28 protein-coding genes (2 of these 28 running past the window's edge) are annotated in these 57,671 nt (G+C 75.2%); 18 read left to right on the top strand and 10 right to left on the bottom strand.

Going from position 1 to position 57,671, the window contains the following annotated elements:
- Both JOF41_RS14005 and JOF41_RS14000 read left to right on the top strand, forming a co-directional pair.
- Window positions 1-2,983: the 3' portion of a non-ribosomal peptide synthetase gene (locus JOF41_RS14005; protein WP_209619365.1), read on the top strand. Its footprint begins 3,647 nt before the window's first position; the window shows 2,983 of its 6,630 coding nt (coding positions 3,648-6,630); its start codon lies beyond the left edge, outside the window; its stop codon occupies window positions 2,981-2,983.
- Window positions 2,976-3,854, top strand: coding sequence for a polyketide synthase dehydratase domain-containing protein (locus JOF41_RS14000; protein ID WP_189226783.1), 879 nt, complete (start codon window positions 2,976-2,978; stop codon window positions 3,852-3,854). Before JOF41_RS14005 ends, JOF41_RS14000 begins: the two co-directional genes overlap by 8 nt.
- 22 nt (window positions 3,855-3,876) lie before the next feature.
- On the opposite strand, the gene JOF41_RS13995 is transcribed toward JOF41_RS14000, so the two are convergent.
- Complete coding sequence (locus JOF41_RS13995) at window positions 3,877-5,190, bottom strand: cation:proton antiporter (RefSeq protein ID WP_244989590.1); 1,314 nt, start codon at window positions 5,188-5,190, stop codon at window positions 3,877-3,879.
- A 158-nt stretch (window positions 5,191-5,348) separates the two neighbouring features.
- On the opposite strand from JOF41_RS13995, the gene JOF41_RS13990 reads away from it, so the two are divergent.
- From JOF41_RS13990 to JOF41_RS13975, 4 genes are read left to right on the top strand one after another with little or no spacing between them, the layout of a single operon-like run.
- Entirely contained in the window at window positions 5,349-6,554 is a 1,206-nt protein-coding gene (locus tag JOF41_RS13990; protein ID WP_209619360.1) for a cytochrome P450, read from the top strand.
- 25 nt (window positions 6,555-6,579) lie between these two features.
- Complete coding sequence (locus JOF41_RS13985; RefSeq protein WP_189226786.1) at window positions 6,580-8,055, top strand: class I adenylate-forming enzyme family protein; 1,476 nt, start codon at window positions 6,580-6,582, stop codon at window positions 8,053-8,055.
- 41 nt (window positions 8,056-8,096) lie between these two features.
- Entirely contained in the window at window positions 8,097-9,047 is a 951-nt protein-coding gene (locus JOF41_RS13980; protein WP_189226787.1) for a DUF6039 family protein, read from the top strand.
- Window positions 9,044-10,267: an FAD-dependent oxidoreductase gene (locus JOF41_RS13975; protein ID WP_189226788.1), complete on the top strand. Its 1,224-nt coding sequence runs from the start codon at window positions 9,044-9,046 to the stop codon at window positions 10,265-10,267. The genes JOF41_RS13980 and JOF41_RS13975 overlap by 4 nt, the downstream gene beginning before the upstream one ends.
- A 54-nt stretch (window positions 10,268-10,321) precedes the next feature.
- Here the strand turns inward: JOF41_RS13975 and JOF41_RS13970 are convergent, their stop codons facing one another.
- Together JOF41_RS13970 and JOF41_RS13965 are read right to left on the bottom strand one after the other, a co-directional pair.
- Window positions 10,322-11,506, bottom strand: coding sequence for a winged helix DNA-binding domain-containing protein (locus JOF41_RS13970; protein ID WP_189226789.1), 1,185 nt, complete (start codon window positions 11,504-11,506; stop codon window positions 10,322-10,324).
- Window positions 11,507-11,586: 80 nt separating this feature from the next.
- A complete protein-coding gene (locus tag JOF41_RS13965) occupies window positions 11,587-12,195 on the bottom strand; it encodes an isochorismatase family protein (protein WP_209619357.1) in 609 nt (202 codons plus the stop codon).
- A 200-nt stretch (window positions 12,196-12,395) separates the two neighbouring features.
- Here JOF41_RS13965 and JOF41_RS13960 point away from each other — a divergent pair, with 200 nt between their 5' ends.
- The 6 genes from JOF41_RS13960 to JOF41_RS13935 all read left to right on the top strand — a co-directional run bounded on the left by JOF41_RS13960 (window position 12,396) and on the right by JOF41_RS13935 (window position 42,756).
- A complete protein-coding gene (locus JOF41_RS13960) occupies window positions 12,396-13,577 on the top strand; it encodes an alpha/beta fold hydrolase (RefSeq protein WP_229796239.1) in 1,182 nt (393 codons plus the stop codon).
- A 114-nt stretch (window positions 13,578-13,691) separates the two neighbouring features.
- Window positions 13,692-19,520 (top strand): SDR family NAD(P)-dependent oxidoreductase, encoded by a 5,829-nt coding sequence (locus JOF41_RS13955; protein WP_209619354.1) that lies wholly within the window; start codon window positions 13,692-13,694, stop codon window positions 19,518-19,520.
- Between the two features lie 10 nt (window positions 19,521-19,530).
- On the top strand, window positions 19,531-40,287 hold the full coding sequence (locus JOF41_RS13950; RefSeq protein ID WP_209619351.1) for an SDR family NAD(P)-dependent oxidoreductase: 20,757 nt from the start codon (window positions 19,531-19,533) through the stop codon (window positions 40,285-40,287).
- Window positions 40,284-41,234 (top strand): LnmK family bifunctional acyltransferase/decarboxylase, encoded by a 951-nt coding sequence (locus JOF41_RS13945; RefSeq protein ID WP_189223360.1) that lies wholly within the window; start codon window positions 40,284-40,286, stop codon window positions 41,232-41,234. The genes JOF41_RS13950 and JOF41_RS13945 overlap by 4 nt, the downstream gene beginning before the upstream one ends.
- The gene (locus tag JOF41_RS13940; protein WP_209619348.1) at window positions 41,231-41,500 is read left to right on the top strand and encodes a phosphopantetheine-binding protein; all 270 of its coding nucleotides are present in this window, start codon (window positions 41,231-41,233) and stop codon (window positions 41,498-41,500) included. The genes JOF41_RS13945 and JOF41_RS13940 overlap by 4 nt, the downstream gene beginning before the upstream one ends.
- Window positions 41,497-42,756 (top strand): hydroxymethylglutaryl-CoA synthase family protein, encoded by a 1,260-nt coding sequence (locus JOF41_RS13935; RefSeq protein WP_189223362.1) that lies wholly within the window; start codon window positions 41,497-41,499, stop codon window positions 42,754-42,756. Before JOF41_RS13940 ends, JOF41_RS13935 begins: the two co-directional genes overlap by 4 nt.
- A gap of 36 nt (window positions 42,757-42,792) precedes the next feature.
- On the opposite strand, the gene fabD (JOF41_RS13930) is transcribed toward JOF41_RS13935, so the two are convergent.
- The 6 genes from fabD (JOF41_RS13930) to fabD (JOF41_RS13905) are packed head-to-tail and all read right to left on the bottom strand — an operon-like array spanning window position 42,793 to window position 51,091.
- Window positions 42,793-45,015, bottom strand: a complete 2,223-nt coding sequence (fabD, locus tag JOF41_RS13930) for an ACP S-malonyltransferase (protein ID WP_209619346.1) — start codon at window positions 45,013-45,015, stop codon at window positions 42,793-42,795.
- A 20-nt stretch (window positions 45,016-45,035) separates the two neighbouring features.
- Entirely contained in the window at window positions 45,036-45,794 is a 759-nt protein-coding gene (locus JOF41_RS13925; protein ID WP_209619344.1) for an enoyl-CoA hydratase-related protein, read from the bottom strand.
- The gene (locus JOF41_RS13920; RefSeq protein WP_209619341.1) at window positions 45,785-47,017 is read right to left on the bottom strand and encodes a hydroxymethylglutaryl-CoA synthase family protein; all 1,233 of its coding nucleotides are present in this window, start codon (window positions 47,015-47,017) and stop codon (window positions 45,785-45,787) included. Before JOF41_RS13920 ends, JOF41_RS13925 begins: the two co-directional genes overlap by 10 nt.
- A 28-nt stretch (window positions 47,018-47,045) precedes the next feature.
- Window positions 47,046-47,945 (bottom strand): DUF6039 family protein, encoded by a 900-nt coding sequence (locus JOF41_RS13915; RefSeq protein WP_189223366.1) that lies wholly within the window; start codon window positions 47,943-47,945, stop codon window positions 47,046-47,048.
- 45 nt (window positions 47,946-47,990) lie between these two features.
- Window positions 47,991-48,788, bottom strand: coding sequence for a thioesterase II family protein (locus JOF41_RS13910; protein WP_229795525.1), 798 nt, complete (start codon window positions 48,786-48,788; stop codon window positions 47,991-47,993).
- Entirely contained in the window at window positions 48,785-51,091 is a 2,307-nt protein-coding gene (gene fabD, locus JOF41_RS13905) for an ACP S-malonyltransferase (RefSeq protein WP_209619338.1), read from the bottom strand. The genes JOF41_RS13910 and fabD (JOF41_RS13905) overlap by 4 nt, the downstream gene beginning before the upstream one ends.
- A 195-nt stretch (window positions 51,092-51,286) precedes the next feature.
- Here fabD (JOF41_RS13905) and JOF41_RS13900 point away from each other — a divergent pair, with 195 nt between their 5' ends.
- The 5 genes from JOF41_RS13900 to JOF41_RS13880 are packed head-to-tail and all read left to right on the top strand — an operon-like array spanning window position 51,287 to window position 56,285.
- Window positions 51,287-53,077 carry a non-ribosomal peptide synthetase gene (locus JOF41_RS13900; RefSeq protein WP_209619336.1) on the top strand — a complete coding sequence of 597 codons (1,791 nt, stop codon included), beginning with the start codon at window positions 51,287-51,289 and terminating at the stop codon, window positions 53,075-53,077.
- A gap of 1 nt (window position 53,078) precedes the next feature.
- Complete coding sequence (locus JOF41_RS13895; protein WP_189223369.1) at window positions 53,079-54,044, top strand: chlorinating enzyme; 966 nt, start codon at window positions 53,079-53,081, stop codon at window positions 54,042-54,044.
- A 13-nt stretch (window positions 54,045-54,057) separates the two neighbouring features.
- The gene (locus JOF41_RS13890) at window positions 54,058-54,309 is read left to right on the top strand and encodes a phosphopantetheine-binding protein (protein ID WP_189223370.1); all 252 of its coding nucleotides are present in this window, start codon (window positions 54,058-54,060) and stop codon (window positions 54,307-54,309) included.
- A complete protein-coding gene (locus JOF41_RS13885) occupies window positions 54,309-55,544 on the top strand; it encodes a beta-ketoacyl synthase N-terminal-like domain-containing protein (RefSeq protein WP_244989589.1) in 1,236 nt (411 codons plus the stop codon). The genes JOF41_RS13890 and JOF41_RS13885 overlap by 1 nt, the downstream gene beginning before the upstream one ends.
- Before the next feature lie 27 nt (window positions 55,545-55,571).
- Window positions 55,572-56,285: a PIG-L deacetylase family protein gene (locus tag JOF41_RS13880; RefSeq protein ID WP_189223372.1), complete on the top strand. Its 714-nt coding sequence runs from the start codon at window positions 55,572-55,574 to the stop codon at window positions 56,283-56,285.
- A 59-nt stretch (window positions 56,286-56,344) separates the two neighbouring features.
- Here JOF41_RS13880 and JOF41_RS13875 read toward each other — a convergent pair whose 3' ends face one another.
- Window positions 56,345-57,283 carry a Crp/Fnr family transcriptional regulator gene (locus JOF41_RS13875; RefSeq protein ID WP_209619333.1) on the bottom strand — a complete coding sequence of 313 codons (939 nt, stop codon included), beginning with the start codon at window positions 57,281-57,283 and terminating at the stop codon, window positions 56,345-56,347.
- A gap of 290 nt (window positions 57,284-57,573) precedes the next feature.
- Here JOF41_RS13875 and JOF41_RS13870 point away from each other — a divergent pair, with 290 nt between their 5' ends.
- On the top strand, window positions 57,574-57,671 hold the beginning of the coding sequence (locus JOF41_RS13870; protein WP_209619329.1) for a VOC family protein. The gene runs 280 nt beyond the window's last position; 98 of the gene's 378 nt are visible here — the first part of the coding sequence; it begins with the start codon at window positions 57,574-57,576; its stop codon lies beyond the right edge, outside the window.

Raw genomic sequence — 57,671 nt, 5'->3', positions numbered from 1 at the left:
GCCCACCGAGACCACCGTGTGGTCCAACTACTTCCGGGTCGAGCGGGTCGACCCCCGCTGGCGGTCCATCCCCTACGGCCGCCCGATCCCGAACACCCGGCACTACGTGCTCGACGAGCGGCTGGAGCCCTGCCCGGTGGGGGTCGAGGGGGACCTGTACACCGCGGGGGAGTGCCTGGCGCTGGGCTACCTCGGCAGGCCCGACCTCACCGCGGAGCGGTTCGTGCCCGACCCCTTCGCCGGGGCGGGCGAGCGGATGCTGCGCACCGGGGACCGGGCGCGCTGGCGTCCGGACGGCAACCTGGTGATCACCGGACGGGCGGACCGGCAGGTCAAGGTGCGGGGCCAGCGGGTGGAGCCCGGCGAGGTCGAGCACCGGCTGCGCGCGCACCCCGCGGTGCGCGACGTCGTGGTGGCCGTGCGCCGGGACCACTCCGGTGACGACCGGCTCGTCGCCTACGTCGTGCCCGCCGAGGGTGGCCGGACCGACGCCAAGGCGCTGCGCGCTCACGCCGCCGAGACCCTGCCCCCGTACATGGTGCCGAGCGCCGTGGCGTTCCTGCCCGCCTTCCCCGCGACCGCCAACGGCAAGCTGGACCGAGACGCGCTGCCCTGGCCGCTGGAGCAGGCGGACGACCGCCCGGCGGTCACCCCGGCCCCCGCCCGTCCCGCTCCAGGGCAGGCGGCGGACGCCTGCGCCGCCCCGGCCCCCGAGGACCTGGTCGAGCAGGTGCGGGAGGTCTTCGCCGAGGTGCTGGGGGCGGGGGAGCTGGAAGTCGACGAGGACCTGTGGGACCAGGGGGCCACGTCGTTCACCATGGTCCAGGTCTCGGCCCGGCTGCTGAGCCGGTACGGCGAGCGGGTGCCGGTGGCGGCGCTGACCGCGGAGCCGACGATCACCGGCATCGCGCGCGTGGTCGGGCAGCGCCTCGGCGCCGCCCCGCCCGCACCGGAGCCCGCGCGGGCCACCCCGGTCCCCGCAGCGCCCCGACCCGCCGGCCCACCGTCCGAAGTGGACCTCTTCTCCGCCGAGGAGCGCGCCGCGTTCAGGCAGCAGCGGTGGAACCTCCGCAGGACGGCGCCGGGCACGCGCCTGCTGCCGGTCGAGCACCTCCCCCCGCCCACCGAGGTGTACGCGCGGCGCGCCAGCCGCCGGGACTTCCTGCCGGGCGCGCTGGACGCGGCCTCCTTCGCCCGCCTGCTGTCCCTGCTGCGCAAGGGGGAGGACCGCTACCTGTACCCGTCCGCCGGGGACACCTACGCGGTCCAGGTCTACCTCCACGTGAAGCCGGGCGCGGTCGAGGGCCTGGCGGAGGGCATCTACTACTACCACCCGGTCGAACACGCGCTGGAACTGGTCAACGCCGCCCCCCGCATCGACCGCAACGCCCACTTCTACTACAACCGGCCGGTGTTCGACCGGTCCGGCGTGGGCATCTACCTCATCGGGCAGCGGCACGGCGTCGAACCGGTCTACCAGGAGGTCGCCGAGCGCTTCCTGCTGCTGGAAGCGGGATACGCGGGCCAGGTGCTGATGATGGGACAGGCCGCCTGCGGGGTGGGGCTGTGCCCGGTGGGCACGGTGGCGTTCGACGGCATCCGCGACCAGTTCGACCTCGACGACGGGCACGTCTTCCTGCACGCGTTCATGGCGGGTCCGGTCGAGCGGCCCGCCGCACCCACACAGGCGACCGCGGGTGCGCCCGTCCTCGGCGCGCCCGCTCCCACCGGCGAGGACACCGGGGACGACATCGCGGTGATCGGCATGGCTGGGCGCTTCCCCGGCGCCGGGGACGTGGACCAGTTCTGGGCGTCGCTGCGGGACGGCCGGTGCGCGGTCGGGCCCCTGCCCGCCGACCGGGGACTGGCCGAGGCGCCGCGGGTCGCGGGCGGCTTCCTGGAGCGGGTGGACCGCTTCGACAGCCTGCGGTTCCGCCTGTCGCCCGCCGAGGCGGCCACCCTCGACCCGCAGCTGCGGTTGGTGCTGCACGCGGTGTGGAACTGCCTGGAGGACGCGGGGTACACCGCCACCGCCCTGGTGGGGTCCGCTCCCCGCGTCGGCGTCTTCACCGCCACCATGTGGCAGGACTACCAGCATGTCGGCGCGGACGCCTGGGGCGCGGGCGGCCAGGCGCGGATCTCCGCGCTGCCCTCGGAGATCCCCAACCGCGTCTCCAACGCCTTCGGGTTCACCGGGCCGAGCGTGGCGGTGAACACCTCCTGCTCGTCCTCGCTGACCGCGCTGCACCTGGCCGTGTCCAGCCTGCGCCGGGGCGAGTGCGACGCCGCCGTGGTGGCCGCGGCCAACCTGGTGCTGCACCCCTACCACCTGGCGCTGCTGTCCTCGGCGGGGCTGCTCGCGCGGACCGGTCCCGTCCGGGCCTTCGCGGCGGACTCCTCCGGCTGGTGCCCCGGTGAGGGCGTGGCCGCGGTGCTGCTGCGGCCGCTCGACGCCGCGCGCCGGGAACGCGACACCGCGCGGGCGGTGGTGGAGGCGACGGGCATCGGCCACTCCGGTGGCGGGCCGTTCGGCAGGCCCGACCCGCGGGCGCTGGCGGACTGCGTCGGCGACGTCCTGGCCCGCGCCGGGCTCCGCCCCGGCGACATCGGCTACGTGGAGTGCGCCGCCGCGGGCGCGGCGCTGGCCGACGCCGCCGAGCTGGAGGCGCTGGCGCGGGTGTTCGACGGCACCCCCGTCCTGGCGGGCACGCTCAAGCCGAACATCGGGCACCTGGAATCCGCCTCCGGCCTGTCCCAGCTGGTGAAGGTGCTGCTGCAGCTGCGGCACCGCCGGATCGCGCCCACGCTCGTGGCCGAGGACCGCTCGCCGCTGGTGGACTGGACCGCGCTGCCGCTGCGGCTCGTCGACCGCCTCGTCGACTGGCCGCCGGGGGCCCCCGCGCGGGCCCTGGTCAACGCGCTGGGGGCGACCGGCTCCTACGGGCACGTCGTCGTCCGAGCCGTGGAGCGCGGCGATGGCTGAGGGCGCGACGACCGCGCCTGCCTTCCCCGCCGAGTGCAGGCTGGTGCTGCGGCACGACGACTTCATCATGCGCAACCACAGGGTGCACGACGTGCCCGTGCTCCCCGGCGTCGCCTTCCTCGACGTCGTGTGCCGGATCGCGGTGGCCGCCGGGCTGGACCCGGCGGGCGTCGAGCTGCGGCACGTGCTGTTCACCGAGGCGGTGGCCACCACCGGCGGGTACGACCGGGAGATCGTGATCACCGCCGGTCCGGGGCCCGGTCGCCTGCACCTGGTGGGGCGCAGCCGCTGGTTGGACGGCGAGCGGCCGTTCACCCCCTGGCGGGAGAACTTCCAGGCCCAACTCGTCACCGCCGACCGCCCTGAACCGGGACCGCCGCCCGTGGTTCCGGACGGTGGCGTGCGGCGGGAGCGGTCCATGGAGGACATGTACGCCTACACCCGCGCCCGCGACATCTCCCACGGCGTGCCGATGCGCTGCACCGGCGTGCTGCGCCTGGGCCGCGCCGAACTGCTCGCAGACCTCGCCCTCAGCCACCCCGACCCGGCCGAGGCGCGGTTCCACCTGCACCCCGCCAAGTTGGACGCGGCGACGATCGTGGCCTACGGCCAGACCGACGCCGCGCTGCGCGAGCCGTTCATCCCCCTGTTCATCGAGTCGTTCCGCGCGCCGCGGCCCCTGCCCGGCCGCTTCACCGTGCACGTGCCGCGCCCCGAGCGGCTGGCCCCCTCCGGGGAGCTGTTCCACTCCGACCTGGTGCTCTACGACGAGCGGGGCCGCTTCGCCGCGGAGCTGGTGGGCCTGGCCTGCAAGCGCATCCGCGAGCCGGACCTGGTCCGGCGCCTGCTGGCCGAGCCGGGTCGGCACTGACCCGGCCCGGCCGCGCGGCGGTTCACTCCCCGTGCCGCGGCTCGCCCGCGCGCTGCTGGGACCAGATCCGGTCGTACTCCGCGGCGCGCAACCGCTCCTCGGCGCTGTGCTCCACCCGCCGCATAGCCGCCCGCAGGACGAACGGGGCCATCACCGAGGTCACGATGGCCACCAGCACGACGATGGTGTACCCGGCCGTGTTCAGCACCCCGATGCGCAGACCCACCATGGCCACCACCACCTCCACCACGCCACGGGCGTTCATCCCCGCGCCCAGCGCGAGCCCTTCCCAGTGGCCCAGCCTGCTCAGCCGGGCGCCGAGGTAGGCGCCCGCGAACTTGCCGAGCACGGCGACCGCGAGCACGACCAGCGCCGCGACCAGCACGTCCGGGTCCCGCAGCGAGGTCAGGTCCATCCGCAGCCCGGCCGCGGCCAGGAAGATCGGGGCCAGCACGGCCAGCGTCACGGTCCGCAGCGGCGCCAGCCGCGAGGTGACCTCGGGCCCCGCCGAGCCGACGAGGATGCCCGCGATGAACGCGCCGAAGACCGCCTCCATGCCCAGCGCGTGCGTCACCACGGCGCCCGCCAGGATCACCGCGCAGGCCACCACGACCGGCGGACCCGCTTCGGGGGAGCGGGCGGCCACCCGCAGCGCCGCGCGGACCAGCGGTCTGCCCGCGACGCCCGCCAGCGCGACGAACAGCGCCAGGTACAGCACCGACATCCCCGCCGCGCCGAGCGCGTGCGCGCCCGCCAGCGCCGACACCACCGACAGCAGCAGCCAGCCCACCGCGTCGTCGACCATGCCGGCGGTCAGCGTGAGCTGCCCGACGTCGCGGTGCAGCAGGCCCATGTCCGACAGCGTCTTGGAGATCACCGGGATGGCGCTGACGCACATCGCCACCCCGAGGAACAGGGCGAAGACCACGCGGTCCGGCTGCCCCGGCGACACGTGCCCGTGCAGCAGGTAGCCCACGCCGACACCGGCCGCGAACGGGATGAGCAAGCCCGCCAGGCTGATCCGCAACGCGGTGGCGCGGCGGCGGCGCAGCACCTTCAGGTCGAGCTGGACACCGGTGATGCCGACCAGCAGGACCACCGCGAGCTGGGCCACCGCGTCCAGCAGGTGCATCTGGGCAGGGTCGCGGGGCAGCAGCCACCCGGACAGACCGGGCGCGAGGTGGCCGAGCAGCGACGGTCCCAGCAGGACACCGGTCAGCAGCTCGCCGACCACCGCGGGCAGGCCGAGGCGGCAGGCGAGCCTGCCCAGGGCGAACGCCACCACCAGCAGCACCGCCAGCTGGAGCAGGAACACCAGCAGGACGTGCTGGGACATGAGGGGAACAGGAGCCGACATGGCCGAAAAGTAAGCGCCGCGGCGGGGCGGGCTCTGCTCAAATCTGCCCGTCCCGCCCGCGCCCGCGTTGCTCGGTTTTGAGCAGCACCGCCGAACGGCGCGGCGCTAGCGTTCGGCACCCGAGGAGGTGAGCGCAGATGAGCGCCGCAGACCAGCTGCTGCACCGGTTCCCCGCGCCGCGCCCGCCCGGCAGGCCGTTCGCCGTGCCCGAGGAGTACCGGCGGCTGTTCGCCCAGCGGCGGGTGCCCGAGGTGGTGCTGCCGGTGGGGCGGAAAGCGCTTCTGGTGGGGCGGTACGACGACGTCCGCACCGTCCTCTCCGGACCGTTCAGCGCCGACGGCCGCAACCCCGGCTTCCCGACCGCGCGCCCCGGCGCACCGTCCACCTCCGCGACGCTGTCGTTCTTCCGCATGGACGGCGCCGAGCACCGCCGGTACCGCACCAAGGTCACCGCCCACTTCACCGTGGCGCGGTTGGCCGCGCTGGAGCCGGTCGTGCGCGCCGCGGTGGACGAACTGCTCGACGGGCTGGCCGGGAAACCCCGCACGGCGGACCTCGTGCAGCGGCTGGCGCTGCCCCTGCCCAGCATGGTGATCTGCCAGATCCTCGGCGTGCCCTACGCGGACCGGCAGTACTTCCACCGGCTGATCGACGTGATGGCCAGGGCGCCGGAGATGAACCCGGAGACCTACCGCGCGGCGGTCGGCGAACTGCGCTCCTACATCGAGCGGCTGGCCGGGGACAAGCGCGCCGACCCCGGCGACGACCTGCTGTCGGACCTGGTGCGGGCGTTCGACGCCGACCCGCTGCTCGATCCGCCGCAGCTGGCCGCCATGGTCCTCCTGCTGCTGGTGGCGGGTCAGGAGACGACCACCAGCATGATCGCGCTGGGCGCGCTGGCGCTGTCCTCCACCCCCGAGGCCAGGTCTGCCCTGGAGGACCCGACGGCCGTGCCGAACGTGGTGGAGGAAGTGCTGCGCCACCTGTCGATCGCGCAGTGGATGCCGCGCGTGGCCACCGAGGACGTGCTGGTCGGCGGCGCGCCGGTGCGGGCGGGCACCGGTGTCGTGGTGCTGCCGATGATCGCCAACCACGATCCCGAGGTGTTCCCCGACCCCGAGCGGCTGGACCCCGCCCGCGCCAACGCGCACCGCCACCTCGCCTGCGGGTTCGGCCCCCACCAGTGCCTCGGGCTCCAACTGGCGCGCCTGGAGCTGCGGGTGGTCTACGAGGCGCTGTTCCGGCGGTTCCCCGATCTGCGGCCCGCCGTCGCGGTCGACCGGCTGCCGTTCCGGCAGAACTCCGCCTTCTTCAGCGTCGACTCGCTGCCCGTCGAATGGTGACCACCAGCAACGCGAGGGAGCTCAGATGACCGACCGCACCTCCGGGCTCGTCGTGCCGGACCTGCTGCGCCTGCGCGCCCAGGCGGACCCCGACCAGGTGGTGATGAACCTCGACGGGGCGCGCACCATGACCTACTCCGCCTGGGAAAGGCGGTCCAACGCCGTCGCCAGGGGGCTGCGCGACCTCGGCGTGCGCCGCGGCGACGTGGTCGCCCTGCTGTTCGGCGGGCTCGACTGGGACGAGTACGCCGTGGCCTACATCGGAGTGCTCAAGGCGGGCGGCACGGCCGTGCACCTCAACGACACCATGCCCGCGGCCGAGGTCGACCGCCGGATCGCCCAGTGCGGCGTGTCCGGCCTCATCCGGGGCGAGCAGCTCGCCCCGCCCGCGCGCTTCGCCGGGTGGGTCGGCACGGTGTCCGCGCTGGACACCGGCAACGGTGACCCGTTCGACCTGGAGATCGGCCCGGACGACATCTCCGACCTGCTCTACTCGTCGGGAACCACCGGCGCCTCCAAGGCCGTGCGCGTCCCGCACGGCAACCTCACCCACGGCCGCGGCCCCGAGGGCTTCCGGCAGCTCGGCGACCCGCGCCCGCTGGTGGTGCCCATGCAGCTGGGCACCACCGCCAGCGTGACCACCACCAACATCGCGCTCACCCTGCGCGCGACGCTGGTTGTCGTCCCGCCGGGGGACGTCGAGCGGATGGCCCAGCTCATCGAAGCCCACCGCGCCGGGTCGGTGATGGTCAACACCATGGTGGCGGCCCGGATGGTGGCCGGGCGCCTGCACGAGCGCTACGACTTCAGCTCCGTGCACACGCTCGGGGCGGCGGCCGCCCCGATCGCCCCGGCCCTCGCCGAACGGCTGCTGGCGATGTTCCCCGGCGCCAAGCTGAACAGCTCCTACACCGAGATCGAAGCCGTGCCCGGGGTCGTGGTGAGCACCTACGACCCGGCCCGCCCCCTGTCGGTGGGCAAGCCGTCGCCCAGCACGCAGCTGCGCGTGGTGGACGAGCGCGGCCGGTCCGTCGCCGACGGCGAGCTGGGGGAGATCCAGCTGCGCTGCGACGCCCCCCGCAGGCGCTACCTGGGCAGCACGCAGACCGCCGAGGACGACTGGACCCGCACCGGCGACCTGGGGCGCATCGGCCCGGACGGCGAGCTCTACCTGTTCGACCGCCGGGTGGACGCGATCCCGACCAGCGGGGGACTGGTGTCCACCATCGAGGTGGAAGCGGCGGTCTACGAGCACCCCGCCGTGCTGGAGGCGGCGGTGCTGGGCGTCCCCGACGGCGGCGACCGCCGGGCCGTCGTCGCCGTGGTCGTGCTCGCCTCGCCGGACGCGCTCGCCGAGCTGCCCGGTTTCACCGCCCGGCGGCTGGCCCCGCACCAGGTCCCCGAGCGCTTCGTCCCGGTGGACGCCCTGCCGTTCTCCCCCAACGGCAAGGTCCGCAAGCGGGAGCTGCGCGACTGGCTCACGGCCGCGGTGACGGCGTGACCGCCACCGGCCGCGCCACCGCCGAACGAGAAGGAGACAGCATGTCCGCAGGACCCTCCACCGCCTTCACCATCCCGGTCGCGCAGGACCAGACCTCCCTGTCCCCGGACGAGGTCCTGCACTCCGGCAACGCCGGGGTGATCGTCGAGCGGGTCGGCCAGCTGCGGTCGGAGTTCCGCTCCGAGGGCCGCCAGTTCGGCCGCGAGCTCGCCGAGTACCTCAACACCGCCTACCGCGACGTGGTCACGGTGTTCGTCTACGAGGAGACCTTCGGCACCAAGGACCGCCTGCACTTCCTGATGCACCTCAAGTCGCTGGAGGCCTACGAGACGCTGGTGGGGATGGGCACCAGGGACGAGGGCTGGCGCGAGATCATGATGCGCCAGCGCATCCCCGCCGAGCGCGGCGGCGGCACCTGGGACCGGGTGTTCCTGGACGGCACCCTGCGGGAGACCGTGCTCCTCCCCTCAACCTTCGGCATGTACGGCACCGCGGACAAGCGGCTGGAGACCGTCGTGGCGGACGGCGACGGCGCGCCGCGCTTCCAGGTGCCGGTCGCGCAGCAGCAGACCACCCTGCCGCCCGACCGCATCCTGCACTCGGCGAACTGCGGCATCCTGATGCACCGCGTCGGGCAGCTCAAGTACGAGTTCCGGGTCGAGGGCAGGCAGTTCGCCAGGGCGCTGTGCGACGCCTGGAACGAGAGCCTGGCGGGCCACGCCACCATCTTCCTGTACGAGGAGGCCTTCGGCGTCTCCGACCGCATCCACCACTTCATCCACCTGAAGTCGCTCAGCTCGTACTACACGCTGATGGGGCTGCGCGCGGTCAGCGACGCCGCGTCGCGCGAGGTGTTCACCCGGCAGTGGATCCCGGAGGAGAAGGGCGGCGGCTCCTGGGAGCGGATGTTCGAGGGCGCCAGCCTCCAGGACATGGCGCTGACCCCGCAGCACTGGGGCATGTACGCGACGCGCGCGGGCGGTGAGCGGTGACCGGGCCCGACTACGACGTGGTCGTGGTGGGCGCCCGCGTCGCCGGGGCGCCTGCGGCGATGCTGTTCGCCCGGCGCGGCCACCGGGTCCTGCTGCTGGATCGGGCGGTGTTCCCCGCGGACACCCTGTCCACCCTCTACATCCAGCAGCCCGGCGTCGCTCGGCTGGCCCGCTGGGGCCTGCTGGAGGAGGTCCGGGCGACCGGCTGCCCGCCGCTGGACCACGTCGTGTACGAGCTGGAGGGCATCCGCGTCGAGGGCTGCTCCAGCGGCGTGGACGGCATCCGCGCGGCCTACGCGCCCCGCAGGCACCTGCTCGACGGCATCCTCGCCGACGCGGCCGCTGCCGCGGGCGCCGAGGTGCTGGCCGGGCACGAGGTGGTGGACCTGGTGCGCGAGGGCGAGCGGGTCACCGGCGTGCGGCACCGCTCACCCGACGGCGGGGTGGCCACCGCGACCGCCCGGCTGGTCGTCGGCGCGGACGGCATGCGCTCGGCGGTGGCCCGGCTGGCCGGTGCCGCGACCGCGGTCGAGCGCCCGCGCCTGACGTGCGCCTACTACTCGTTCTGGCAGGGCCTGGACGCGGTGTTCGAGATGTACGAGGGGCCCACCGGCTGGGTGGCCACGGTCCCGACCAACGACGCGGTGCTGGTGTCGGCGTACTTCCCGCAGGGCCGTTTCGAGAGGGTGCGCAAGGACGCCCTGGACTCCTACACGCGGTGCATCGAGGACAACGCCCCGGCGCTGTTCGAGCGGCTGCTGGGCAAGCAGCGGCTGGAGCGGCTGTACGGCACCGGCGACCAGCGCAACTTCTTCCGGCAGGCGCGGGGGCCGGGCTGGGCGCTCATCGGCGACGCGGGCCACCACAAGGACTCGCTGACCGCCCAGGGCATCGGCGACGCGTTCATGCAGGCGGAGTTGCTCGTCGACAGCGTGGCGGACGGCCTGGCCGACGAGGCGGCGCTGACCGCCGGGCTGGCCGCCTTCGCCGAGGAGCGCGACCGCAGGCTCACGCCCTACTTCAACGCCACCCTGCTGGTGGCGCAGGCCGAGGGGCGGGAGCAGCGCCGCGCGCTGCTGGCGGCGCTGGCCGAGCACCCCGATCACACCCAGCGCTACTTCGACGCCGTGGCGGGCATCCTGCCGCTGGAGCAGCTCTACACGCCGGAGCTGATGGCGCTGGTCGCGCAGCAGGCCAAGGCCCGCTCCGCGGTGAGCTAGCCGCTGCGGGGACCCCGCTGGACGCCGCGACCGGCCTGCCGGTCGCGGCGCGCCCTACTTCGCCGACAACTCCTCCTCCAACCAGGTCTTGCCCCTGGTGCGGGCGGAGAGCACCACATCGCCGAGCAGTTCGGTGAGCGAGGCGGCCGCCCGCTCGGCCGCGGCGCGGGCGTCGGAGCCGACGTCCTCCAGGAACCGGCACACGACCTGGCCGCCCGCGTCCTGGGCCCAGCCGCCGACGACCCGACCGTCCCACCACAGCGACGGGCCGATGTTCCCGACCCGGTCGAACAGCTTGGGGCCGTGCCCGCCGAGGAACCAGTCGCGCTGCTGCCAGCCCATCGGGGTGGGGTCCAGCGCGGGCAGCAGCGCCACCCACGGCTCGGGCGCCGGGGTCGGCTCCAGGTCGTCGGCCAGGACCACGCCCGGCCTGCCGTCCAGGTCGACCTCGACCGGCCGCAGCTCCGCCAGCGCCCGCTTGACCTGGGTCTTGGTCCAGCCGGTCCACCACTGCAGGTCCTCGGGGAAGGCCGGGCCGTAGGCGGCCAGCCAGCGGCGCGCCAACTCCACCTCCGCCTGGGCCGTGGGCCAGTCCGCCAGCCCGTCGGGGGTCCACCGCGACAGCGGTGACCACTTGTACTGGTGCGACGTCCACGACCCGCGCGGACGTCCGCGCACCACCCGGCCCTCGGCGGCCAGCAGCAGCAGCACCCGGCTGGCGACGTTCTGCTTGCCCTCGTAGTGCTTGCCCTTGGCCAGCACCACCTGCTGCCGCAGCCGCTCGTCATCGGTGGCCAGCTCGGCGGCGGTCGCCTCGCCGCGCCGGGCCAGCGCCCGCAGCGCGGTCTCCTCCACGTCGGCCAGCCAGCCCTCGACGTCGTCACCGACGCCGGTCTCGGCCAGCATGGACAGCAGCTTGCGGCGTTCGCGCGCGGCCACCGCCCGACCGCAGGCGGCGTGCACGACGGAAGCGGTCCGCACCGTGGTGACGAACACCGTGCGGCGCATGGCCAGCATCCTGATCAACGAGCGGTCCTCGTACAGGGCGCGTTCCACGTCGCCCAGGCCGCCCTCGCGCATCCGGGTCAGCGCGGACAGGTACACGCTGGTCGGGTCGGTGCTGTGCAGCGCCACCACGCTCTCGGCGACCTCGGTCGGGTCCGCCGCACGCGCCTCCGCCGCCAGCCGGTGCCTGTGGCCCAGCCTCGCCCGCCGCTCCGCGATGTCGAATCGACGCATCGTCCCCCCGTGTCGGCCTGTTCGCGGGGCGTGGTGCGGCAGTCGCACCCCGCACGCGGCCACCACCGTACCGCTCGGGGTCAGGCCGGGGGGGCGAGGGCGTCGATCACCTCGTCGGCGGTGCGCACCCGGCCGATGAGGGAGAAGACGCGCGCGATCGCGTCCTCGTGCGCCCCGGCGTCGAACGCGGTGGCCGCGTCCCGCACCAGGACCTGCTCGTAGCCGCGGTCGTAGGCCTCCCTGGCGGCCGACTCCACGCCCAGGTTCGTGGCGATGCCGCCGAACAGGACCGTCCGCACGCCCCGCCGCCGCAGCAACGGGTCCAGCTCGGTGCCGTAGAAGCTGCCCCACTGGTGCTTGACGACCACGTGGGAGCCGAGGTCGGCGAGTTCGGGCACGACCTCGGTCCACTCGGCGGGCGCACCGCCGGGCGGTGGCAGCTCCACGTCAGCGCGCGGCGCGGGGAACGGCACGCCGCCGCGCCCCATCGAGCCGCGCACCAGCACCACGAGCCCGCCGCGCCTCCGCAGCGCCACGGCGACCCGGCGCGCGTTGGCCACGGCCTCGGCGGCGGGGTGCGGCCCGAGCGGCACGCCCGCGCCGAGGCCGTCGACCACACCGCGCTGGAAGTCGACCAGCACGAGCGCGCTCGTGGCGGCGTCCAGCTCATCCCGCGGACGGGCAGTCATGTCAGCGATCCCCCTCGTCGACGTGCGCGCTGCCGGTTCGGCCCGATGCTAGGTCCCTCGCCTGCCGGACCCTGCTCAACACTGAGCAGCCCGTTCCACGCCGCCGCGCCTAGCGTTCCCGCCGGCGCCCGGCGAACCGCGGTCGCGGCGCGTCCCGGTGCGCGATCCGCTCGACCACCCGGCGCCGGAGGGAGGCGACGGTGCTCAACCCACAGACCCGCCAGGCGGTGACCGACGTGGTCGCGGCCGTCCAATCCGTCCGCCCGCTGGCCGCGGTGCTGGAACACCCGGTCCGCGTGGCGATGCCCGGCCCGCCCGAGACCCGGCGGTGGTTCCACCGGGTCGCCGAGCGCCTGGGCGCGCCGTACTTCGCCGAGGCGGGCGGGCAGCCGTCCGCTGCGCTGGACCGGGTGGTCAGCGGGCGGCTCGGACTGGACCGGTTGCCGCCCATCGCCGAGGAGCACTGGCCCGAAGCCGACGCCGCGGTGGCCGACGCCGAGGCACGTGGCTTCGCGGCGCTGTGCAGGCAGGCGGTCGTGACCGCCGACGACGGGGTGCGCGTGCTCGCCCACGCGGCGGGCGACCCGACCGCGTCCGCGGTCGTGGTGGCGTCGGCGTGCGGGATGCCCGCGGCGCTGGCCGAACCCTGGGTGCGCGGGCTGGCCCGCTCGCACCACGTGCTGACGTGGGAGAGCCGCGGCCTGTTCGGCGCGCCGCGGGACCTGCGCGAGCCGCGCTTCGACGCGGCCACCGACGTGGCCGCCCAGGTCCGCGACGCGATCGCCGTCATGGACCACTTCGGCGTGGCCCGCGCGCACGTCGTGGGGTTGTGCGGCGGCGCGGTGCTGGCGGTCGTCGCCGCGCACGAGCACCCGGAGCGGGTGAGCTCGCTGAGCCTGTGGCACGGCGACTTCGAGCTGGGCGCGGCGGCACCGAAGACGAGCCACCAGAAGGACCTGCAAGCGCTGATGGCGCTGGCCGCGCGGGACCGGGCCTCGGCCCGCGCCGTCCACGCCACCCTCACCGCGTCGATGCTCACCGGCACCCCGCCCGACCTGGCGCACCTGGTGCTCTACCCGTACGCCACCCCGGAGTTGCTGTTCCGGTACTGCCTGCTCAACGGCGCCATCATGGGCACCGACGTGGGGCCGCTGCTGGCCGAGGTCCCCCACCCCGCCCTGGTGGTCACCAGCCGGGACGACCGCACCGCGCACCCGGACGGATCGCGGCACGTGGCCGAGCGCCTGCCCGGCGGCAGGCTCGTCGTCCTGCCGCACGGCGACCACCTGTCGCTGTTCCGGGGCACCGCGGTGCTGGAGATCGCGGAGCGGTTCGCGGCCGACCCCGGCGCCGACCCGCTGACAGCCCCTGCTCATTCGTGAGCAGGCGAACTCCCCGGCGCCGCTTAGCGTTTGCCGACAGCCGCCGCGAACCGGGTGGAGCCCGGTCGCACGGACCGCGGGCGCCGGGTGCGCCTGCCTGACGAGGCGAGGAGCATGGAACCGAACCAGGACAACGATCGCGTGCACGCCGTGGTGCTGTCCGCGGACACTCCAGCGGGTCTGCGTTCCTACGCCCGGCGGTTGCGCGAGCACCTCGACCGGACACCGGGGATCGACCCGGCCGACATCGCCTACACCTCCCAGACGGGCCGGGTCGCGATGAGCCACCGGCTGGCGCTGCTGGTGCCCGACCTGACCCGCCTGCGGTCCGCTTTGGACGCCTACCTGGCGGACCGGCCGCACCCTTGCCTCCACAGAGGACAAACGGAGTCCGGTGCCGCGGCAGGCGCCTCCACCGCGGGAACCGAGGCCGAGGCGGTCGCGGACTGGTTGGCCGGGGCGGAAGTGCCGTGGCGGCGGTACTGGAGCGAGCCCGCGCGGCGGATTCCGCTGCCCGTGCGCGACTGGGACGACGAGCCGGACGAGCAGGCCCCCGCGCCGTCCCCCGACGCGGCGCGGACCTCGGCGGCCGTCGAGCGCCCGGCCCCTGCCGCACCACCGGGTTCCGATGAGGTGCCCGAGGCCGCGCTGCGCTACGTCCTGGAGCTCTACGGCGAGGTTTCCGGCATCCCGGTCGACCGGCTGGACCCGCGGGTGCCGCTGGCCGACTACGGCATCGGGTCGTTCCTGATCACCTCGCTCAACGCCCGCCTGGAGCGGGACCTGGGGGAGCGGGACCGCACCCTGTTCCTGGCCCACGGCGACCTCGCGGGCGTCGCACGGGCGCTGGCCCACCGCCACCCGCGACTGGCCGAGCGGGGTGAGCAGCGGGCCGCGGCACCGGTGGAGCCGGACGCGGACCGCGGCGCGGTCGCCGTGATCGGCATCGCGGGCCGGTACCCGAAGGCCGCGGATCTGCGCCAACTGTGGGACAACCTGGTGCACGGCCGCGACTGCGTGACCCGGCTGCCCGAGGACAGGCGCCGGCCGGGCTGGCCGGTGGACCTGATGTGGGGCGGTTTCCTCGACGGGGTCGACCTGTTCGACCCGCTGCTGTTCGCCATCTCCCCGCGCGACGCGGAGCTGATGGACCCCCAGGAGCGGATCTTCCTCGAAGTGGTCTGGGAGCTGCTGGAGGACGCGGGCTACCCGCCCGCCCGCCTGCGCTCCGAGCACGGCTCCCGCGTCGGCGTCTACGCCGGCGCGATGTACAACGAGTACCCGTACTTCGGCGTCGAGCGGTCCCAGCGGGGACACCCGCAGGACTCCGGGGCCACCCTGGGCGGCGTGGCCAACCGGGTCTCCTTCGCCTTCGACCTGCGCGGCCCCAGCCTCACCGTCGACACCATGTGCTCGTCGTCCCTGGTCGCCATCCACCTGGCGGTGCGCGCCCTGCGTGACGGCGAGGTGGACCTGGCCATCGCGGGCGCGGTGAACCTCTCCTTGCACCCCAACAAGTTCATCCAGCAGGAGAGGATGCGGCTGACCGCCTCGGGGCACCGGTGCCGCAGCTTCGGCGCGGGCGGCGACGGGTTCGTCCCCTCCGAGGGCGCGGGTGCCGTGCTGCTCAAGCCCCTGGACCGGGCCCTGGCCGACGGCGACCGGGTCCACGCGGTGATCCGCGGCACGTCGGTCGTGCACGCCGGGCGCACCAACGGGTACCTGGTGCCCAACCCCGCGGCGCAGGGCGAGATGGTCGCCAAGGCGCTGCGGGACGCGGGGGTGCCGCCGGAGACCATCGGCTACGTGGAGGCGCACGGCGCGGGCACGGCGCTGGGCGACCCGGTGGAGGTGGAGGGCCTCACGAGCGTGTTCGGCCCGACCGGGCTCGCTCCCGGCGCCATCCCGATCGGCTCGGTGAAGTCGGTGCTGGGGCACGTCGAGGCGGCGGCGGGCATGGCCGGACTGACCAAGGTGGTGCTCCAGCTGCGGCACGCGACGCTGGCGCCCTCGCTGCACGCCGACGAGCTCAACCCCAACGTGCGGTGGGACGAAGTGCCGTTCCGGGTCCAACGGGAAGCCGCCGCGTGGCCCCCGGCGCGGTGGCCCCGCCGGGCGGGCATCAGCTCCTTCGGCGCGGGCGGGACCATCACGCACGTCGTGGTCGAGCAGGCGCCCCCGGAACCGGAGCGGCCCGCGCCCGCCGGGGGCGAGCAGCTGGTGGTGCTGTCCGCGCACGACGCCGACCGGCTCGCGGAGCTGGCCGGTCGGGTGGTCGCGGCGCTGGAGCGGGACGACCCGCCCGCGCTGGACGACATCGCCTTCACCCTCCAAGCGGGCCGCGAGGCGCTGCGCGAGCGGCTGGCCGCGGTCGTCCGCGACCGGGCCGAGTTCCGGGACCGGCTGCGCCGCTTCCTGGCGGGCGAGGCCGGCGCGGTGGTCCGGGGTCGGGCGCCCAGCGCCGGGCACGCGGCCGGACCGGCCCTGCCCACCCCCGGCGCGGAGGTCGACCTGACCGCGCTGGCCCGGCACTGGGTGGAGGGGGGCGCGGTGGACTGGGCGCGGCTGCGCGACCCGCGCCGCGCGCCCCGCGTCGTCGAGCTGCCCTCCTACCCGTTCGCACGGGTGCGCTGCTGGCTGCCCGAACCGGAGGGCTCCGCCCCGACTCCCGCCCCGACTCCCGCCCCCGCACCGCTCCCGGCCCCGCCGGACACCGGAGCGGGCGAGGAGGAGGTGCCGCTGCACCGCTGGACGTGGGCCCCGGTCGGCCCCGTGGCCGCTCCTACCACTCCCACCGCCCCCCTCCTGTGCGTCTTCTCCGAGCACAGCGAGCCGGTGGCGCGGGCGCTGGCGGATCGCCTCGGCCGCGACCGGGTCCTGCTGGTCCGGGAGGGCGGCGAGCTGGCCGACGGCATCCCCGGCTACACCGGCGCGGCGGAGGCCGCAGAGTTGGTCGGGGCACTGCTGGACGCGCACCCCGCGCTGGCGGGGTGGCTCGACCTGGCCGACCTGCACCTGCCCGACGCCGAGCACGGCCTGTGGCGCGCTCGGCTGGCCGCGCTGCAACGGGTTGTCGGCCGCAAGGCGCGCACGGGTCTGCGCGTGGTGCAGGTGACCTGCGGCCTCCAGGACCTCGACGGCCCCCGTCCCACCCTGGCCGGTGCGCGGATGGCCTCGTTCGTGCGCGTGCTGGGCTCCGAGCACCGGGGGGTCCGCGCCTGCGCGCTGGACACGGACCGGGGCCCCCACCAGGTGCGCCCGCTGGTCGAGGAACTGCTGGCCGAGTGGGCGGCCGACGCCCCGTTCGGCGAGGTGTGCCACCGCGGCGGTGTGCGGCACCGGCCGGTGCTCGAACCGCTGGAGGCCGCCCACGCGCCACTGGCCGTGGACCCGGACGCGGCGCACCTGGTCACCGGGGGTACGCGCGGCCTGGGCGCCCTGGTGGCGAGGTGGCTGGTCGAGCGCGGGGCCCGGCGGCTGGTGCTGTGCGGCACCCGGCCCCCGGCGGACGAACTGCTGACCTGGCTGCGCGACCGCGGCGTGCGGGTGCTGACGCACCTGGCCGACCTGGCCGACCGCCCGCGGCTGCGCGAGCTGCTCGACGCGGTGCGCTCCGAGCTGGGGCCGATCGGCGGTGTGGTGCACTGCGCGGGGCGGTTCACGCGGGGCAGGCCGTCCTTCGCCAACCTCGACCCGACCGCGATGCGCGAGGTGCTGGGCCCCAAGGCGGACGGCCTGGACGCGCTGCTGGACCTGCTGGACGGCAGGCCGCCGCGGTTCGTCGTGCTGTTCTCGTCGGTGTGCGTGGCGGTCCCCTCGTTGGCCGCGGGCACCACCGACTACGCCGCGGCCAACGCCTACCTCGACTTCGTCGCCGCTCACCGCACCCGGACCGGGCAGCCGCGGTTCCACGCCGTCGACTGGCCGCAGTGGACGCAGACCGGCGGCACGAGCAGCGGTCCCAACCCCTGCGCCGCGCTGGGCATCGGCGGTCTGACCGACCGCGCGGGCCTGCGCGTGCTGGAGCGCGTGCTGACCCTGCCCGGCGGCGGGCGGGTGCTGCCCGCGCCCGCGCTGGGCGGCGGCATCGACCCGGAGGCGCTCGTGCGCCCGCACCCGGACCCGACTCCACCGGAGGTGGCCGACACCATGCCCGGACCAGCGGCGACCCCCGCGCAGCCCGCCCGGTGGCTCGTGCGGATCTTCGCCGACGCCCTGCACATCCCGGTGGACGACCTGGACGTCACCGCCGAGTTCGGCGCGCTCGGCGTCGAGTCGATCATGATCGGCGAGCTGGTGCGCGCCATCGAGGACCGGCTCGGCCGCCCGCTGGAACCGGCCGCCCTGCTCGAACACCCCACCCTGGAACGCCTTGCCGACCACCTCGGGCAGCACGAGCCCGAGCCAGGACCGGAGCAGGCGGCGAGCGCCCCGGCTCCCGAGCCCACCACCGGAGGCCCGGTCGAGCGCGCCGACCGTCACGCCGCCGACCACCGCATCGCTGTCATCGGCGTGGCGTGCCGCTTCCCCGGCGCGACGGACGTCGACGCCTTCTGGGCGAACCTCGTGGCGGGGCGCTCGTCGGTGGTGGAGGTCCCGCCATCCCGGTGGGATCACACCAGGTGGTACCGCGCGGAGCGCACACCGGGCGCCAGCACCAGCAAGTGGGGCGGCTTCGTCGACGGCATCGAGGACTTCGACCCGGAGCACTTCGGTCTCGGCGAGGACGAGGCGCGGTGCCTCGACCCGTCCATCCGGCTGTTCCTGGAGGCGACCGCGGCCTGCCTGCGCGAAGCCGGGTACGCCGACGACGAGCTGGCGGGTCGCGACGTGGGCGTGTTCGTCGGGGCCCGGATGACCGACTCCTACGCCCGGCGCGCCGGGCTGCGGCCCAACGCGCTGCGCTCCGACCAGAACTTCATCGCCGCGCACGTCGCCCAGCACTTCGACTTCGGCGGCCCCAACATGGTGGTCGACAGCGCCTGCTCGTCGTCGCTGGTCAGCGTCCAGCTCGCGTGCCGCAGCCTGCTCGACGGCGAGTCGGAGGTGGCGCTGGCGGGCGGTGTCGAGGTGCTGCTGGACGAGCAGCCCTACCTGGAGCTCAGCGCGGCCCGCGTGCTGTCGCCGTCGGGCCGCTGCCAGGTCTTCGACGAGCGGGCGGACGGGTTCGTGCCCGGCGAGGGCTGCGGTGTCGTGCTGCTCAAGCCGCTGGCCGCGGCCCTGGCCGACGGCGACCGGGTGCACGCGGTGATCGAGGGCGTGGCGGTCAACAACGACGGGCGCACCATGGGCATCACCACGCCCAACCCGCGGGCCCAGACGCGGCTGGTCCGCCGGGCGCTCGCGCTGGCCGGGCGTGCGCCGGAGGAAATCGGGCTGGTCGAGGCGCACGGCACCGGCACCACGATCGGCGACCCGATCGAGCTGCGGGCGCTGACCGACGTCTTCGCGGAGGGCGCGGACCGCACCGGCTGGTGCGCGATCGGCAGCGTCAAGTCCAACATCGGCCACCTGCTCAGCGCCGCGGGCGTGGCGGGCCTGATCAAGGTCGTGCTCTCGCTGGAGCACGGCTTGATCCCGCCGACCCTGTGGTGCGAGCGCCCCAACCCCCGGTTCGACTTCGCGCGGTCGCCGTTCTTCCCCAACCTGGGCGCGCGGCCGTGGCAGCGGCCAGGTCCCGAGCGGGTCGCCTGCCTGAGCTCGTTCGGCCTCGGCGGCACCAACGCGCACCTGGTGGCCAGCGGCCCCGACCCGCGGTGGTCGCGCGCCGCCCGGCAGCCGCTGCCGCCACCGCCGCTGCGCCGCAGGCGGCTGTGGCTCGACCGCCCGCAGGAGGGGCACGCCGCGCCCGCGACATCCCCGGACGAGCCGCTGGTCGCCTCCACGCTGGACCTCCAGCTCACGGTGAACCGGACGCCCGCGCCCACCGCGTCGACCCACTGAGGAGTGCGCCATGGAGGAGATCGAGTGCCGCGTCGCGCTGTCGCCGCACGACTTCGCGCTGCGCGGCCACCGGGTCCGCGCCACGCCGGTCCTGCCCGCGGTGGCCTTCCTCGATCTCGTGTACCGGGTCCTGGAAGCCGCCGGACTCGACCACCGGGGGACAGCGCTGGACGGCGTCACCTTCCGCGCTCCCCTCGCCGTCGCCGACGAAGCGCACCGGGACCTGCGGTGCGCGCTCACACCGCCCGCGGGCGGCCGCGCGGGCCGGGTCGACGTGGCGAGCCGCGTCGCGGGCAGCGGGGACGACTGGACCGAGCACATGACGGCGCGGCTGTCGCCGGTCGAGGAGGCCCCGCGGCCCGACCTGCCGGTGGCGCTGCTGCGGGAGCGCGCCGAGCGGACCGAGGACCTGTCGGGGCACTACGCGCGCGCACGCGCCGCGGGCATCGAGCACGACGCGGCGATGCGCTGCACCGGGACGGTCTTCCACGGGCGGGGTGAACGGCTGGCGGAACTGCGCCTGGAGCGGCGCGGCGACGCCCACGAGGACCGGTTCCCGCTGCACCCGGCCGTGCTCGACGCGGCGACCGTGGTCGGCTTCGGCGCCGACCACGACCGGCCGGGGGAGCCGTTCGTGCCGGTGTTCGTCAAGCGGTTCCACGCGGTCCGCCCGCTGCGCGGCACGTGCTACGTCCACGTGCCGCGGCCCGCGGTCGCGTCGGGCGAAGTGGTCACCGTGGACTTCACCCTGCACGACGAGCACGGCGCGCTGCTGGCCGAGTGCACGGGCATGACGTGGAAGCGCCTGGCGGGAGGCGGTGCGCCAGCCGGTGGGTCCAGTCCCGCGACCGGGACGCGGGGCGGTGGCGCCACCGTCGCCGCCAGGGTCCGCGCGCTGGTGGCGGCCCACCTCGGGCGGCGGGCGGAGGAGGTCGACCCGGCGGCGGGTTTCTACGACCTCGGCCTGGACTCGCTGGCCCTGCTCAAGCTCGGCAGGGAGGTGGAGGAGCTGGTCGGCGAGCCGCTGTACCCGACGCTGCTGTTCGAGCACGGCACCGTCACCAGCCTCGCCGAGCACTTGGAGCGCACCTACGACCTCCGGTTCCGGGACGAGGGCGCGCCCTCGTCCCCGGAGTCCACCGCCGCCACGCCGCCACAGTCGGGGACCACCACCTGCTGGACCCCCGACTGGGTGGAGGAGGACGGACCGCGACGGGACGCCGCGCCGCTGATCGCCATCGGCCCCGACTGGTTCACCGACGCCCTGGGGCGGACCGAGCCCGGCCTGGTCCCGGTCCTGCCCGGCACCGGGTTCGCCCCGCGCGGCGCGGGCTACGAACTCGACCCCGCCGACACCGGGCAGGTCGACGCGCTGTTCGACGCCCTCGCCGGGAGATCCGTGCGGGACGTCGTGGTGCACGTGGCCGAGGAGGTCCCCACGGCCGACACGTGCACCGCCGTCTACGCGCTGGCCGCCGCCCTGGTGCGCCGCGAGCACGGGGCCCGGCTGACCGCCCTGTGCGAGGCGCCCGCGACGGCCGCCGCACTGGGCGCGCTGGCCCGCACGGTCATGGCCGAGACGCCGCGGCTGCGCTGCCGCGCGGTGCTCGGGGCCGACCCCCGCGACCCGGCCGGGACGGCCCGGATCGCGGCGGCGGTCGCGCGCGACGACTCCGCGGAGGCGGAGCTGGACTTCTCGACCGGGCGCCGCCGCGTGCGCCGCTGGTCGCCCGCCGCCCCGACGGGCGCGCCGACGCCGCTGCGCGAGGGTGGGGTCTACCTGATCACCGGTGGGGGCGGCGGGCTGGCGGGGGTGCTCACCGAGCACCTCGTGCGCCGCTACCGGGCGAGGGTCGCGCTCGTCGGACGGGGCCCGGCCGGAGCCGGGTTGGAGCGCCGGATGGCGCAGTGGCGCGACGCGGGCGGCGACGTGCGCTACCTGCGCGCCGACATCACCGACCCGGCCGAGGCCGCCCGCGCGGTGGGGGCGGCGCGCGCGGCGTTCGGCCGCGTGGACGGCGTCGTCCACGCCGCGGCCGAACGCCGCGACGGGGTGTACCTGACCAAGCGGCGCGACGACGTCGCCGCCGTCCTGGCGCCCAAGGTCGGCGGCGCGCTCACCGTGGACGCGGTCACCGCGGGCGACCGGCTCGACTTCTTCGCGGTGTTCTCCTCGTCGTCGGCGAGCACCCCGAACCAGGGGCAGTCCGACTACGCGGCGGCCAACGCCTTCCTGGAGCAGTTCGCCCGGCAGCGCGCGGCCCGGTCCGACCGCGCGGGGCGCAGCGTGGCGATCGGCTGGCCGTACTGGGCCGAGGGCGGGATGCGCGTCGCCGACGGCGACCGGTCGCCCGACGGGCAGGTCCCGATGCCCACGGCGGAAGGGCTGGCCCTGTTCGAACGCCTGCTGGCCGACGGCGAGCCGCAGGTCACCGTCCTGCACGGCGTGGCGGGCGTGGCCGAGACCCTGCTGCCCACCGCCCCTGCCGACGCGGGACCGGTGGACGCCCGACCGCGCCACGCGGAGGTCGCGGGGGCCGAACCCGCCGTGGCGCGGGACCGCGCCGAATCCGCGAGCGCCGAGCGCGGCATCGCGATCATCGGCGTGGCAGGCCGCTACCCGCAGGCTCCCGACCTGGCGGCGTTCTGGCGCGACCTGGAGCGCGGCGTCGACCGCGTCACCGAGGTCCCCGCCGACCGGTGGGACCACTCCCGCTACTTCGACCCGGTGAAGGGCCGGGCCGGGCGGACCTACGGCAAGTGGGGCGGTTTCCTGGCGGGTGTGGACCGGTTCGACCCGGCGTTCTTCGGCATCTCCCGCCGGGAGGCCGAGCGGATGGACCCGCAGGAGCGGTTGTTCCTGTCCACCTGCTGGCACGCCCTCGAAGACGCGGGGTACCCCCCGGAGGCACTGCGCGGCCGCTCGGTCGGCGTGTTCGCGGGTGTCATGTGGAACCACTACCAGCTCGTCGAGGGCGCGCCCGACGGCGTGGCACCAAGCGCCCTGCACACGGCGGTGCCCAACCGGGTCTCCTACACCTTCGACCTGACCGGGCCCAGCTTCGCGGTCGACACGGCCTGCTCGGCGTCGCTGACCGCGATCCACCAGGCGGTGGCGAGCCTGCGCCGCGGCGAGTGCGACCTGGCGCTGGCGGGCGGGGTGAACGCGATCCTGCACCCGCAGAAGTACCTCCAGCTGGCGCAGGGCCAGTGGCTGTCGGAGGACGGCCGGTGCCGCAGCTTCGGCAAGGACGGCTCCGGCTACGTGCCGGGCGAGGGCGTCGGCGCGGTGCTGCTCAAACCGCTGGACCGCGCGCTCGCCGACGGCGACCACGTCCACGCGGTGATCCGCGGCTCCGCGATCAACCACAGCGGCCGCACCAGCGGGGTGACCGTGCCCAGCCCCGGTTCGCAGGCCGCGCTGATCACCGCGGCACTGCGGGACGCGGGCTGGGACCCCGCCTCCGTCGACTACGTCGAGGCGCACGGCACCGGCACCGCCCTCGGTGACCCGATCGAGGTCGAAGGGCTCCGCCAGGTGTTCGGCGGCGCCGGGCACTGCGTCGTCGGCTCGGTCAAGTCCAACATCGGGCACCTGGAGAGCGCGGCAGGCATCGCGGGCCTGACCAAGGTGCTGCTGCAACTGCGGCACGGCACGATCGCGCCCTCGCTGCACGCGGCGCAGCTCAACCCGCACATCGACTTCGCCTCGACGCCGTTCACCGTTCCCGCGCGGGCGGTGCCCTGGCCGCGGCGCGCCGGTGCGCCGCGCCGCGCGGGCATCAGCGCGTTCGGCGCCGGGGGCGCCAACGCGCACCTGCTCGTGGAGGAGGCGCCCCCGCAGCCGAGGCGGCCCCGTCGCCGCGGCCCGTGGCTGTTCGTGCTGTCGGCCAAGACCGAGGAGGCGCTGCGCGAGCAGGCGCGCGGGCTCGCCGCGCATCTGGCCGAAGCCCCGACCGCCCCGGCGGAGGAGCTGGTGGCGCGGGTCGCGGCCCGGCTGGGCGTGCCCGCGGAGCAGGTCGACGCGGGTGCCGCGCTGGGCGACCTCGGCCTGGACCACGGCGACCTGGCGGCGCTGGCCGACGACCTGGGCTCGCACGTCCTTCCCGCCGACCTCGGCCTGGACCACACGCTGGCCGAGTTCGCCGCCCGGTGCGGCGCGGCGGAGGACCACCTCGCCGACGTGGCCTACACGCTGCAAGTCGGCCGGGCGCAGCTGGAGCACCGGCTGGCCGTGGTGGCGGAGAGCACGGGCAGGCTGGTCGAAGCGCTCGACCGCTGCGCCGCGGGCGAGCGGCCGGGCGCGGGCGAGTTCCGCGGCACCGCCACCGCCACCGACGCCGAGCACGACGAGCGGGAGTGCGCCGACGCGTTCCGGGACGGCAGGCTGGCCGAGGCGGCGGCGGGTTGGGTGGCGGGGGCGGACCTGCCGTGGGCGCGGTTGCACCCCGACGGTCCCGACCGGCCGCGCCGGGTGCCGCTGCCGGGGTACCCGTTCCAGGAGGAGCGCTGCTGGCCGGGGCACTGGGAGGCCGAGTCCGGCGGCAGGACCGCGCCCGCCCGGCAGGCCCCACCCGCCGAGCGCCCCCGGCCGCGACCAGCGCCGCAGCCCGCGCCGCAGCCGGGGGCCGAAGTTGACCTGCGGGTGCTCGACGGCGGCGTGGCGCTGGTCAGCCTGCACGCGCCGACCTTCACCGACGGGCTCATCGATGGCCTGGAAGCCGCTTTCGCGGACATCGCCGCGGCGGACGAGGTCCGGGCGGTCGTGGTCACCGGCGGCGAGGGCATCTTCAGCATGGGCGGCTCGGCCGAGGCGCTGACCGACCTGGCGGCGGGCGAGGGCAGCTTCACCGACCGGCCGTTCGTGTACGAGGGCTTGCTGCGCTGCGACCGCCCGGTCGTGTGCGCCATGCGCGGCCACGCCGCGGGCGGCGGGCTGACGTTCGGGCTCTACGCCGACGTGGTGGTGATGTCGGAGGAAGCGGAGTACCGCGCCAACTTCCTCACCTACGGCTTCACGCCGGGTCTGGGGGCGACCTACATCCTGGAGCGCAGGCTGGGCAGCACCCTGGCCGCGGAGATGCTGCTGACCGGGCGTGCCCTCAGCGGCGCGGAACTGGCCCGGCGGGGCGCGGACGTGACGGTCATGCCCGGTGAGCGGGTGTTGGCGACCGCGCTGGAGTTGGCGCGCTCGATCGCGGGCAAGCCCGCCGCCGCGGTGCGGACGCTGAAGGCCGAGCTGGCCCGGCGGGTGCTGGCGGGCCTGCCCGAGGTGATCGACGCGGAGGCGGCCATGCACGCGAAGGTCCTGGGCGAGGACGCCCGCTCGCTGGTCGAGGCGCGCTTCCCCGGCCGGGCGACGGCGCGGCCGCCCGCGCCCGCCGAACCCGCGCCCGCCGAACCCGCGCCCGCCGAACCCGCGCCCGCCGAACCCGCGCCCGCCGAACCCGCGCCCGCCGAACCCGCGCCGGTGGTGCTCGAGCCCGTCGCGCCCGAACCCGTCGCGCCCGAACCCGTCGCGCCTGAACCCGTCGCGCCTGAACCCGTCGCGCCCGAACCCGTCGCGCCCGAACCCGTCGCGCCCGAACCCGTCGCGCCCGAACCCGTCGCGCCTGGAGCACCGGCGCAGGTGCCGGTGGCGGTGGCGGTGACGGCCGAGGACGTTCGCGCCGAGGTGGAGGACGTGCTCGGCGAGGTGCTCTACCTCGACCGGGAGGAGATCGACTCGGACCGCACGTTCGCCGAGATGGGGCTGGACTCGGTCGGCGCGGTGGAGATCATCGGCAAGCTCAACCGCCGCCTGGGCACTGATCTGGACTCCACCGCCGTGTACGACCGGCCGACCGTGCCCGCGCTCGCCGAGGCGGTGGCCGAGGACCTGACGCGGTCCGCCGCCCTCCGCGCCGCCGCGACCGATCCCGGTCCCCGGCGCGTCGAGGCGCAGCCCGCGCCCGAACCGCCGGTCGCCTCCGCGCGGGGGACGGCCCCCGAATCGGCCCCCGAATCGGTCCCCGAATCGGTCCCCGAATCGGTCCTGGAGAAGAACCCGGAGCCCGCTCCGGGTGCCGGTCAGGTGAGGCTGACGCCCCTGCCCACCGATCCGCGGCCGGTGGTCGCACCGCCCGCTCCCGCGCGGGGAGCGGCCGAGCCGCCCACCACGGGGCGGGAGATCGCGGTCATCGGCATGTCGGGCAGCTTCCCCGACGCCCCTGACCTCGACGCGTTCTGGGACAACCTGGCCAGGGGCCGGTGCAGCATCCGCGAGGTGCCACCGCACCGGTGGGACGTGGGCGAGCACTTCGACCCCGACCGGCGGGCGCCGGACCGCACCTACAGCAAGTGGGCGGCGATGCTGGACGACGTTGACGTGTTCGACGCGCAGCTGTTCAACCTGTCACCGCTCGACGCCGAGGCGATGGACCCGCAGCAGCGGCTGTTCCTGCGCCACGCGTGGGCCGCGCTGGAGGACGCGGGCTACGCGGGCGACCGCGGCAGGCGCCCCTGGGGCGTGTTCGCGGGGTGCGCCGCCGGGGACTACACCGACCTGCTCGACGCGGCGGGCCGGGGGCTGTCCGCCCAGGCGTTCCTGGGCAACGCGCCGTCCGTGCTGGCGGCCCGCATCGCGTACCTGCTCGACTTCAGCGGTCCCGCGGTAGCCCTGGACACCGCGTGCTCGTCCTCGTTGGTGGCGCTGGACCTGGCCTGCGCCAGCCTGCTGCGCGGCGAGTGCGACGCGGCGGTGGCGGGCGGTGTCGCGGTCATGTGCACGCCCAAGATGCACGTCTGGACCAGCAGGACCGGCATGTTGTCGCCCACGGGCCGCTGCCGCCCGTTCGACGCGGGCGCCGACGGCATCGTGCTGGGCGAGGGCGTCGGCGTGGTGGTGCTCAAGAAGCTCGACCGCGCGCTGGCCGACGGCGACCACGTCCACGGCGTGATCCTCGCCAGCGGCGTCAACAGCGACGGCAAGACCAACGGCATCACCGCGCCCAGCGCCCGCGCGCAGGCCGACCTGATCAGGCGCGTGCACGACCTCGCGGGCGTCCGGCCCGCGGACGTCGGGTACGTGGAGGCGCACGGCACCGGCACCGAGCTGGGCGACCCGATCGAGGTGAAGGCGCTCAACGCGGCGCTGAGCCCGGCGGACGGCCGGACCAGCAGCGGTCTCGGGTCGGTGAAGGGCAACATCGGGCACACCACCGTGGCGGCCGGGATCGCCGGCCTGCTGAAGGTGCTGCTGGCGCTGCGGCACGGCCAGCTGCCGCCCACGCCGGGCTACGAGGTGCCCAACCCCCACATCGACTTCGGCGCGGGGCCGCTGCGCGTGGTGCGCGAGCTGGAGCCGTGGCCGCCGGGGCCGTCCGGGCGGCGGGTGGCGGCGGTGAGCAGCTTCGGCTTCAGCGGGGTCAACTGCCACGTCGTGGTGGCGGAACCGCCCGCGCGGACGGAGGGCGCGCCGAACTCCCGCGCCGAGGTGGTCGTGCTCTCCGCGCGCGACGAGGAGGGGCTGCGCCGCCGGGCGGCGGACCTGGCCGACCACCTCGACGGACCGGGAGCTGGCCACCCCCTCGCCGACGTCGCGCACACCCTGGCGGTGGGGCGTCGCCACCTGCGGGCGCGGGCCGCGGTCGTCGTGGCCGACCGCGCGGCCCTGCTGGCGTGGCTGCGCGCCGTGGCGGACGGCCGCACCCCGCCCGCCGCGGACCGGACGGCCCCGCAGGCGCTGCGCGACCTCGCGCTGGCCTACGCCCGCGGCGAGGACCCCGACTGGGCGGAGCACCACCGGGACCGCCCGGTGCGCCGGGTGCCGCTGCCGCCGTACCCCTTCGCCCGCGAGCGGCACTGGGTGCGGGCGGACGACGCGCCCCTGCTGAGCGGAACCACCCGGTCCGGTGACACCACCACCCACGAGCTGCGGCTGACCCCGGACCACTGGCTGGTCGCCTGCCACCACGTCGGCGGGGCGCCAGTGCTGCCCGCCACCGCCTCGGTCCTGCTGCTGGCCTCGGTCGCCCCGGTCGAGGGGGCGGTGGCCATCCGCGGTCTGCGGTGGTCCCGGCCGCTGGTGGTCCGGGCTCCCCGCACGGTGTCGCTGGTGGTGCGGCCGAAGCGCGACGGCGTCGCCGTGACCCTGGCCGACGAGTCGGGGGAGTGCGCCCACGGCGCGGTCCACCCGCTCACCGACGACGGCGAGCGCCTCGACGCGGCGGCGGTGAGCGAGCGCTGCCCCGAGCCGGTCCCGGTCGAGCAGGTGTACCGGCGCTTCGCGTCGGCCGGTCTGGACTACCGCGGCGACCACCGGGGCCTGGAGGAGTTGCGCCGGGGCCGTGACGAGGCGATCGGCGTGCTGCGCGCGGCGGACCGGGTGGACCCGGCGGGCGCCGCACTGGTCCCGGCCACCCTCGACGCCGCTCTCCAGGCCGCCGTGGTGCTGGTGGCCGAGGGCGCGAACCCCCGGCCGCTGCTGCCCTTCGCGGTGGAGCGCGTGGACGTCCTCGACCGGCGGGCCGCACCGCGCTACGCCCACGTGCGCAAGGAGGGCGACTTCCGGTTCTCCGTTCGCGTCGCCGATGCCGCGGGGCACGTCTGCGTGCGCTTGGACGGCCTGCACCTGCGTGCGGCGCCCGAGCCCGCCCGCACCGACGGGCCGTTGGCGGAGGACGCGGGTCTCGTCCCGGAGACGGTGTTCGTGCCCCGGTGGGAGCCGGCCCCGGCCACGGCAGCGGCGCGGGGCCGGGCGCGGGGCAGGGTGGCGGTCGTCGCCGCCCCCGACGACCCCCTCGCACTGGCGCTGCTGGCCCACGGGGAGCCGGAGCACGCGGTGTGCGTGTCCCCCGCCGAGGCCGACGCGCTGTGGGGCGACCCGCGGCGGCCGTTCGACGTGGTGAACGTGGTCGCCGCGCCCGACGACCGCACCGGGCACTCGGCCGTGCTCGACCTGTTCCGCCTGGTGAGGGGCATGATCGACGCGGGCTGGGCCAGGCACCCGCTGACCCTGTCGGTGGTCCTGCGCGGCGCGGTGGCGGTGTCCGGCGAGGAGGTGCCCGACCCCGCCGCCGCCGCGCTGGTCGGGCTGGTCGGCGCGATCCGGGCCGAGCACCCCCGCTGGCGGGCCGGGTGCGTCGACGTCGGGTCGGCCGCGGCGGACCCGCTGCTCGCGGCGCGCATCGCGGGCGAGGAACACACCGAGCGGGTGGTCGCGCTGCGCGGGGAGCGACGGCTGGTCCGGCGGCTGGTCCCCGCGCCGGGGGAGGGGGCGGCCAGGGCGGTGTTCCGCCCCGGCGGCACGTACCTGGTCGTCGGCGGGGCGGGCGGCCTCGGCCGTGCCTTCAGCGCGCACCTCGCGCGCACGGTGGGGGCCCGCCTGGTCTGGCTGGGCCGCCGCCCCGAGGACGACGGCGTCCGGGCGGCCCGCGCGGAGGTCGAGCGGCTCGGCGGCCAGGTCGCCTACCTGCGGGGCGACGTGGGCGACCCGGCCGCGCTGCGCGCCGCGGTCGACGTGGCGAAGACCCGCTTCGGGGCCTTGCACGGGGTCGTGCACGCCGCGATGGTGCTGCGCGACCGCGCGCTGGCCACGATGCGCGAGGAGGACTTGCTGGAGGTGCTGGCGCCCAAGGCCGCAGGCGCCGTCGCGCTCGGCGAGGCGCTGGCGGGCGAACCGCTGGATTTCCTCGCCTACTTCTCCTCCGCCGTGACCTGCACCGACGCCGCGGGCCAGGGCAACTACGCGGCCGCGAGCTGGTTCGAGGACGCCTGTGCCCTGGCGCTGCGCGCCGCGGGCCTGCCCGCGACCGCGATCGACTGGGGCTACTGGGGCAGCGTCGGCGCCGTCGCCACACCCGAGCACCGGGAGCGATTCGCCGCCCTGGGCATCGCCCCGCTCGAACCGGCCGACGGCATCGCGGCGCTGGAGCGCGTCCTGCGCGCAGGCCTGCCCCAGGCCCTGGTGGTGAAGGGCACCGGGGAGGGGCTGGCGAGACTGGGCGCGGGCCCCCGGCCGGACCCCGACATCGCGGGCGCCGTCGCCGGATACGCCGAGCTGGACGAGTGCAGCCGGGCGCTGCTGGCCCGCGTGTTCCTCGGGATGCCCGGTGCGCCCGCACCGGGCGAGCGGGTGGACCTCGCCTGCCTGGCCGAGCGGCTCCCCGTGGCCCCGGAGCAGGGCAGGCTGTTCGACGCGGTGCTGGACGCGCTGGTCCGCGCGGGCGTGGTCCGGCTGGGCGACGGGTGGGTGGAGGTCACCGGCGCGGTGCCCGAGGACACCACGGCCGAAGTCGCCGCCCGGTACCCGGAGCTGGCAGGCCACCTGCGCCTGCTGCGCACCTGCGCGGCGGCGCTGCCCGAGGTGCTCGCGGGGGCCCGGCGCGGGGTCGAGGTGCTGTTTCCCGGCGGCTCGACGGAACTGCTCGACGAGGTGTACCGGGGCAACACCGGCGCGGACTTCCACCACCGGCTGGTCGCCGAGGAGGTGGTGGCCGCGGTCCGCGAGGTCGCTCGGGCGACGGGGCGGCCCGCGGAGGTCCTGGAGGTCGGTGCGGGCACCGGGGCGAGCACCGCGTTCGTGCTCGACGCCTGCGCCGGGCTCGACCCGCTGCCCCGGCTGCACTTCACCGACGTGTCCCCGGCGTTCCTCAACCGCGCGCGCGAGCGCTTCGGCGTCGAGCACCCCAACGTGACCTTCGGGCTGTTCGACGTCGAGCAGGACCCGATGGCGCAAGGGCTGGCCGCGCCGGGCTACGACGTCGTGGTCGCGGCCAACGTCCTGCACGCCACCGCCGACATCGGCCGCGCGCTCGCCACCGTGGCCGGGCTGCTGCGCCCCGGCGGGCTGCTGGTGGTCAACGAGGCCACCCTGGCCACCGACTTCCTGACCGCGACGTTCGGCCTGACGCCCGGCTGGTGGCGGTTCCGCGACCCGGCCGCGCGGCTGGACCGCTCGCCGCTGCTCGGCCCCGCCCAGTGGCGCGACGCGCTGACCGGGGCAGGACTGGCGGTGCGGCGCGTGCGCGGCGTGCCGGGCACCCCGGAGGACCGGCTGGCGCAGTGCGTCGTGGTGGCCGAGCGGCAGCGGGTCGAACCCGCCGGACCGCCGGTCCCGGCGGGACCGCTCACCCGCGCCGCCGTCGTCGACTACGTCCGGCGGGTGTTCGCCGAGGTGCTCAAGTTCCGCTCGGCGGACCTCGACGAGCGGGCGACGTTCGAGACCTTCGGGGTGGACTCGCTGGTGAGCCTGTCCATCGTGGACCGGTTCGAGCGGGACCTGGGCGAACTGCCCGCCACCCTGCTGTTCCAGCGCACGACCATCGAGGAGCTGGCCGAGCACTTCGAGCGGCACTGCGGCGACCGGTTGGCGGCGGTGCTCACGCCACCGCGGCGGGACGCGGCACCCGGCCGCGTCGCCGCCGCACCCGCCGCGGAGGACCCAGCGGAGGCTCCGGCCGACGCCCTCCCGGGGGACACCTCGGAGGACACCTCGGGGGACACCTCGGGGGACACCTCGGGGGACACCTCGGGGGACACCTCGGGGGACACCTCGGGGGACATCGCCGTCATCGGCGTGACGGGCCGGTATCCCGGCGCGCCGGACCTCGACGCGTTCTGGCGCAACCTCCGCGCGGGGCAGCGGTCGGTCACCGCGGTGCCGCCGGAGCGGTTCGACTGGGCCGGTTTCGACTGGGACGAGCTCTACGACCCGGAACCGGGGAAGCCGAACCGCAGCTACGGCCGCTGGGGTGGGTTCATCGAGGGGGTCGACAGGTTCGACCCCGGCTTCTTCGGCATCCTGCCCCGCGACGCGGCGACCATGGACCCCCAGGAGCGGTTGTTCCTGGAGACCGCGTGGACGCTGCTGCAGGACTCGGGTCACCTCGCCGACACCACCCGCGAGCGGTCCACGGGTGTGTTCGTCGGCACGATGTACGGGACCTACGGCCAGCTGGCCGCGGCGGGCGGGTGGCGGGCGGGCCGGTTCACCGACGGGCACTCGCCGTACTGGTCCATCGCCAACCGCGTGTCGTACACGCTGGACCTGCGCGGGCCGAGCTTCGCGGTGGACTCCGCCTGCTCGTCCTCGCTGACCGCGGTGCACCTGGCCGTGCAGAGCCTGCGCAGGGGCGAGTGCCGGATGGCCATCGCAGGCGGGGTCAACCTCGTGCTGCACCCCGCGCACCTGGTCGCGCTGTCGTCGATGCGGATGCTGTCCCCGGACGGGGCCTGCAAGGTCTTCGACGAGCGGGCCGACGGCATCGTGCCGGGGGAGGGCGTCGGCGCGGTGCTGCTCAAGCCGCTGGCGGCGGCCGAGGCGGACGGGGACGACATCTGGGCGGTGATCAAGGGCACCCGCGTCAACGCGGGCGGGCGCACCGCGGGGTACACGGTGCCGAACCCGAACGCGCAGGCCCGGCTGGTGGCCGAGGCGATCCGCGAGTCCGGTGTGGACCCCCGCACCATCGGCTTCGTCGAGGCGCACGGCACCGGCACGTCGTTGGGCGACCCGATCGAACTCGCCGCGCTGGCCGAGGCCCTGCGCGAGGTCGGCGGGCCCGAGCGGTGCCTGGTCGGGTCGGTCAAGGCCAACATCGGGCACCTGGAGGGCGCGGCGGGCATCGCCGGGCTGACCAAGGTGCTGCTCCAGCTCAGGCACGGCGTGGTCGCGCCGTGCGCGAACCTGCTCCGGGTCAACCCGAAGATCGACCTGCGGTCCACCCCGTTCGTCCTGCCGACCGAACCGGTCGACTGGGCCGCGCCGCGCCGGGCCGGGATCAGCTCGTTCGGCGCGGGCGGGGCCAACGCGCACGTGGTCGTCGAGGGCTACGCCCGGCCACCCGCCGCCGCGTCCGCCGAGGGCGAGCAGGTGTTCCTGCTGTCCGCGCGCACGTCGGAGCAGTTGCGCACCGCGGCGGCCGACCTGGCCGACGCGGTGGCCGCCCGGCCCGACCTGTCGCTCGCCGCCTTGGCGCACACCACGCAGGTGGGCCGCGCGGAGTTCGGCGAGCGGCTCGCCGTGGTCGCGGGGGGCAGCGGGGAGCTGGTGGAGCGGCTGCGCGCGGCGAGCGCCGGGCGGTCCGCCGAGGGCGTCGTGCTGGGCACGGCGGAACGGCCCGGCGAGGCCGCGGACGAGGACGGCTTGGTCGCCCAGCTGGTCGCCGGGCGCCGGTTGCGCGCGCTGGCGAAGCTGTGGGTCGGCGGGACGCCCGTCGACTGGCGCGCGCTGTGGCCCGGCGGCTCACCGGGACGAGTGGCCATGCCGCCCTACCCGTTCGACCGCAGGAGGTTCTGGCTGCCCCGACCCGCTCCCGCGCCCGCTGGGACCGCAGGGGGCGGCGCGGCTTCCGACGCGTCCCTGGTGTACTCGCGGCCGGTGTGGCGGCGCGTCGACGCGCCACCGGCATCCCTGCCGCGGACCGCGCTGGTGCTCGGCGACGACCTCGGCGCCGAAGCCACCGCCGCGCGGCTGACCGAGGCCGGGGTCCGGTGCGTCCGGGCGTCAGGTGGCCGCGCGGACCTCACCGCCGCGGTGACCGACCTCGCGCAACGGGACCTGCTGCCCGACGCCGTCGTGCACCTGGCGCCCGCCACCGACGGTGCTGACGTCGCCGTCGAACTCGACACCGCGGTGTACCCGCTGCTGTGGGCCACCACCGCCGTGCTGGCCGCCGGGGGGCGGAAACCGCTGCGGGTGGCCGTCGGGTTCGAGCGGCGGCCGGGAGAGCACCGGCCCGTGCCCGCCGCGCTGCACGCGATGCTGCGCACGCTGGCCTTGGAGCACAGCGGGTTCACCGGCGTGTCGGCGGCTTTCGAGGACGTCGCCGACGCCGCGGGCCTGCTGGTGGACGAACTGCGCCGCACCACGCCGTCCGGGCCGCCGGAGGACCGCGTCCGGCAGGTGCGCCGCACCGGGGAGGGTCGGTGGGAGGCGGACCTGGAACCGGTCGACCCGCCCGGCGAGGTCCCGGCCGTCCCGCTGCGCGCGGGCGGCACCTACCTGGTCCTCGGCGGTGCGGGCGCGCTCGGGCGCAAGCTCGCCGAGCACCTGAGCGGGCAGGCCCCGATCACCGTCGTCCTGGCCGGTCGCTCGGACCCCGGCGCGCCGGACCCGCGCGGCCTGGCGGGGCCCGGTTCGACCGTGGTGTACCGGCGGGTCGACCTGGCCGACCAGCGAGACGTGCGGCGGCTCGTGGACGAGGTGCGCAGGGAGCACGGACCGCTGTGCGGTCTGGTCCACGCCGCGGGGGTCACGCGGGACTCGCTGGCCGTGCGCAAGTCGCCCGAGGACGTCGCGGAGGTCCTGGGCGCCAAGGTGCTCGGCGCGGTGCACGCGGACGCGGCCACGGCGGGTGAACCGCTGGACTTCTTCGTGCTGTTCTCGTCGGTCGCGGGCCGCACCGGCAACCTCGGGCAGGTCGACTACGCCTACGCCAACGCCTTCCTGGACGAGTTCGCCGCGCTGCGCAACGGGTTGCTCGCGGCGGGGCGGCGGCAGGGGCGGGCGGTGTCGATCTGCTGGCCGCTGTGGGAAGAGGGCGGCATGACCGTCCCCGACGCGACCAGGCGGCTGTTCGCCCGCCGGTGGGGCAGCACACCGCTGGGCACCGCGGACGGCATGGCCGCCTTCGCCCGCGCCCTGTCCGCCGGGGCGGACTGCCTGGTGGTGGCCACCGGGGGCGGCACCCGTCCCGCCGACGAGCGCGTCGAGGCGGCCGTGCCGCCCCCGGCCGACGCCGCGGCGTTCGTGCGGACCGAGCTGAGGTCGATCGCGGCGCGGTTCCTGCTGGTCGAGGAGCAGCACGTCGACCTGGACGCGGACCTGATGGACGCGGGCTTCGACTCGATCTCGCTCACCGAGCTGATCGGCGCGGTCAACGAGCGCTACGACCTGGACCTCCTGCCGACCGTGCTGTTCGAGTCGGTGAACCTGGCCGCGTTCGCCCGGTACCTGGTCGAGGAGCACGGCCCGGCGGTGGCCGCGAGGGCGACCACCGCGGCGATGCCGGACGTGCCGGTGAACGCGGACACCCCGGTCGCCGCACCCGCCTTCGAAGCGGGACCGGAGGGCCGGCAAGCCGGTGACGCGGAGCAGGCAGGCCAGGGAGTCGGTGACGTGGAAGTGGGCGAGGTCCGTGGACCGGCCCCGGCGGACGTGAGGGTGGCCGCCCCCGGGCCCACCCCGGAACCCGCGCCGGACAGGCCGTCGCCGGTCGCGGTGGTGGGCATGGCGGGTGTCCTGCCGGGGTCGGCGGACGTCGACCGGTTCTGGCAGCACCTGGTGGACGGCGACGACCTGATCTGCCCGGTCCCGCCGGACCGGACCGACCTGCTCGCCGACCACCGCACCAGGGACGTCCGGGCGGGCTTCCTGGACGACGTCCGCCGCTTCGACGCCGCGCTGTTCGGCATCTCCCCCCGCGAAGCGGCGCTGATGGACCCCCAGCAGCGGCTGTTCCTGGAGACGGTGTGGCGTGCGGTCGAGGACGCGGGCTACGCGCCGTCGTCGTTCGCGGGCACCGCCACCGGGCTGTTCGCCGCGGTGTCCGCCTGCGACTACGACGACCTGCTGCGGACCCACGGCGTCCCGGTGGAGGCGCACTCGGCCAGCGGCATCGCCGCGTGCATCCTGGCCAACCGCGTGTCGCACCTGCTCGACCTGCGCGGTCCGAGCGAGGCCGTCGACACGGCGTGCTCCAGCTCGCTGGTGGCGCTGCACCGGGCCGTGCGGGCCATCCGGTCGGGGGAGTGCGACGCGGCGCTGGTCGGCGGCGTGAACCTGCTGCTGAGCCCCGGCCTGTTCGTCGCCTTCGCCGATTCCGGGATGCTCAGCCCGGACGGCCGGTGCAAGGCGTTCGACGAGGCCGCGGACGGCTACGGCCGCGGCGAGGGCGTGGGCGTCGTCCTGCTCAAACCGCTGGACCGCGCGCTCGCCGACGGCGACCACGTGTACGCGGTGATCCGCGGCAGCGCGGTCGGCCACGGCGGCCGGGCCACGTCGCTGACGGCTCCCAACCCGAAGGCGCAGGCCCGCGTCATCGTGGCGGCCCACCGGGAAGCGGCGGTGGACCCGCGCACGGTCGGCTACGTCGAGGCGCACGGCACCGGCACCCGGCTGGGCGATCCGGTCGAGGTGGAGGGGCTGCGCAAGGCGTTCGCCGAACTCGGCGCGCCCGAGGGGCCGCCGTGGATCGGCATCGGCTCGGTGAAGACCAACACCGGCCATCTCGAGACGGCCGCGGGCATGGCGAGCCTGCTCAAGGTGCTGCTGTGCCTGCACCACCGCAAGCTGCCCGCGTCGATCAACCTGGAGCGGCCCAACAGGTACCTCGATCTCGCGGACAGCCCCTTCTACCTCAACGCGGAGCTGCGCGACTGGGAGGCGGCCACCCTGCCCGACGGCACCCCGGTCCGGCGTGCGGGCATCAGCTCGTTCGGCTTCGGCGGCACGAACGCCCACGTCGTGCTGGAGGGCTTGGTCGAGCCCGAGGACGACGCCTCGCCGCCCGGCCCGCACGCGTTCGTGCTGTCCGCGCCGAGCCCGCGGGCGCTGGCCGAGTACGCCGGGCGGCTGGCCGACCTGCTCGCGCGGCGTCCCCACCTGCCGCTGGCCAGGGTCGCCCGCACGCTCCAGGTCGGGCGCGAGGCGCTGCCCCACCGGTGCGGCTTCCTCGCGGAGGACCACGAGCAGGTGCTGCGGACGCTGCGCGCGGTCGCCGAGGACCGCCCGGCGCCGGGGCTGGTGCGGGGCCTGGTGCCGGGCAGTTGGCGGAAAGCGGAGGCCGCGGACCCGGCGGACCCCGACGAGGACCCGATCGCGGCTTGGGTCGCCGGGCGGCGCGTCGACTGGGCGGCCCGGTGGCCCGCCCCGGTCCGCAGGCTGCCCGGCCTGCCCGGTTTCCCCTTCGCCAAGACCACCCACTGGTTCACCGAGCGAACCACCGACGTTCCCGAGGAGGACACGGTGCAGGACGACCCCGTGCGGGACGAGACTCCGAGGCAGGCGCCGCGGGCCAAGGTCCGGTTGGCGCGGCCCGCCGGTCGCGGCGGCACCGGACCGGCCGCGGGCGGGCCCGTCCCCGTGCCCCGGCGGGCCGGAGCGCCGTCCGTCCCGGAGCCATCCTCGGCGACCGCCGAGCACCCCCTCGCCGGGCAGGCGGACGGTGTGGAGGCGGCCATCCGCGACAGGCTCGCCGTGATCCTCGGCGTCAACGCGGACTGGCTGAGCCCGGACGGCTCGTTCGCCGACCTGGGCCTCGACTCGATTTTCCGGATGGAGCTGGTCCGCTGGCTCAACGACGCCCACGGAGTGGACCTCAAGGCCGCGGACCTCTACGAGCACGACTCGATCGAGGCGCTGGCGCGCTTCGTGCGCCGGTCGGCGCCCCGCGCGGGCGACCCCTCGGCGGCCGATGTCGGGACAGGCACGGCGGTCGACGCCGAGGCGGACACGGCGGTTGACACGGTGATCGACACGGCGGAGGTCCGGCGGCGGCTGGAGGAGCTGGTCGTGGCCACCGTCGGCAGACCCGTCGACCCGGCGCTGACCTTCACCGACAACGGGTTCACCTCGTTCGACATGCTCCGCCTGGTCAACGAGCTGGACAAGCGGTTCGGCCCCCAGCGCAAGACGCTGCTGTTCGACCGCCCCACCACGGCGGAGGTCACCGAGGAGCTGGTCGAGCGCTACGGCCCGAGCGCGCTGGAGCGCCTGACCACCACCTCGGACGGCGGCGGGCGGCCGGACGCGCCACCCGTCGCCGAGCGGGGCGGCACGATCGTCGTGCTCAAGCGGGACCTGCCCGGCAGGCCGGAGCTGGCCCGCGCGGTGGCCGAGCTGGAGCGCGCGCACGGCATGGAGGGCGGCTTGGCCGGGCGGGACATCGCCCCGTTCGCCCTCATCGGGGCCCGGCAGCAGGGCTACTTCAACGTCTCGGTCCGCAACGGCGTGCTGTTCGCCTGGAGCTACGTCGGCCCGGCCGACCGGTTCGACGAGCTGGCCGCCGAACTGGTCCGCCACTGCCGGGAGCACGGGCTGCGACCGAATTTCCTGTCGCTGGCGCCCCTGGAGCAGGTGGACGGCCAACCGCTCACCGCCACGCCGTTCGGGGCGCTCCAGCGGATCGAGGACCTGCCGTCGTTCGGCCTCGACGGCAGCCGGATGTCGCGGTTGCGGTACATGGTGCGCCGCTTCGAGCGGCAGGGCGCCTGTCGGACGGTCGAGTACCGCTCCGGGAGCGACCCGGCCACCGACGCCGAGGTCGCGGCCATGCTCGACCGCTGGACGCGCAACAAGCAGATGGTCAACCCCTACGTGGCGGTGGTGCGCGACGAGATCCGCTCCGGCAGCCTGACCGACCGCCACCGGCTGTTCCTCACCCGTGTCGACGGCGAGCTGGCAAACGCCATCGTCGTCACCCGCATCCCGTCCACTCCGGGTTACCTGCTGGACCTGGAGTTCTACCCGCCGGAAGCTCCGCTGGGCGGCCTGGAGTACGCCATCACCGAGATCATCCGGGTGATCGTGGCCGAGGGCTGCACCACGTTCAGCCTCGGCGCCAGCTTCGGCGTCAAGCTGGGCGACGCGCCCAACGCCGACCCCGGCATCGAGCGGGAACTGGCCGAGCTGCGCTCGATGGGCGTCTTCGGCGAGGGCAACTTCCAGTTCAAGAACAAGTTCCGGCCGGTGAACCTGCCGATCTACCTGTGCAGGCCCGCCGACGACCCCACGCCGGTTTCCGAGATCATCCTCATGATCGCCGACCCCGAGCTGCGCGCGCCGTCGGCCGTCGCGCCCGCCACCCCGCCCGACCCGCTGGTGCTCCCGCACGACGCCGTGGAGCTGGACCTGGCGACCGACTCGTGGGCGGAGCTGGACGGCGAGGTCATCCGCCGCCGCTCGGTCGACCTCACCGCCCGCGCGGGCGGTGAGGAGGTCGCCGCGTCGTGGCTGCCGTTCGGGTACTCCGCGCTGGTCGGCTCGGGCCGGTCCGCGGAGGCGCTGCTGTGCGCGAACTGGCCGGGCCCGCGCGGCGCGGTGCCGCACAACGGGTTGTTCCCCACCCTGCTCGCGGCGCTGGTGACCGCCGGCTTCACGCCGGTCCCGGTCCGCCGGGCGGGCGGCGCGACCGGCGGCGACGTGGACGTGGACGAGCTGGCCGAGGTGCTGGAGCGGTCCGGGCCGGACGTGGCGTTCGTGTCCCTGGAGCTGGGGGTCAACGCGGCGGGCGGGCTCCCGGTCTCGCAGGCGAACCTGACCGCCGTGCGCGCGCTGGCCGACCGGCGCGGCGTGCCGGTCGTGCTGGACGCGACCCGCGTCGTGGACAACGCCCTGCTCGTGGCCGGGGCCGAGGAGGGCGACGGCGGGAAGGACCCGTGGAAGGTGGTGCACAGCCTGCTCTCGTGCGCCGACGCGGTGACCATGAGCCTCACCAAGGACTTCGGGGTCACGGCGGGTGGTCTGCTGGCCACCGGCGACGGGGCGCTGGCCGACGCGGTCTCGGCGCAGCTGGCCGCCGGTGGGCGCGACCTGCCGCTGGCGGGCCGCAAGCTGGCCGCCGCCGCGCTCGCGGACACCGACGCGGTGGCCGCGCTGGTCCGCACCCGCGTGGCGGCGGTCCGCGCACTGCGGGAGGTGCTCGACGGTGCGGGCGTGCCCCTGGCCGGGCCGCCCGGCGGGCACTGCGTCCTGGTCGACGCCGCGCGGGTCGCGGGCGACGTCGCCGACCCGGTCCGGGAGGTGGTGGCCAGGATGTTCACCGCCGGTGTGCGGGGTGCCCCGCACCTGGGCGACACGCCGGAACTGCGGCGGTGCGTGCGGCTCGCGGTGCCACTGGGGTGGTCCGTCGACGAGGCGGTGCGCGCGGGTCAGCGGCTGGTGCCGGTGCTGCGGCCGCGGAACCCCGCGCGGAGCGCCGCCCCGGCAGCCGGGACGCCCGACGACGGCAACCTGGCCGTGCTGCGGGAGCACCACCCCGGCGTCCAGCGGCACCTGGTCCCCGTCGACGGCGGCGCCGTGATCGAGGTGTTCACCGCGGGCGACGGGCCGACCGTGCTGCTCATGCCGCCGTTCAACATCGGCGCGGGGCTGTTCGCCCGCCAGTTCGCCGCGCTGAGCGGGAGCCACCGCGTGGTATGCGCGCACCACCCCGGCGTCGGGGCCTCGGCGGGAGCCGCCGACATCACCCTGGCGGGCATCTCCGCGCTCACCCGCGCGGCGCTGCGCGGATTAGGCGTGACCGGACCGGTGCACGTCGCGGGGGCGTCCTTCGGCGGCCTCACCGCGCTGGCGTTCGCCCTGGACCACCCCGAGGACTGCGCGACGCTGACCCTCATCGGCAGCTCGTACCGCATCGGCAACCGGGTCGGCGGGCTCGACCGGCTGGAAGCGGTGGCCCGCCAGGACTTCGACCACGTGCTCACCGCGCCGGGCGGGGAGCGGCTGGCCGAGCGGCGCGCCGAACTCGAGCGCACGCTGCTGCGCTGCGAGAGCATGGACCCGGAGACCGGCTTGCGCTACCTCGACGTCTTCGCGGCCCGGCCGGACCTGGCGGCGCGCCTGGGCGACGTGGCCGCGCCGACGCTGATCGTCCAGGGCAGTCACGACACCGTCATCCCGCTCAAGACCGCGCACCTGCTGCACGGCGCGATACCGGACTCGCGGTACGTCGAGCTGCCCGGCGCGGGCCACTTCCCGTGCCTGACGCACGCCGAGGAGGTCAACCGGCTGCTGGTGGAGTTCACCGCTGGGAGCGCGGCGAGCGACGGCGGGGCGGCGCGATGAGCGCGCCGGTCCCCGCCGCCCACCCGCGGCCGATGGCGGACGGCTCGCTGGTCCGCACCGAGACCGCCAGCCCCGGCATGTGCGGACCGGTCTCGCTGTTCGCCGGTCGGGTGGGCGACTGGACGTGGGACGCGGTGAGCGCGTTGTGCGGCGTGGACGCCTACCGCGCGGTGGACGAGCGGGGCGAGCCCACGTACCTGTCGTTCTACTACTACCGCATCCGCGGCAGCCGCGAGCTGCACCCGACCGGCATCGCGTTCGGGGACCGGCTGCAGGTGGTGTCCCGTGTGCTCGACTGCGGCAGCGAGTCCGTGTTGACGGTGCACCGCATCCGCGTGGACACCGGCGCGGCGCCCGAGCCGCTGGACCCGGACGCCTTCTACGGCGGTCCGCGACCGGGTGACCTGCTGGTGGAGAACTTCAACCGCTGGATCACCCGCACCAGGCAGCACAGCAACCGCGACCTGGCGCGGGCCTCGCCCGTCGGCTTCCGGCACGACCACCTGCCCGCCCCGCCCCCGGCGCACTCGCCGCGCCTGGCGTGCGCGAACGCCAGGCGCGGCAGCTTCCTGGCCGAACCGCCGCCGGACCGGTGGCCTGCGGTGCGCGGGTTCACCGCGGACTACCCGGTCGAGGCGGGCCGCGACCTCAACGGCGTGGGCCTGCTGTACTTCGCCTCCTACTTCGCGATCGTCGACTGGGCCCTGCTGCGGCTGTGGCGGCACCTTGGCCGCGGTGTGCGCGACTACCTCGACCGGGTGGTCCTGGACCAGCGGGTGTGCTACCTGGGCAACGCCGACGGCGACGCCGTCGTGCGGGTGCGGGTGGACCTGTGGCGCAAGCGGGACGACCAGACCGACGAACTGGTCGAGGTGGTCCTGCGCGACCGCCGCCACGGCTCGCTGCTCGCGGTCTGCCTGCTGCGCGTGCGCGCGGGTGCGGCATGACCGCCCCGCGGCCGCCGCGCGGCGGCCGGGCCGAGGTCGAGCGGGCGATCCTCGCCGCCGTCGCGGAGATCGTGCCGGGCGTCGCGCGGGCCGACATCACCGCCGACAAGCACCTGCGCGACCTCGGCGCCGACTCCGTGGACCGCGTGGAGATCATCCTGTCGGTCCTGGACCGGCTCGGCGTGCGCGAGCCGCTGGCGAGCTTCAGCGACCTGCCGAACATCGGCGCGCTGACCGAGTTCCTGCACGAGAGGATGGGCAAGTGAGCACTGCGCCGATCGGCATCGAGGCGCTCAACGTCTATTGCGGCCTCGCCCGCATCCCGGTGGCCGCGCTGTTCGCCGGGCGCGGGCTGGACCCGGCGCGCCTGCCGAACCTGATGATGGACCAGAAGTCCGTGGCGCTGCCCTGCGAGGACCCGGTGACCAACGCGGTGAACGCGGCCAAGCCGCTGCTCGACCGGCTCGACCCGGTCGAGCGGGCGTCGATCGAGCTGCTGGTCACCTCGACCGAGTCCGGTGTGGACTACAGCAAGTCGGTCGCCTCCTACGTGCACGAGCAGCTGGGCTTGAGCCGCCGCTGCCGGACCATCGAGGTCAAGCAGGCGTGCTACGCGGCCACGGCGGGCGTGCAGCTGGCCGCCGCGTACGTCGCGAGCGGGTTGTCACCGGGGGCCAAGGCCCTGGTCATCGGAACGGACGTGTCCGTTGTGGACGAACGCGCCGAGTACACCGAGCCCGCCATGGGCACGGGCGCGGCGGCCATGCTCGTCGGCGACCGGCCCAGGGTGCTGGCGCTGGACCAGGGCGCGTTCGGCCTGCACAGCTACGAGACCTTCGACTCCGCGCGGCCCGGCCCCACCTTCGACGTGGCGGACTCCGACCGGTCGCTGTTCGCCTACATCGACTGCCTGCGCGGCGCGTTCCGCGACTACGCCGACCGCGTGGAGGAGGCCGGGTTCGCCGAGACCTTCGACCTGCTGGCCATGCACACGCCGTTCGCGGGGATCGTGCGGGCGGCGCACCGGGCGGTGATGCGGGACGTGCGGCCCGCGCCGTCGCGGCAGGAGGTCGAGACCGACTTCGCGCGGCGGCTGGAGCCCTCCCTGCGGTACCCCCGGCTGGTGGGCAACCTCTGCTCGGGCTCGGTGTACCTGGCGCTGGCCAGCCTGCTGGACGCGGCGGACGTCGAGGGCGGCGCCCGCGTCGGCCTGTACTCCTACGGGTCGGGCTGCGCGTCGGAGTTCTTCAGCGGGGTGGTGGACGGCGAGTCGGCCGCGGCGGTGCGGGAGGCGCGGATCGGCGACCACCTGGCCGCCCGCTTCGAGGTGGACTTCGCCGAGTACACCGAACTGCTGGCCGGGAACGCGCGGTGCCTGGTGCCGGAGCGCGACCGGCCTGCCGAGGCCGCGCGGTGCGCCCCGCTGCTGTCCCGGTTCGGCATCGAGCGGGAGCTGCTGGTGTTCAACGGGACCAAGGGCTACCACCGGCAGTACGAGTGGACCACCGCCGGTGCGGCGTGAGACCGGTGGGCCCGTGCCGGGGCCGCCGGCACGGGCTCACCGGTCGAGCCGCCGGGCGAGCAGGTCGGCCGCGCCGTCGAGCAGGAACGCCGCGACCGCGTCCACGTCCCGGTCCCGCCACGCCGCCAGCGCCGTGCCCGCCGCGGCCGTGTTGAACGAGCCCATCGCGGGCCCGCACGGGATCTGCAGGTCCAGCGGCGCCTCGGAGGCGTCGTCGAGCGCCGCGCGCCGCGAGCGGTCGAAGTAGGACCGGAACACCGCCGCCATCCGCAGCTTCGGATCGGCCTCCACCGCGGCGCGCCGGGTTGCGGGCAGTCGCTCCCGCACCCGCTCCCACACCGCGTCGAGCGGCTCGGTGAAGCAGGCGGTCTCCAGCGACCGGCGGGTGCGCTCCGGGATCTCCTCCAGGCCGGGGTGCTCCCGGTAGGCGCGGTACAGCGCCTCGGCCCGCGCGCTGAACATGCTGCCCTTGCGGACCACGCGGCTGCGGGCCCCCAGCTCGAACAGCTCGCCCGCCGGGGCCCGCACCGTGTCGTCCACGTCCACCCTGGCGAGCAGGTCCTTGACCGCCGCCGGGACCCGCGCCTGCCGCGTGCACTGGTTCACCGAGCCGGTCACCACGAAGTCCGCACCGCACAGGAACGCCGCCGCGACGGCCTCGGGGCTCCCGATGCCACCGCCCGCGCCCACCCGCACGCGCCCGCCGGGTCCGTGGTCCGCCCCGGCGCGCAGGGCGAGGACCGCCATCAACAGCGCGCCGCCCGCCCCGCCGCCGAGCCACGCCGGATCGGCCTCCGCGACCAGGTCGCCCGCCACGGGCAGCCGCTCGGCGGCGCGTGCCTCCTCCTCGGTCAGGCGCCCGTCCCGGCGCAGCGCGTCGACCAGACCTGCGTGCGGGGGGCGCAGGAACGCCTTCGCCGCGTCCAGGCGGGACACCTTGACCAGCAGCTCCCTGCCGGGGGTGGCGTGGCCTCCGGGTGAGCAGCGCGCACCGGTGAACCGCCACCGCACCAGCTCGGCGGTGACACCGCCCGCGCCGGACGCCTCGCCGTGACGGACCCCGTGGCGCAGGGCCAGCTCCACCACCGCGTCCACCCGCTCCGGCGGTTCCACGCCGGAGGGCAGGTTGATCCCGAACCGGCCCCGGAGGTCGTCAAGGGCCCGCAAGTCCTCGTCGATGCGCTCGGGTGGTCGGCCCGCGGTGCCGAGGAAGCCCGCGAGGCCCGCGCCCGCGAGCGCGCGCAGCAGGACGGGGCCGGACACGCCGTGCCCCATCGAGCCCGCCAGGTAGCCGTGGCGCACCCCGTAGGCGTCGCGGAACGCGGCACTGCCCAGGAACGCACCGGAGTGCGCAGGCGCCGGGCCGGGCGGTGCCGCGGCCGGGGGAGCGGGCGCGGCCGGGGGAGCGGGCGCAGGCAGGTGCGGACGGGCCTTCCGCCACATCTTCGACAGCACCTCGCCCGGCCCCACCTCCTCCACCTCCGCCACACCCCGCTCGGCGAGCAGGCACAGCGTCTCCCACCACCGGACGGGGTTGGTCAGGTGCCGCACCAGCGCGCCGCCGATCTCGTCCCTTCGGTGCGGCCGGGCGGTGACGTTGGCGATCACCGGCACGCGCGGCTCCGCGAACCTCACTCCGCGCACCACCTCGGTGAACTCCCGCGCCGCCCCGGCCATGTAGCGGGAGTGGGCGGCCACGCTGACGTTGAGCGGCACGCACTTGCCGGTGCCGCGCGCGGCGACCAGGTCGGCCACCGCGCGCAGCGCCTCCCTCGGCCCGGCGAGCACCAGCTGCTCGGGAGTGTTGTGGTTGGCCACCTCGACCCCCTCGACGCCCGCCGCGCCGATCAGGTCGAGCAGCGCCTCCAGCCGGACGCCGAGCACCGCCGCCATGCCGCCCCCAGGCGCGCGGCCCATCAGCTCGCCGCGCCGCCGCACCAACCGCAGCCCCGTGGCGAAGTCGAAGCACCCGGCGGCGAACAGCGCGGCGAACTCGCCCGCGCTGTGCCCGGCGAGGTAGTCCGGCGCGGGCCGGTCCGCGCCCCGGTCCAGAAAGGTCAGCGCGCTCACCACGTACAACGCGGGCTGCGCGTACTCGGTCCGGCGCAGCCGCGACGCCTCCGCCGAGCACAGCTCCCGCACGGAGTAGCCGAGGACTTCGTCGGCCTCGGCGACCAGCCGGGGGAACCGGTCGAACAGCCCGGCGCCCATGCCCGGTGCCTGGGAACCCTGGCCGGGGAACAGCAGCGCGACGCCCATGGCACGTCCTCCTGGTCGGGTCAGCTCTCCCACGGGTAGCGGCCGTGCGCGGCGTACGCGGTCAGCCGGTCCCGCACCCGCGGCAGCGCCATCAGCCGGTCCAGCTCCTCCACCGCGAGCCGTCGGGTGTCGTCGGTGATCGCCCACAGCGCGCCCGCGTAGCGCTTGAGATCGCCCACGGTGGCCCCGTCCAGCTTGCCCGCCCGGAACACCAGCCGCCGGACCGCCTTGGCCGGGTCGTCGGCGACCTCGTCGACGAGACCGCACGCCGCTGCCTCCGCGGTGCCGAGGGGACGGGTGGTCAGCGCCATGGCGTACGCCCTCTGGAAGCCGGTGCGGCGGATCAGGAAGGGCAGCACGCAGCACGGCAGCAGACCCCACAGCGCCTCTGGCAGCGCGAAGGTGCTGCGGGGGGTGGCCAGCACCAGGTCGCACGCGGCCAGCAGCCCGACACCGCCGCCCGCGACCCGGCCGTCGACCACCGCGGCCACCACCAGGGGGGTGCGCGTGAAGCGCCGCAGCAGGTCGAAGAACCGGCCGCCGGAATCCTGCGGGCCGGGGGTCCGCGCCGCGTCCACCAGGTCCATGCCGGTGCTGAACACCCCCGGTTCGGAGGTGATCAGCAGCACCCGGCACCGGGTGTCGGCCTCGGCCGCGTCCAGCTCGTCGTACAGCCGCCGGACCAGCGCGTCGTCGATGGTGCCTGCCTGGTCGCCCCGGTTGACGCAGACCTCGCGCACCAGCGGGGACGCCACGGCGCGGGAGCGGCTCAGGTCCACCGGTACTCCCGGTGGAAGTCGCGGATGCGGTCCAGCACCAGCAGCCCGCGACCGTCGAAGCGGGTGTCGTAGACCCGGCCGTACCGCGCTGGGTCGAACACCGCGTCGCGGGTGCCGAAGGCGCTGTCGGCGAGTCCCTCGACCAGCCGGTCGTACTCGTCGACGGCCAGCTCGCACCGGTCCGCCACGGCCTTGCCCACGCCCATCGCGCCGACCAGCTCGGCCGCGCCGGCGGGCACCACGCCGCTGTAGAACTCCGACGCGCACCCCGAGCCGTACGAGAACAGTCCCAACCGCCGGGGCCGGTCGGTGGGCCCGTGGTCGATGGCCGAGCACAGCGCCAGGTACAGCGAGGCGGAGAACAGGTTGCCGACCGCGCCGGGGTACTCCAGCGAGGCGGCGACGCGGGCCCGGAAGTCAGCCTCGACCTCGTCGGGCGGCAGCGGGTGGAACCGGCGCAGCAGCGCGCGGTGCGCGCCCTTGACCATCCCGGCGAACGGCGTGTGGAACACCAGGCCGTCGAAGGTGGCCACGGCGTCCACCCCGGCCACCGCGGCCGAGTAGGCGGCGAAGCTGTGCTCCAGGCAGTCCAGGTAGGCCAGCAGCGACACGTCCGGGTCGACCACGTCCACGTCGGTCGCGGGCCGGGCGGTGTCCATCACCTCGTAGGTGTGGAACCCGCTGGCGCCCTGGTCCAGCTGGAGGACCCCGGCCTGCCTGCCGACCAGCATCGCCACCGCGCCCGCGCCCTCCGACGGCTCCCAGTAGCTGCCGCGCGACACCGCGCTGGGCGCGTCGGTCGCCACGACCAGGGCGCGAGCCCGCGGGGACGCGCTCGTGGCGACGATGCCCACCGCGGTGCGCAGCGCGGCGGTGCCGCCGTAGCACGCGTGCTTGACCTCGAACGACCGGCAGCGCGCGGGCAGCCCGAGGTGGTGGTGCACGTAGGTGCTGATGGACTTGCCGAAGTCCAGACCGGATTCGGTGCCGACCACCACCAGCTCCACCTGCTCCCGCTCGGCCGGGGACAGGGTGTCGACCAGCGGCTTGGCCGCGTTGACCGCGTTGGTGACCGGGTCCTCGCACGGCAGCCCGACCGACCGCTGCCGCATCATCAGGTTGTCGAACCGGGCCATGCTCAGCCCGCGCCGCGAGAACAGCTCGCGCACGTCCACGCAGGCGCGGCCGACGTACGCGTTGATCGCCTCGATGCCGAGGGCCATCCGGGCCTCCCCGCCCCTCGTCGTCCGATCAGGACTTCCCGCCACCGGGCGCCTGCGGCAGCAGCAGCGTGTCCCGCACGCTGTCCTGCACGAACAGCCGCTGCCAGGTGCCGCCGCCCTTGGAGTCGTGGATCCGCTGCTTGCGGTGGACGCGCTCCGCGGTGGCCGGGCTGCGGTCCAGCTCGACCAGCCGCCAGTAGTCGTCCGGCTCGCGCAGGTGGATCATCGAGTAGATGCGGTCCTGCTTGCCGAAGTTCTCCTCGAACAGCAGCACCGTGACCGAGCCCGCCAGCTCGCGGTTGACGTGCTCCTGCCAGTCGTAGGCGAACAGCCTGCCCTCCTCCCGGAACTCGTACTTCACGTGGGCGGTGCGCAGCACGATCGCGCCCGCGTTGGCGGAGTTGAGCTGCACGTCCAGCGGCTGGCTGGTCTGGTTGCGGGCGGAGGGGACGTAGTTGTCCACTTCGGCCTCCTCGTCGTGGTGGTGGCCGAGGCCGTGCTGGGGCACCAGGACGCGCTCCTCGATGCTGCCCTCGACGAAGATGCGCTCCCAGTTGCCGTGGCCCTTCTCGGGCAGCCGGTCGACGGTGTTGATCTGCTGCACCCGCTTGTCGTGGTCGACCATGTCGAGCAGCTTGCGGTACTCGTTGGGCGAGCGGAGGTGGATCAGCCAGTGCAGCCTGTCCCGGACGCCGAAGACCTCCTCGTAGCAGTAGGTGCTCGCCACGCCCGCCTGCTTGTCGTTCATGTAGCGCAGCAGGTCGACGCTGAAGCCCCGGCCCTCCTCCGCGAACTCGTAGTTGAACCGGCCCTGCCGGTAGATCACGAAGCCCGCGTTGCCCGTGTGCAGCAGCCGGTCCGGGGCGAGCGAGGTCTGGTCCTGCGCCCTGGTCACCGCGGCGGTCCGGGGTGGGGTGGTGGCGGTCATCGCGCGTCCCTTCTCGTGCGTGGCGGGAGGTCCGTGGTGCCGGTTCTACCCGTGCGGGTCGGGGGATCGCTGTTCACGATTGAGCAGGGGACCGGCCACCGCCTCGACACCGCGCCGCAGGTCCGCCCGGATGGCCGCGAGCAGCTCGGCGGGAGCGCCCTTGAGGTAGAAGTGGTCGCCGTGGAATACCCGCAGGGTGAACTCCCCGGTCGTGGCGTGCCGCCACGCGGCCACCTCCTCCAGGTCGGCCTCGGGGTCGGCGCCCCCGACGAGCGCGGAGACCCGGCAGCGCAGCGGCGGCCCCGGCAGCGGCGCGTAGGTTTCGTTGACCTCGAAGTCGGCGCGCAGCGACGGGGTGAACAGCGCCCGCAGCCCGGCGTCGCGCAGCACCTCCGGCGGGGTGCCGTTCAACCGACCCACCTGGTCGAGGAACTCCGCCTCGGGCAACGGGTGCAGCGGCGGGCGCCGCGCGGGCAGGTGCGGCGCCCGCCTGCCGGAGGCGAACAGGCACAGCGGGTGGTGCCCCTCGGACTCCAGCCTGCGCGCCACCTCGTAGGCCAGCACGGAGCCCATGCTGTGCCCCAGCACGGCGAACGGCCGGTCGACCCGCCGCGCCACCGCGCGGGCCAGCGGCCCGACGATGTCCTCGGCGCGGGTCAGCGGCCGCTCGCGCAGCCTGCGCTCCCGGCCCGGCAGCACGACCGGGAGCACCCGCACGTCCGGGCGCAGCGCTTCCGCCCACGGCCGGAAGAAGCCGCCCCCGCCCCCGGCGTGCGGGACGCAGAACAGCAGCACCGGCGCGTCGCCACCCGCGCCGGACCCGGTGATCCAGTCGCCGGTCACGACGGGCCGACCCCGACAGCGGGCGAGGGCGCCCGCTCGGCGAGCGGTCCGCCCGCCACGGCGTCCAGCCGCTCCCGCAGGTACCGCGCGGTGGCGGTCATCAGCCGCTCCGCGACCACGTCCACGTGCCTGCGCCGCCGGTCCTCCAGGTCGGTCCCCGCGACCCACCGGTTGAACGCGCCCATGGCGGGGCCGCAGTGCACCTGGAAGTTGACCCGCTCCCGCTCGACACCCCGCAGCGCCACCGCGGTGGAGTGGCGGAAGTACCAGCGCAGCACCAGGCCGAGCTTGCGCTTGGGGTCGCGCTCGGCGCGGACCAGCTCGTCGGGCCTGCGGGCCGCGAGGTGGTCGCGCACCTCCGCCCACACCGCGTCCAGCGGCCTGCCGAAGACGTCGCGCTCCAGCACGGCGCGGGTTCCCGGTTCGATCTCCTCCACCCCGCCGCAGCCGCGGTAGAGCTGGTGCAGCCGGTTGGCCCTGACGGCGAACAGCGTGCCCTTGCGCACCACCTGCACGCGGGCCCCCGCCTCGAACATGTCGCCCGCGGGCGCGTAGCCGGTGTCCTGCACGTCCAGCGCCGCGAGCATGTCCTTGACCGCCTCGGACGTGCCCGCCTCCGGGGTGCACTGGTTGATCGACCCGGTCACCACGAAGTCCGCTCCCAGCAGGAACACCGCGGCCAGCGCTTCCGGCGTGCCCAGGCCGCCCGCCGCGCCGACCCGGACCGCGCCCCGACCGGCGACCTCGTCCGCCAGCCGTCGCACCGACGGCAGCAGCGCCAGGGCGACGCCGCCGTCGGTGTGGCCGCCGGAATCGGCCTCGACGCAGAGGTCCTCGCTCACCGGCAGCGAGGCCGCCACCGCGGCCTCGGCAGCGGTGAGGCGGCCCTGGTCGACCAGGCGGTCCACCACCGCCCGCGGCGGCGGTCGCAGGAACGCCGCGGCCACCTCCGGCCGGGAGACCTTGGCCAGCACGCGGTTGACCGCGACCGGTCGCCCGGTCCGGTCGACGTGCGCGCCCGCGTAGCGGTAGCGCACCAGCGCGGGGGTGATCCTGGTGTAAGCTGCGGCCTCCACGTGCCGGACACCGCGGCGCAGGTACAGGTCCACCACGGCTTCCTCGGCGTCCGGACGGTCCGGTGTGGACAGCAGGTTCGCGCCGTACCGGCCGTCCCGCCCGAGGGCGGCCTGGATCTCGCCGAGCGCCTCGTCGACCCGCTCGACGCGCAGGCCGCCCGCGCCGAAGAAGCCCATGAGCCCGGCCCTCCCCATCCTGATGACCAGGTCGGTAGAGGAGATCCCGTGGTACATCGACCCCGCCAGGTAGGCGTAGCGCAGGCCGTAGTCGGCGCGGAACGCGGTCGAGCCGAGCTGTTCGGGCCGGGGTTCGGCGGTGCTCGCGGCCGGGCGCGCCGCGGCGGTCGCCCCGCCGCCCCCGGCGTCGCCGACCGGGGCGGGGCGGCGCGCGGACCGCAGGGCGGACCGCCACAAGCCGGTCAGCACGGTGCCGGGACCGACTTCCGCCACCTCGGTCACCCCGCTGTCGAGCAGGTGCGCCATGCACCGCGCCCACTGGACCGGGCGGTGGACCTGCTCGGCCAGCAGGCGGCGCACCGAGCCAGGGGGGTAGGGGAGCCCGGTGACGTTGGACAGCACGGGCAGCGCGGGATCGGCCACCGCCACCCCGGCCAGGTGCCGGGCGAACTGCTCGGCGGCGGGCCGCATGGCGCGGGAGTGGAACGCGCCGCTGGTCTTCAGCGGCACGCACCGCCCTCCGCGAGCGCGGATCTCCCGCCGCAGGGCCTCCAGCGAGGACCGCGGTCCCGAGAGCACCACCTGATCGGCCGCGTTGTGGTTGGCGATGTCGACGTCGTCGTACCCGCCCTCGGCCAGCAGTGACGACACGGTCCCGGCCGTCGGTCCGACCACGGCCACCATGCCGCCCCCGGTCGCCAGGGACATCAGCTCACCGCGCCGCCGCACCAGCTCGACACCGGTGGGGAAGTCGAAGCTGCCCGCGGCGAACAGCGCGACGTACTCGCCGAGGCTGTGCCCCGCCAGGAAGTCCGGCGGCGGTTCGTCCTCGGCCATGGCGAGGTGGCTCAGGACCCCGACCACGAACAGAGCGGGCTGCGCGTAGCGGGTGTCGCCCAACCGGTCGTGCGGGTCCTCCAGGCACAGCTCGGTGACCGAGTGGCCGAGCACGGCGTCGGCGACCGCCACCAGATCGGGGTGCCGCTCGAACAGCCCCGCCCCCATCCCGCGATGCTGGGAGCCCTGCCCAGGGTACAGCCACGCCCTCATCGCACCTCCTCCGTCGCCCGGACCGTAGGAGGCGGCCTGCCGGGGTGCTGCTCAACACTGCGCCCCGGCACGACCTCCCGGCGCTGAATAAAAGTGAGCAGAGGCGGTCGCCGGACGTGGTTAGCGTCCTGACGACGCAAGGGGATCCCGGTCCGCCGCGTCGCCCGCACCCCGGCCCCGACAGAGAGGTGCTAGATGACTGCGCGATGCCTGCACACGTTCTTCGAACGCCAGGCCGCCCGTTTCGCGGACCGGGCGGCGGTCACCGTCAGCGGACAGCGGCAGCTGACCTACGGCGAGCTCAACGCGTCGGCCGACCGGGCCGCAGCGGCGCTGCGCCGGGCGGGCGTGCGCCGCGGTTCGCTGGTGGGCCTGTGCGTCGACCGCTCGGCCGACCTCGTGGTCGGCGTGCTCGCGATCCTCAAGGCGGGCGGCGCCTACGTGCCGCTGGACCCGGCCTACCCGGTCGAGCGGATCGACTTCCTGCTCCGCGACACCGGTGTGGACCTCATCGTCTCGGTGTCCGCGGTCGCGTCCGCCGTGGACGGCCCCGGCCGCCGGGTGCTGCTGCTCGACCGCGAGGAGGAGTGGCCCTCGGGTGACGAGCCCGTCCAGGACGAGCCCGCCGGGCCCGCGGACCCGGCCTACGTGATCCACACGTCGGGGTCGACCGGTGTGCCCAAGGGCGTGCCCATCACCCACGAGCAGGTGATCGGCCTGTTCGAGCAGACCGGCCCCGCGCTGGAGCTGGACGACCTGGACGTGTGGACGCTGTTCCACTCGATCAGCTTCGACTTCTCCGTCTGGGAGATGTGGGGAGCCCTGCTGCACGGTGGGCGGCTGGTCGTCGTCGACACCGACGTGGCCAGGACACCCGCCCGCTTCGCCGAGCTGTTGGCGGCCGAGCGGGTGACCGTGCTCAGCCAGACCCCGTCGGCGTTCAGCAGACTGGTGGACCAGGTCGACGGGGCGGACAGCCTGAGGCTGGTGGTGTTCGGCGGTGAGCGGCTGGACATGGGCGTCCTGCGCCCGTGGATCGCCCGGCACGGCGACCGGTCGCCGCAGCTGGTCAACATGTACGGCATCACCGAGGTCACGGTGCACGCCACCCTGCGGCGCATCGAGGCCGCCGACCTGGACCACCCCGACGTCAGCCCCCTCGGCGCGCCGCTGCCCCTGGTGCGGGTCGAGCTGTTCGACGAGGACCGCCGTCCCGTCCCCGATGGCACGCCGGGCGAGATCCTGGTCAGCGGGCCGGGCGTGGCCTCGGGCTACCTCGGCAGGCCGGAGCTGACCGCGGAGCGCTTCGTCGAGCTGGGGGGCGTGCGCTGGTACCGCTCGGGCGACCTGGCCGTCCGGGTCGGCGGAGAGCTGCGCTACCTCGGCCGGACCGACCGGCAGCTGAAGGTGCGCGGCTACCGGGTCGAACCCGCCGAGGTGGAGGCGGTGCTGCTGGAGCACCCGGAGATCACCGCCGCGGTGGTGGTCAACGACGACCACGGCGACGGCGACGTGCGCCTGCTGGCCGTCGTGGCGGCCGCGGTCGACCGGCCGGACCGGGACGCCGACCGCCTGGCCGGGGAGCTGGCCCGGCTCGCCGCCCGGCTGCCCGCCCACCTGCGCCCCTCGGACTACCGGGTCGTCACCGACCTCCCGCTGACCCCGCAGGGCAAGCTCGACCGCGCGGCACTGCGGTCGGCGGCGACCGGAGCGAGCGCGGTGCCGGGCGACGGCGCGAGCGGTGACGAGGCGGTGGTGCGCGCGATCGTCGCGGAGATCACCGGCCGCCCGTCCATCGGCCCGGACGACGATCTGTTCGAGCACGGCGTCACCTCGCTGGCGTTCGCGCGGATCATCGCCGCCGTCAACGACCGGTTCCGCGCCGGGCTGACCGGTGCGGAGCTGGAGGAGCCCACGATCACCTGCCTGGCCGGCTGCGTTGCCGCGCGAACCCGGCGGGCCGACTTGCAACAGGTAGGAGGATGACATGTCCGGTGACAGCTTCGCGCTGAGCGCGGAGGAGCTGGCGAGCTTCCACAGCCGTGGCTACTTCGGCCCCTTCCAGGTCTACGAGGTCGAGGAGATGAAGGCGCGCTGGCGGCGCGAGCGGATGCGGCTGATGGACCGCAGCCACGCCATCTACCAGGGCGACGCCGCCGAGTCCGGCAACACCAACATCGCCAACTACGACCGGCACATGGACAACGCGTTCCTGGCCGACCACATCGTCAGGCCGGAGATCGTCGACCGGGTGGCCAGCGTGCTCGGCCCCGACGTGCTGTGCTGGCGCAGCGAGTTCTTCCCCAAGTACCCCGGCGACGAGGGCACCGACTGGCACCAGGCCGACACGTTCGCCAACGCCTCGGGCAAGCCGCAGATCCTGTGGCCGGGCGAGGGCGAGGACTTCGGCGGCACGCTGACGGTGTGGACCGCCTTCACCGAGGCGAACGAGGAGACCGGCTGCCTGCAGTTCATCCCCGGCACCCACCGCAGCATGTTCTACGACGAGACCAAGCGGATGCACTACGACCCGGACAAGATCAACAAGGTGGACAAGGACGGGGTTCGCCGCGGGTTCTTCGGCTACGACTACCGGGACCTCCAGATCGACCCGGACTGGAAGCCGGAGGAGTCCAAGGCGGTGTCCATGGTGATGCGACCAGGGCAGGCGATCATGTTCTGGTCCACGCTCATGCACGCCTCCCTGCCCCACGCGGGCAAGACCGACGAGATGCGGCTGGGCTTCGCGGGGCGGTACGTGCCGACCTCGGTGCGGGTGTACCCGGACACGGACGTGGTCGAGGAGTACGGCGGCTCGGTGTCGCTGGAGAAGTGGGGCGCGGTGCTGGTGTCCGGGCAGGACACCCACGGGCACAACCGCATCGCCACGCACACCACGCTGGGGCACCCGTTCACCACGCGCGCGTCCGGTGTGGGCGCGGCCAACGGCTGATCGGGGAGGCGCGGTGGGCGGCGCGGTGGACGAGTCGGCGGTCCTGGAGGCGGTCAGGCGCAACGTCCTGGCGGTCGTGCCGGACCTCGACCCCGAGCTGATCACGCCGGATCGGTCCCTGGCCGACCTCGGCTGCAACAGCATCGACCGGGCGGACGTGGCGGCGATGACCGTGGACGACCTCGGCATCACCGTGCCCGTCGCCGAGTTCGGCGGCGTCGCCGACATCGGCGACCTGGTCCGGCTGCTGGTGAGGCACTGCTGATGCCGCCGGGGGTCGTGGTCACCGGGATGGGCGTGGTCAGCGCGATCGGGCGGGACGTGCCGTCCTTCACCGAGGCGCTGCGCGGCGGCCGGACCGGGATCACCGACCCGGCGGGTGCGCGGATCACCGGGTGGTCCTTCCCGGACGAGGTCCTCCGCCTGCGCGAGCTGCCCGCGCGGCTGCGCGACCGCGCGACCCGCGTGGCCGCGCGGTCGCCGCTGCCGCTGAGGGTCGCGGTCGTCGCGGCGCTGCAGGCGTGGGCGTCGGCGGAGCTGCACGACCGCCCCCTGCCACCGGAGCGGGTCGGCCTGGTGGTGGCGGGCAGCAACCTGACCGCGCGGTACTGCCACGACGCCCAGGCCGAGTGCGCCACCCGGCCGGGGCGGTTGCGCCCGAGCTTCGCCCTCCGCGCGCTGGACACCGACCACGTCGGCACGCTCAGCGCGGTCCTGGGCACCACGGGCGAGGGCTGCACCGTGGGCGGGGCGTCGGCGTCGGGGTCGGTCGGCCTGGTCGCGGGGGCGCGGCTGGTGTCCTCCGGCGAGGTGGACGCCTGCCTCGTGGTGGGTGCGATGCTGGAACTCGGTCCTCTGGAGCGGCGGGCGCTGACCGCGCTGGGCGCCATGGCGCCGCCGGGAGGCGACCCGACCGCGATGTGCCGCCCCTTCGACGCGGGCCGCCGCGGTTTCGTCCCAGGCGAGGGGAGCGCCTGCCTGGTGCTGGAGTCCGCCGCCACCGCCCGGCGGCGCGGCGTGGCGGCGGTCGCCGCTTTCGCGGGCGGCGTGACCCGCTTGGCGGCCAACAACCTCGCCGATCCCGACGAGGAGGTCGAAGCGGCCGTCATCGCAGGGGCGCTGCGGCGCGCGGGCGTCCGACCGCACGAGTTGTCCTATGTGAACGGTCACGGCTCGGCGTCGCCGCTGGGCGACGCGACGGAGGTCCGCGCGCTGAGGGCCGCCCTGGGGGTGGATTTCCGGGTGCCCGTGATCAACTCCACCAAAGGGCTGACCGGGCACTGCCTGACCGCCGCGGGCGTGGTGGAGGCGGTGGCCGCGGTCGTGCAGCTCGACGGGAGTTTCGCCCATCCCAACGCCAACCTCGACCACCCGATCGACCCGGAGGTGCGGTTCGCGGGCCCCGTGGCCCGGTCGATGCCGGTCGAGGTGGCTCTGTCCAGCAGTTTCGGTTTCGGCGGGTTCAACTCGGCGGTCGTGTTCACCAGGCCGGCCGGGTGAGTCGCGCAGGCGTCACGGGAGGAAAAGATGTCGGACCAGTTGCAGCCGATGCCGGAGGACTGGGAGCGGGCCCTGGCGGTGGTGGCCCACCCCGACGACATCGAGTTCGGGGCGGCCGCCGCGGTGGCGGCGTGGACGGAGGCGGGCAAGGCCGTCCACTACTTGCTGCTGACCAGGGGCGAGGCGGGCATCGACGGGGTCGAGCCCGCCGAGGCGGCCCGGCTGCGGGAGCAGGAGCAGCGCGCCAGCGCCGCACTGGTCGGGGTCAAGGACGTGGAGTTCCTCGACCACCCCGACGGGGTGCTGGAGTACGGGGTGGCGCTGCGCCGCGACATCACCGCCGCGCTGCGCAAGCACCGGCCGGACCTGGTCATCGGGTTCAACCACCACGAGCTGACCATCAGCGGGAAGTGGAACTCGCCGGACCACCGCAACGCGGGCCGCGCGCTGATCGACGCGGTGGGCGACGCGGGCAACCGGTGGGTGTTCCCCGACGCGGGCCCGTCGCCGTGGCACGTGCGCTACGTCGCCATCGCGCAGTCGCCGCACCCCACCCACGCGGTTGACGTCACCGACACCCTGGAGGCGGGCATCGCCTCGCTGGAGGCGCACCGCAGCTACCTCGCCGGGCTCAACCCCCCGATCACCGACGTGCGCGGTCCGATGACCGGGTTCGCCCGGCAGGTGGGGAAGAGGTTCGGCGACCGCCCCGCCATCGCCCTGGAGCTCTACGCGCGGTGAAACGTGAGCGCTTGTGCCGGGGATCGGCACAAGCGCTCACGGGTCCGCGCGGTCCCCACTCAGAGGTCGGGGTCCTCGACGTAGTCGGCGATCCGGCGCTCGTGCACCGCCAGCGGCCACGGACCGGTGGCCTCGACCAGCCGGATGTCGCGGAACCGCTTGAGGAAGTAGCCGACCCTGGAGCGGGTGGTGCCGACGAGGCCACCCAGCTCCTCGTGGGTGATCCGGTGGGGGAGCAGCAGCAGCTCGCCGCGCCGCACGCCGAGCTTGCGGCCCAGGCGCAGCAGAGTGGCCGCCAGCCTGCGCTCGCTGTCCAGCGTCACGAAAAGGGAAATCGTTTTCTGTTGCTGGGCGATGCGGTCGGCCAGGTAGCGCAGCACCTCCGCCCGCAGGGAGCCGTCGGACAGTGAATCCACGAAATGATCGCGGCGCACCGTGCGGAGCACGGTGGGCAACATCGCGGTGGCCGTTTCGGTTCGCCCGCGGCCGAGCAGGCAGGACTCCCCGATCAAGTCGCCCGCGGTGTGGATGTCGAGCAGGCAGAATTTCCCGACGGCGGAGTAGGTCATCGTTTTGACGCACCCGGATTCGATGGTGTAGAGCGCATCGCCCGGTTCGCCGCAGTTGTAGAGGCTGTCGTGCTGCGGCAGTCGGAGCGTCGGCGTGGGCAGGCCCGTGGCGCGCAGTCGTTCGGCCAACCTCCCGGCGGGGGTCTGCGTCGGTCGTTGCGCGGGGGCGCACCCGGCCAGCCGCTCGGGCGCCACCCTGGGCAGCGGCACGCCGGGGAGCGTCCCGTCGTCAGTCGGGTCGGGGGTGAACGACTCCAGGTGGTCGAGTCGGCCGACGACGTGCATGTCGCCGCACCGCAAGGAATTCTGCGGATAGGACTCCAGGGTGAGCGAGGCCGTCGTACCCCTGGAGCCGGGGAGCAGGTGCATCAGGAAGCCGCCGTCGCGGTCCTCCCGGCCGGGCTGTTGCTGCAGACATCGCGGTTCCATCGCTGGTATTTCCCCCATGTGTGCGGCGGAGATGAGGTTGCCAACGGCAGACGGAACCTCTACCGATTTCGCAACCTGGTCTGCAAGAATTTTCCGGTAGATTCCCCAAAAATGGGCTCCCCCATGGCTACCACTCCGTATTGGCCGATGTCAACGACCCGACGCGCGTTGGGCGGTTTGCGACGTTCGCTCATCCGCAGTCAATCCCCGGTGCGGGTGGGTAGTACCTCCAGAACTCTGTTGGTACTGTTCCGCTCGGTATCCGACACGTAACTGGAGGTAGTTCTACGATGACTGCAGTGGGGCGGTTGGCCGCGGTGACCCTGGACTGCGCCGACGCCAAGAACCTCGCGGCCTTCTACCACGGCCTGACTGGCTTGGAGATCGT

It is taken from the genome of Saccharothrix coeruleofusca (genome assembly GCF_017876325.1).
GTDB lineage: Bacteria > Actinomycetota > Actinomycetes > Mycobacteriales > Pseudonocardiaceae > Actinosynnema > Actinosynnema coeruleofuscum.
Note: the sequence above shows the minus strand (reverse complement) of the source record. Positions and strands in the feature narration are given on the sequence as shown.

Excerpts from the sequence above, each read along its gene's own strand:
- JOF41_RS14000 (WP_189226783.1), top strand. The coding sequence starts at position 2,976 with ATGGCTGAGGGCGCGACGACCGCGCCTGCCTTCCCCGCCGAGTGCAGG.
- JOF41_RS13995 (WP_244989590.1), bottom strand. The coding sequence starts at position 5,190 with ATGTCCCAGCACGTCCTGCTGGTGTTCCTGCTCCAGCTGGCGGTGCTG.
- JOF41_RS13990 (WP_209619360.1), top strand. The coding sequence starts at position 5,349 with ATGAGCGCCGCAGACCAGCTGCTGCACCGGTTCCCCGCGCCGCGCCCG.
- JOF41_RS13985 (WP_189226786.1), top strand. The coding sequence starts at position 6,580 with ATGACCGACCGCACCTCCGGGCTCGTCGTGCCGGACCTGCTGCGCCTG.
- JOF41_RS13980 (WP_189226787.1), top strand. The coding sequence starts at position 8,097 with ATGTCCGCAGGACCCTCCACCGCCTTCACCATCCCGGTCGCGCAGGAC.
- JOF41_RS13970 (WP_189226789.1), bottom strand. The coding sequence starts at position 11,506 with ATGCGTCGATTCGACATCGCGGAGCGGCGGGCGAGGCTGGGCCACAGG.
- JOF41_RS13965 (WP_209619357.1), bottom strand. The coding sequence starts at position 12,195 with ATGACTGCCCGTCCGCGGGATGAGCTGGACGCCGCCACGAGCGCGCTC.
- JOF41_RS13955 (WP_209619354.1), top strand. The coding sequence starts at position 13,692 with ATGGAACCGAACCAGGACAACGATCGCGTGCACGCCGTGGTGCTGTCC.
- JOF41_RS13950 (WP_209619351.1), top strand. The coding sequence starts at position 19,531 with ATGGAGGAGATCGAGTGCCGCGTCGCGCTGTCGCCGCACGACTTCGCG.
- JOF41_RS13945 (WP_189223360.1), top strand. The coding sequence starts at position 40,284 with ATGAGCGCGCCGGTCCCCGCCGCCCACCCGCGGCCGATGGCGGACGGC.
- JOF41_RS13940 (WP_209619348.1), top strand. The coding sequence starts at position 41,231 with ATGACCGCCCCGCGGCCGCCGCGCGGCGGCCGGGCCGAGGTCGAGCGG.
- fabD (WP_209619346.1), bottom strand. The coding sequence starts at position 45,015 with ATGGGCGTCGCGCTGCTGTTCCCCGGCCAGGGTTCCCAGGCACCGGGC.
- JOF41_RS13920 (WP_209619341.1), bottom strand. The coding sequence starts at position 47,017 with ATGGCCCTCGGCATCGAGGCGATCAACGCGTACGTCGGCCGCGCCTGC.
- JOF41_RS13915 (WP_189223366.1), bottom strand. The coding sequence starts at position 47,945 with ATGACCGCCACCACCCCACCCCGGACCGCCGCGGTGACCAGGGCGCAG.
- fabD (WP_209619338.1), bottom strand. The coding sequence starts at position 51,091 with ATGAGGGCGTGGCTGTACCCTGGGCAGGGCTCCCAGCATCGCGGGATG.
- JOF41_RS13900 (WP_209619336.1), top strand. The coding sequence starts at position 51,287 with ATGACTGCGCGATGCCTGCACACGTTCTTCGAACGCCAGGCCGCCCGT.
- JOF41_RS13895 (WP_189223369.1), top strand. The coding sequence starts at position 53,079 with ATGTCCGGTGACAGCTTCGCGCTGAGCGCGGAGGAGCTGGCGAGCTTC.
- JOF41_RS13885 (WP_244989589.1), top strand. The coding sequence starts at position 54,309 with ATGCCGCCGGGGGTCGTGGTCACCGGGATGGGCGTGGTCAGCGCGATC.
- JOF41_RS13880 (WP_189223372.1), top strand. The coding sequence starts at position 55,572 with ATGTCGGACCAGTTGCAGCCGATGCCGGAGGACTGGGAGCGGGCCCTG.
- JOF41_RS13875 (WP_209619333.1), bottom strand. The coding sequence starts at position 57,283 with ATGGAACCGCGATGTCTGCAGCAACAGCCCGGCCGGGAGGACCGCGAC.